This window comes from Methylomonas methanica (assembly GCF_001644035.1).
In the GTDB taxonomy this organism is placed as follows: Bacteria; Pseudomonadota; Gammaproteobacteria; order Methylococcales; family Methylomonadaceae; genus Methylomonas; species Methylomonas methanica_A.
Map to the genome: position 1 here is coordinate 1 of NZ_LUUG01000095.1, position 57,671 is coordinate 57,671.

The 57,671-nt window shown below is 53.8% G+C and carries 40 protein-coding genes (1 of these 40 running past the window's edge); 27 read left to right on the top strand and 13 right to left on the bottom strand.

Annotated features, from left to right (window positions below; genetic code table 11):
- From A1332_RS17530 to A1332_RS17555, 6 genes are all read left to right on the top strand, one after another.
- A partial coding sequence (locus tag A1332_RS17530) for a tyrosine-type recombinase/integrase (RefSeq protein ID WP_064009732.1) occupies positions 1-842 on the top strand: 842 nt, incomplete at its 5' end.
- 110 nt (positions 843-952) lie between these two features.
- Positions 953-2,317 (top strand): hypothetical protein, encoded by a 1,365-nt coding sequence (locus A1332_RS24955; protein WP_157204043.1) that lies wholly within the window; start codon positions 953-955, stop codon positions 2,315-2,317.
- 147 nt (positions 2,318-2,464) lie between these two features.
- Complete coding sequence (locus A1332_RS17540) at positions 2,465-2,692, top strand: helix-turn-helix transcriptional regulator (protein ID WP_064009790.1); 228 nt, start codon at positions 2,465-2,467, stop codon at positions 2,690-2,692.
- Positions 2,689-3,408 carry a Rha family transcriptional regulator gene (locus A1332_RS17545; protein WP_064009733.1) on the top strand — a complete coding sequence of 240 codons (720 nt, stop codon included), beginning with the start codon at positions 2,689-2,691 and terminating at the stop codon, positions 3,406-3,408. Before A1332_RS17540 ends, A1332_RS17545 begins: the two co-directional genes overlap by 4 nt.
- Before the next feature lie 2 nt (positions 3,409-3,410).
- Positions 3,411-3,764 (top strand): hypothetical protein, encoded by a 354-nt coding sequence (locus A1332_RS17550; protein WP_064009734.1) that lies wholly within the window; start codon positions 3,411-3,413, stop codon positions 3,762-3,764.
- Positions 3,765-4,042: 278 nt separating this feature from the next.
- Positions 4,043-4,639: a hypothetical protein gene (locus A1332_RS17555; protein ID WP_064009735.1), complete on the top strand. Its 597-nt coding sequence runs from the start codon at positions 4,043-4,045 to the stop codon at positions 4,637-4,639.
- 460 nt (positions 4,640-5,099) lie between these two features.
- On the opposite strand, the gene A1332_RS17560 is transcribed toward A1332_RS17555, so the two are convergent.
- Both A1332_RS17560 and A1332_RS17565 read right to left on the bottom strand, forming a co-directional pair.
- Positions 5,100-6,806 carry an AAA family ATPase gene (locus A1332_RS17560; protein WP_064009736.1) on the bottom strand — a complete coding sequence of 569 codons (1,707 nt, stop codon included), beginning with the start codon at positions 6,804-6,806 and terminating at the stop codon, positions 5,100-5,102.
- Between the two features lie 4 nt (positions 6,807-6,810).
- Positions 6,811-8,166, bottom strand: a complete 1,356-nt coding sequence (locus A1332_RS17565; RefSeq protein ID WP_064009737.1) for a (Fe-S)-binding protein — start codon at positions 8,164-8,166, stop codon at positions 6,811-6,813.
- Between the two features lie 324 nt (positions 8,167-8,490).
- On the opposite strand from A1332_RS17565, the gene A1332_RS17570 reads away from it, so the two are divergent.
- Positions 8,491-8,799, top strand: a complete 309-nt coding sequence (locus A1332_RS17570; protein WP_064009738.1) for a DUF6156 family protein — start codon at positions 8,491-8,493, stop codon at positions 8,797-8,799.
- Between the two features lie 18 nt (positions 8,800-8,817).
- Here the strand turns inward: A1332_RS17570 and A1332_RS17575 are convergent, their stop codons facing one another.
- The 10 genes from A1332_RS17575 to A1332_RS17620 all read right to left on the bottom strand — a co-directional run bounded on the left by A1332_RS17575 (position 8,818) and on the right by A1332_RS17620 (position 20,709).
- On the bottom strand, positions 8,818-9,399 hold the full coding sequence (locus A1332_RS17575; RefSeq protein WP_197491498.1) for a PqiC family protein: 582 nt from the start codon (positions 9,397-9,399) through the stop codon (positions 8,818-8,820).
- Positions 9,400-9,431: 32 nt separating this feature from the next.
- Complete coding sequence (locus A1332_RS17580) at positions 9,432-10,424, bottom strand: MlaD family protein (RefSeq protein WP_064009740.1); 993 nt, start codon at positions 10,422-10,424, stop codon at positions 9,432-9,434.
- A complete protein-coding gene (locus tag A1332_RS17585; protein WP_064009741.1) occupies positions 10,421-11,212 on the bottom strand; it encodes an ABC transporter ATP-binding protein in 792 nt (263 codons plus the stop codon). The genes A1332_RS17580 and A1332_RS17585 overlap by 4 nt, the downstream gene beginning before the upstream one ends.
- A gap of 3 nt (positions 11,213-11,215) precedes the next feature.
- Positions 11,216-12,382: an MlaE family ABC transporter permease gene (locus A1332_RS17590; RefSeq protein WP_064009742.1), complete on the bottom strand. Its 1,167-nt coding sequence runs from the start codon at positions 12,380-12,382 to the stop codon at positions 11,216-11,218.
- Positions 12,383-12,482: 100 nt separating this feature from the next.
- Entirely contained in the window at positions 12,483-14,570 is a 2,088-nt protein-coding gene (locus A1332_RS17595) for an EAL domain-containing protein (protein WP_231890347.1), read from the bottom strand.
- Entirely contained in the window at positions 14,560-17,553 is a 2,994-nt protein-coding gene (locus tag A1332_RS17600; RefSeq protein ID WP_157204044.1) for a PAS domain-containing hybrid sensor histidine kinase/response regulator, read from the bottom strand. Before A1332_RS17600 ends, A1332_RS17595 begins: the two co-directional genes overlap by 11 nt.
- Before the next feature lie 2 nt (positions 17,554-17,555).
- A complete protein-coding gene (locus A1332_RS17605; RefSeq protein ID WP_064009744.1) occupies positions 17,556-18,179 on the bottom strand; it encodes a chemotaxis protein CheX in 624 nt (207 codons plus the stop codon).
- The gene (locus A1332_RS17610; protein WP_064009745.1) at positions 18,169-18,522 is read right to left on the bottom strand and encodes a response regulator; all 354 of its coding nucleotides are present in this window, start codon (positions 18,520-18,522) and stop codon (positions 18,169-18,171) included. The genes A1332_RS17605 and A1332_RS17610 overlap by 11 nt, the downstream gene beginning before the upstream one ends.
- A 303-nt stretch (positions 18,523-18,825) precedes the next feature.
- A complete protein-coding gene (locus A1332_RS17615; protein WP_064009746.1) occupies positions 18,826-19,287 on the bottom strand; it encodes a single-stranded DNA-binding protein in 462 nt (153 codons plus the stop codon).
- A gap of 36 nt (positions 19,288-19,323) precedes the next feature.
- The gene (locus A1332_RS17620) at positions 19,324-20,709 is read right to left on the bottom strand and encodes an MFS transporter (RefSeq protein WP_231890348.1); all 1,386 of its coding nucleotides are present in this window, start codon (positions 20,707-20,709) and stop codon (positions 19,324-19,326) included.
- A gap of 151 nt (positions 20,710-20,860) precedes the next feature.
- On the opposite strand from A1332_RS17620, the gene uvrA reads away from it, so the two are divergent.
- From uvrA to A1332_RS17685, 13 genes are all read left to right on the top strand, one after another.
- On the top strand, positions 20,861-23,677 hold the full coding sequence (uvrA, locus tag A1332_RS17625) for an excinuclease ABC subunit UvrA (protein WP_064009748.1): 2,817 nt from the start codon (positions 20,861-20,863) through the stop codon (positions 23,675-23,677).
- Between the two features lie 15 nt (positions 23,678-23,692).
- Positions 23,693-24,073, top strand: a complete 381-nt coding sequence (gene mntA / locus A1332_RS17630; RefSeq protein WP_064009749.1) for a type VII toxin-antitoxin system MntA family adenylyltransferase antitoxin — start codon at positions 23,693-23,695, stop codon at positions 24,071-24,073.
- On the top strand, positions 24,054-24,500 hold the full coding sequence (hepT, locus tag A1332_RS17635) for a type VII toxin-antitoxin system HepT family RNase toxin (protein ID WP_064009750.1): 447 nt from the start codon (positions 24,054-24,056) through the stop codon (positions 24,498-24,500). Before mntA ends, hepT begins: the two co-directional genes overlap by 20 nt.
- Positions 24,501-24,844: 344 nt before the next feature.
- A complete protein-coding gene (locus tag A1332_RS17640; protein WP_064009751.1) occupies positions 24,845-25,228 on the top strand; it encodes a DUF302 domain-containing protein in 384 nt (127 codons plus the stop codon).
- Between the two features lie 240 nt (positions 25,229-25,468).
- The gene (locus A1332_RS17645; RefSeq protein ID WP_064009752.1) at positions 25,469-26,212 is read left to right on the top strand and encodes a DUF4405 domain-containing protein; all 744 of its coding nucleotides are present in this window, start codon (positions 25,469-25,471) and stop codon (positions 26,210-26,212) included.
- A 329-nt stretch (positions 26,213-26,541) separates the two neighbouring features.
- Positions 26,542-27,006: a metallophosphoesterase family protein gene (locus A1332_RS17650; protein WP_064009753.1), complete on the top strand. Its 465-nt coding sequence runs from the start codon at positions 26,542-26,544 to the stop codon at positions 27,004-27,006.
- A 97-nt stretch (positions 27,007-27,103) separates the two neighbouring features.
- Positions 27,104-27,910: an arylamine N-acetyltransferase family protein gene (locus tag A1332_RS17655; protein ID WP_064009754.1), complete on the top strand. Its 807-nt coding sequence runs from the start codon at positions 27,104-27,106 to the stop codon at positions 27,908-27,910.
- 128 nt (positions 27,911-28,038) lie between these two features.
- On the top strand, positions 28,039-28,461 hold the full coding sequence (locus A1332_RS17660) for a response regulator (protein ID WP_064009755.1): 423 nt from the start codon (positions 28,039-28,041) through the stop codon (positions 28,459-28,461).
- A gap of 46 nt (positions 28,462-28,507) precedes the next feature.
- Positions 28,508-30,529, top strand: a complete 2,022-nt coding sequence (locus A1332_RS17665) for an EAL domain-containing protein (RefSeq protein WP_064009756.1) — start codon at positions 28,508-28,510, stop codon at positions 30,527-30,529.
- 175 nt (positions 30,530-30,704) lie between these two features.
- Positions 30,705-33,605, top strand: a complete 2,901-nt coding sequence (locus A1332_RS17670) for a TonB-dependent receptor (RefSeq protein ID WP_197491499.1) — start codon at positions 30,705-30,707, stop codon at positions 33,603-33,605.
- A complete protein-coding gene (locus A1332_RS17675) occupies positions 33,605-34,120 on the top strand; it encodes a YfiR family protein (RefSeq protein WP_064009757.1) in 516 nt (171 codons plus the stop codon). Before A1332_RS17670 ends, A1332_RS17675 begins: the two co-directional genes overlap by 1 nt.
- 16 nt (positions 34,121-34,136) lie before the next feature.
- Positions 34,137-37,640, top strand: coding sequence for a response regulator (locus tag A1332_RS17680; RefSeq protein WP_064009758.1), 3,504 nt, complete (start codon positions 34,137-34,139; stop codon positions 37,638-37,640).
- 124 nt (positions 37,641-37,764) lie between these two features.
- Positions 37,765-38,772: a cytochrome-c peroxidase gene (locus tag A1332_RS17685; protein ID WP_064009759.1), complete on the top strand. Its 1,008-nt coding sequence runs from the start codon at positions 37,765-37,767 to the stop codon at positions 38,770-38,772.
- A 358-nt stretch (positions 38,773-39,130) separates the two neighbouring features.
- On the opposite strand, the gene ald is transcribed toward A1332_RS17685, so the two are convergent.
- Positions 39,131-40,246 (bottom strand): alanine dehydrogenase, encoded by a 1,116-nt coding sequence (gene ald / locus A1332_RS17690; RefSeq protein ID WP_064009793.1) that lies wholly within the window; start codon positions 40,244-40,246, stop codon positions 39,131-39,133.
- Positions 40,247-40,509: 263 nt separating this feature from the next.
- On the opposite strand from ald, the gene A1332_RS17695 reads away from it, so the two are divergent.
- From A1332_RS17695 to A1332_RS17725, 7 genes are all read left to right on the top strand, one after another.
- Positions 40,510-42,171, top strand: coding sequence for an ATP-binding protein (locus A1332_RS17695; protein ID WP_064009760.1), 1,662 nt, complete (start codon positions 40,510-40,512; stop codon positions 42,169-42,171).
- Between the two features lie 190 nt (positions 42,172-42,361).
- A complete protein-coding gene (locus tag A1332_RS17700) occupies positions 42,362-43,189 on the top strand; it encodes a sulfotransferase family protein (RefSeq protein ID WP_064009761.1) in 828 nt (275 codons plus the stop codon).
- A 74-nt stretch (positions 43,190-43,263) separates the two neighbouring features.
- On the top strand, positions 43,264-53,481 hold the full coding sequence (locus tag A1332_RS26365) for a DUF4347 domain-containing protein (protein ID WP_064009762.1): 10,218 nt from the start codon (positions 43,264-43,266) through the stop codon (positions 53,479-53,481).
- A 23-nt stretch (positions 53,482-53,504) separates the two neighbouring features.
- Positions 53,505-55,094, top strand: coding sequence for a TolC family protein (locus A1332_RS17710; RefSeq protein ID WP_231890349.1), 1,590 nt, complete (start codon positions 53,505-53,507; stop codon positions 55,092-55,094).
- A complete protein-coding gene (locus A1332_RS17715) occupies positions 55,094-55,861 on the top strand; it encodes an efflux RND transporter periplasmic adaptor subunit (protein ID WP_064009764.1) in 768 nt (255 codons plus the stop codon). Before A1332_RS17710 ends, A1332_RS17715 begins: the two co-directional genes overlap by 1 nt.
- A gap of 7 nt (positions 55,862-55,868) precedes the next feature.
- Positions 55,869-57,206 (top strand): efflux RND transporter periplasmic adaptor subunit, encoded by a 1,338-nt coding sequence (locus tag A1332_RS17720; RefSeq protein WP_231890351.1) that lies wholly within the window; start codon positions 55,869-55,871, stop codon positions 57,204-57,206.
- Positions 57,191-57,671: the 5' portion of an efflux RND transporter periplasmic adaptor subunit gene (locus A1332_RS17725; RefSeq protein ID WP_064009766.1), read on the top strand. The gene runs 1,652 nt beyond the window's last position; 481 of the gene's 2,133 nt are visible here — the first part of the coding sequence; its start codon is at positions 57,191-57,193; its stop codon lies beyond the right edge, outside the window. Before A1332_RS17720 ends, A1332_RS17725 begins: the two co-directional genes overlap by 16 nt.

Below are 57,671 nucleotides of genomic sequence, written 5' to 3' on the forward strand. Positions count from 1 at the left end.
CCAGATTTGACTATTTCTCATGGCTTGGCAATAGGCCGCTTAAAGACCTATCCGCGGTTGAAGTATTGGCGACCTTACGCCGCATTGTGGATCGCGGCGCATTGGAAACCGCAGCCAGAACCAAGCAATTCATCGGTCAAGCTATCCGCTACGGTATAGCCACAGGCCGAGCAGAACGCGATGTAACCGCCGATTTACGCGGCGCGCTACCGTCGCCTAATCGCGGCCACTTTCCCGCCATTACCGAGCCAAAATCATTGGCAGAATTACTACGCGATATTGATGCTTATGGCGGGAATTTTGTCGTTAGAACTGCGCTACAGCTCCAACCTTTGATATTTGCTAGACCTGCCAACCTTGCGGCGGCTGAGTGGTCAGAATTCGACCTGGACGCGGCAGAATGGCGGATTGCTGCCAACAAAATGAAAATGAAAGACGCGCATATCGTACCGCTCAGCAAACAAGCCATTGCCTTGTTGCGTGATATTTATCCACTGACCGGTTCAAGCCGCTATGTGTTCGCCAGCAATCAAGGCAAAAAAGGCAATGAACCCCATATCAGCCGCGAATCCATCGGCGCGGCAATCCGGCGCATGGGTTATCAAGGCCAACACACCGCCCACGGCTTTCGCACCACCGCCAGCACCCTTTTGCATGAACAGGGCTATCATTCCGACATGATCGAGCGCCAGCTTGCCCATGCCGAGCGCAACCGGGTTAAAGCGGCCTACAATCGAGCGCAACACTTACCCGAGCGGCGAAAGATGATGCAAAGCTGGGCGGATTACCTGGACGCCTTGAAGACTGGCGCGCAAGTCATACCGTTCAGGAAGAACGGCTAGGCGTTGATATAATCGAATTTAACCGGATAGCCCGACGGGGCAACAAGCGGGATTCGTCCCCCGTTTCCGGTTAATCCTTTCGGACGGCTTACACTTTGACGAGGTGTTGATTGAAACCAGCTGAAAAATGGCGTTCTGTAGAAAAGCTGCAAATGTTTGAAGCTGCGCTGTTAATACTTGATCTTGATCCTGACATCTGTGGGAAGTACACGGTTAATTCAAGTTATTGGCCGCCAGGTTATGAAGAAATCTATGAGAAATTGTTGTTCGATGCCAGTACCGGGGAATTAGAAAACAGTTTCGGCCCCCGAATCATAAGACAATTAAACACGGAAGACTATGTTCCATACAGACTTTCGGACGTTACATTAGCCAACCTAAAAGCGTGGTTAATTAAGCATAATATCAGCGCACCATTTTTTGAATCTATAGCGCCAACTTCAAAAAGCTTACAAATGGTCAAAAGGGCAGATGTAATAAGTATTGTGACATTATCAAAGATATTAGCAGCACACCATGAAATAACAACCGGTGAAGCATGTGATCTGATAACGTCAAAGATAATTACCCATCAATTAGTTTGTTACGACATATCAGGACAACGGCTACCACAATTATTCGGTGATAACGACGAGGGGATTGATGCCGCAACCACATCATTCGATTTGAAGTGGTGGACTTCTCCTGAGAAAGAAACGTTGATTATGGATGACTATGGCATTAGTCCCAATCAGGTTGCTATTTTAAAAGCCGAAGCAGCAAGGCATTGTGATATTTCAATTTCCTTAATCGATGGGTTAGAGGAAATAATATCAACTCGTGAATCGCTTAGATATGACGACAAACAAGACAGTATTGTTACGAGGAAAGACCTTGTTAACCTTGTATGTTTATCCAAGGCAATTTCTAGGTATCACCAAATGCCCCTCCCTGAAGCATGTAACTTGGTAACTGACAGGATTTATGATGCGCAATTGCCTGTTTATAATTTGCAAGGAAATGGATTACCAAGACCATGTGAAAAGAGAGATGCAGTATGTGAGGTATTTAATAGTTATTGGTGGGAGGAACCGGAGAAAGAGACTAAGTATATGAGCGGTGTTGGTATGAGTCCTACAGAAGTTGCAATTTTAAAAATTGATGCCACAAAGTATTGTCAGATTCCAAGTGATGAAATAAGTGACTTGTTTTTCCCTGTCTCGGTTAAATCTGAAATCCAAAGTCTCGATATAAATTTGACTCCAAAATTATGCGAGGATCAACAGGGTTACATTTCCAAGTTTCTTACTATTTTAAATAAAGCCGCATTTGAATTTTGGAGCACAGCCGATCCGGACGACAAAACCACGCACCCCACCAACGATCAAGTTGCGAGCTGGCTCAAGTCTCAAGGCTATTCAGATATAAATGCCAAACAAGGGGCAGTAATAATAAGGCCGGAATGGGCTGCAAGCGGTAGGCGGCCAACAAAATAGCTACATCCATTTGAATTCAAGACTGACGGGGCTTTGAGCGAATAACTACAGGTATTTTTACGCTAATGCCTAAAAATATTTCAGCTATTAAACGCCTATAGCACACCCTAAGCTGACCCCATCATTCACAAGATGGAGTTAGACAAAATGCAAAACCAACAAACCGCCATTGTTCTTGGCTATCTGCGAATCTGGCAAATCGTGGGCGACCGTAAACGCGGCATTGAACCGCTACTGCCGGTTGGCCGCTCAACCTTCCTGGCTGGCGTCAAATCCGGTAAATATCCCAAGCCGGTAAAATTAGGCGAGAGAACCACTGCCTGGAAGAAAGCCGATATTCTGGCCTTACTAGACAGCGTGGACGGTGCAGCATGAAAGGGACTATTGCTAACACCCCATCCAATACTCTGGGCCTAATTATCCACGGCGCAACCAATCAAATCAGCGTGGATAGTCGAGTCATTGCCAAGGAATTTGAACGTGAGCATAAAAGCGTACTCAGGACGCTAGATGATTTAGTGGCAGATGGCACGATCTCACGGCACGAATTTGTGCCGCGAAATTACCAAAAACGCGGCAAGGAATACCGCTGCTTTGAACTCAACAAAGCCGGTTGCTTAAAAGCCATGCCGTTTATCGGCGGTCGGAAATCGCGGGAAGGTCAAAAGCGGCTGGTCGATGAATTCTTGCGACTTGAACAGCAACTAAACCGGCAAGCCAAAGAACGCGAAACCCTGGCCTATCAGGTGGCGCGTTTATCAGGCAAAGACAGTCGCGGCATTCTGACCGATGCCATTCAACAGTTTGCCGACTATGCCCGCAGCCAAGGCAGCCAGAACGCCGACCGCTATTTCTCAATCATCACGAACGCCGTTTATAAAGCCCTGGTCATCATCGAACCGCAGGCGACCGAAATCCGGGAGTTATTGACAGCGGTACAGCTTAAAACCCTGGAGCTGGCCGAACTGACAGCTGCCCAAGCCTTGACCGAGGGCATGGAAAGCCAACAGCCTTACAAAGCCATTTTTCAAGCCATGAAAGCGGCCCTGGATGGCGCTGTCGGCGCTAGGGTTAAAATTCTGGGCGGTTAGGCATGGCGGCAAAGCTCAAGAAAAAAGCTTATATCGCTCAGGATGTCGACATGATTCGTTCTGCCGCTTATCAGGATTTAAGCGGCAATGCGGTTAAATTGCTGATCCTGATGCAAACCCACTACCGCATGTACGAGCCTATCGCATACAGTATTTCAGAGGCTCAGAAGCGTGTAGGTTGTTGCCGTGGCAAGGCGCATGAAGCCTTTAGAGAGCTGGAAAGCCACGGTTTTATCAGGCTGATGCTGGACGGACATTTCAGCAAGCAATTAGCGCGAAAATGGCGGCTGACTTTCCGGGAGTTTAACGACCACAAGCCCAGCGATGAATGGCGGAACTGGCAGCCACAAAATTGATTTGCTTGTTCATTATATGAACGCTTCATGCCGTATGCTGAACAAGTCATGCCGTATAGTGAACAGGTGTTCATAATATGAACGCAAAACGCCAAGAATCAATGACTTAGCTTGTCGTAAAATACCGTTGGGTGTTCACTATGCGGGATGTACCTATTATTTACCATATGCCATCGGTTAAAAATGCAGGAAACCAGCAGCAATACAGGCAGCAGCAGGCGGGCGGCCCGACATTGGCGCATGGTTAGGCGATGACAAATCAGACTAGAGGAACCCAAATGGCAACCAAAAAGAAATCGGCTAATAAAGCTGCATCTTCGCCGGCGGTAGACAAAGACACTGCAAAAGCTTTGGCGAAGGTTGCTTTACGCCCCAGCGCAAATGCCGCCGCCGTGGTTACGGAATACACCAAGATGTTTGGCGACCACGACATCAATGACTTGGTGGATGAATTGGTCGATAGCATCGAGAAAGTGAACGCCGGCGATATGAAACGCTGCGAAGGGATGCTGATGGGGCAGGCCCAGGCGCTACAATCCATTTTCGTGAATCTATCGCGGCGCGCAATCAATCAGGAATATCTGAAAAACTATGAAGCGTTTATGCGGATGGCATTAAAAGCGCAAAGCCAATGCCGGCAAACGCTGGAGACACTAAGCAATATTAAAAACCCGCCGGTTGTCTATGCGAAACAGGCCAATATCTCGAACGGCCCACAGCAGATTAACAACGGCGTACCGGCTCAGACTCCGCACGCGGAAGAAATCAAGAATCAATCAAACGAACTATTGGAGGTAATCGATGGCGAACGGTTGGACAGCGGAACGGCGCAAGAAACAATCGGAAGCAATACGGCACTGGCGACCATGGGATAAAGCCACCGGCCCCAGGACAGCGGAAGGCAAAGCCACATCGTCTATGAATGCTTACACTGGAGCGGCGCAATTTCAGGCTGTACTGAGGCGCGCCAGAGCCTACTTAAGGGATCAACGGGAAGGCTTGAAGCGAATTAGATGAAAAAAATCCGGGGCAACATTGATCATGTGACGGTATTTTTGACGGTATATCTATAATTACAATTCTTACAGGCCTTGATAGTTATGACATACAGAGGATTGTTCGATTGACTATTTCGTTAAAATTCGCCTCACACCAAATCATGCCAGTCTGAGCTGATTGTATGCATTAGCGGCACCAATCCAAAAAACCATTGTTGAGCCTGAGCCGTACTCTGCTGTTGTCGCCCCGCACCGTCACCAGAATCAACCGAAAAACAATCTCCGTTATTGGCAAGTACAATGAAAGCCTCGCTGCATAGTTATCTCGGTTTGCAAACTAGGCGGCTTCGTTCAGCAACTCCAAGCCTCTAAACACCGAACAACGCTTGAACACGTCCAACTCCGGCGCTAATTTCTTTTGCTGGCAGAACTTGGCGACCAGTTTGGTCAGGCCCTTGATGTCGCGGCCGGTGGCACCGGGAAAAATGGCCGCCAGTTCGTCTATCAAATGTTCTTCGACCGGCAAGCTAAATTGCTCGGTCATTACCCGCCAGATTTTGCATCTATCCGCGTGGTCCGGGGCGTGGTAGCGCAGCATCGCAATGCAGCGGGAAATGATGGCTTCGTCGATGTCGTCCACCCGGTTGGTGGTCAGAAACAACAGGCCATTGAAATATTCCAGCACCCGCAAGAACACGCCAACCACGGCGTTGGAAGCCAGGTTGTCGGCGCGGCTTTTGATGTACACGTCGGCTTCGTCGATCAGCATCACCGCCCCCCAGCGCTGGGCGCGGATCAAGGTATCCTTCAAGGTTTTCTCCATCTCCGCAACGTTTAAGCCCAACTGCCCGGAATGCACCCGGTACAAAGGCCGCTTGATAATTTCCGAATAGACTTCGGCGGTCAAAGTCTTGCCTACACCGGCCGGACCGGCGCACAGCACCGTGGTGCCGCCGGATTTGCCGGCGACGATGTCGTCCATCAACATATCCATTTCCGCCGTCAGGATGTCGATCAAATCGGTTTGTTCGGGTGGCAAAATCAGCTTTTGCTTCAATTCCGGCTGATACACATAAGGCTGGGTATCGTCGACATACACCCAGACATGGTGATGCAATTCCAGATGAAACATTAGGATATAGCCGTGCACCGGCATTTCGGTGAACATACCTTTGGGTACATCGGCTTTGGCGGCTTCCATCGCGCTTTCGGTTTTGCTGTCGTAGCGCATGCTTTTGCCGGCCTTACGCAAATAAGTGCCGAGAATGTCGCCGGAGGCGTCCAGGCTCAAAGCGCGTTCGCTGAGGATATTTTCATCGTTGACCAAGCGGCAGGTCCCTCCACCCGAGGACATGACCACCGTATTCTTGCGCGTCCAGTCGCTGTTGCGGTGGCTGGCGGTCGGGTCCTCGGCGTACTCGCCGGTCCCCCAACCGGAAAACTGCTCGCCGTAGCGCGCCCGCCAATCGAAATAACGCACGGAGGCCTCGTCGTAACTGGCAATTAATTCCGGGGTTTCTTTTAAATATCCTTTGGTGGCAAAGATTTCCGGGATGGTTTTGTCAGCCAAATCCTTGCTGCGGATAATCAGGCTCTCAACCATGATTTTACCCTTGGTGTTGGCTTTCAATTCGATCAAGATCCGCCCGGCTTCTTCTTCACCCGGCGGGGTGTAATCCAGGCGGGTAATCAGATAAGCCAAAGTTCTGCCGGAAGGCTCGACATGAAATAACCAGCCGCGAATGCCGCCGTCCAAAAAATAATTGGCAATCGCCGGCAACAGCATTTCCAGTTGATCGACATTGTAGCGATGGCTGTTGTCGGCCAGAGCCGCTTGCAGCGCTATCAATAACGCTGCTTGCTGTTGTAGGGCTTCGCCTTCTTGCGAGTAGATGCCGGCCAGACTGGCTAGTTCTGTCTCGCTGAGTAAATCGTAAGGTACCTGTGCTTTGGTGCCGAAACGCAATTGATCGTTTAAGCTTTGCAAGCGCGGGTGGTCGGTAAGCAATTGTTCGAGATAGCGTTTATCTATGGTTAATTTCATCGCATCAGTCCTGTGACGGTAAGGCTAAACAAAGTACTTCGGCTAAATGCAGCGGCTTGGCGAAGCTGCCATTGCCGATTTGCTGCTGACAAGAGAAACCGTTGCTGACGAGTAGCGCGTCGGGTTCAGCGCGCAAGGCGGGAAACAAGGCTAACTCGGCCATGGCTTGGGCTTGATCGTAATGCTCGGCTTCGACGCCGAAATTGCCGGCCATGCCGCAGCAGGACGATTCGATCAGCTCAAATTTAAGGTCGGGCAATTGCTTCAGCAGCTTGCGTACCGACTTGATTGCCCCGACCGCTTTTTGATGGCAGTGACCGTGCAACAGCAAACTATTGACGCCGGGAATGGCTTGAAACTCGATAGGCCAGCGCTTAGCGGCTTGTTCGCGGACGATAAACTCCTCCAACAGCAAGACTTTTTCGGCCAGCTTTTGTGCCGGTTCACCTAAGCCCAGCTTTAAATATTCGTCGCGCAAACTGAGGATGCAGGACGGCTCCAGACCAATAATCGTGCGGCCGGCGGTGACATGCTCGGCTAGCGCCGCCACCATGCGTTGCGCTTCGGCGCGGGCTTTATCGATCAGACCATTGGAAAAATACGTGCGGCCACAGCACAAGGGCCGATCCGCTTCATCACCAGCCAAAGGCGTTGCGATATGCACATGATAACCGGCGGTATTCAGCAGCTTTTTAGCGGCTTCGGCGGCAGCGGGATTGAAATAATAATTAAAGGTATCGACCAGCAACACGACTTGTTTGTCGGCCAACTCCGGATGCAAACTTAACTCTGATTGGGCCGGCACTTGAAACGCTTGTACGGCGGGTTCCGGCAAACGGACTTTGGCGCTGATACCCAGCCAGGCTTCACCTAAACGCGCCAGCAGCGGTAAACGATTGCGCCACTTGATTAAAGGCCCCAGTCTGCGCCAACGCAGTATTTTCGGTAGCTCCGCCCACAGTCGCCGCCTCAGTGAAACGCCGTTACGCTTTACCTGCTGCGCCAGAAACTCGGCTTTGATCAAAGCCATATCCACTTCGTTCTCGCACTCGCGCTTGCAGCCTTTGCAACTGATGCACAAGGCCATGGTTTCAGCCAATTCCGGATTGAAAAACGCCGCGTCGTTATCGGCGTTCAAAGCAGCTTTCAAGGCTCTCACTCGGCCGCCGGGCGACAGGCCGGGATTTTGCGTCACCCGAAAGCTCGGACACATCACACCCTTGCCGTCCCGTTCGCATTGCCGGCTACCGATACACACCGCTACGGCTTTGGCGAAATCGGCGCCATGCTTGGGAATATCGGCGTAGGCATCGCCCATGCCGGCGTTTTCATAAGACGACCAATCCAGAAACAGTTTCATAGGCACTAGGCTGATTAAAAACCTAGATCAAGCAAAAACAAAGCCAGTAGGAGCGGCATAGGGCGGATAAGCGCAACGCATCCAGCTCTCCCTTCAGTGATTGGTGGATGCGCTTGGCTTATACGCTCTACCTTTGCTGCGATTGTTACATTTCCCCGCCGAATTGCTGCTCGGCACGCTGTAGCAAACCCGACAATCTACGACGGCCGCGAGCGATTTGTCACAGCATTGCTGGGCCAAATCACCGACGACCCTAGGTAATGCGGGCCACCTATTTCGGCACAAATATTGCGGGAATTGGTTTTTTAACCTGGGAAAATTGAAGTGGAATTAGAAAACTGCGTCACCCGCTACTTCATCAGCTATAGCGGGGTAAAACTACCGTTGAAATTGGTCAACGAACTGGCAGACGAAAGCCATCTGGAGAACCGCAACACTTACTTTCGCGGCTGTTACGATGCCGATCAGCGCCTGATGCTATTGGAAAAACTAGTCTACGGCGATGTGGAATTGCGCCATGTCTACGCCTACCATGCGAACGGCACACTGGCCGAAGCAGAAATTACCGACGCGGATGGCGAGATTGACGTATTGCGCTTTGACGAAACGGGGGCGGCGTTGGCGGCGGATTGAGATGTTGCACCCAGTCTCTTAGCGCGCTATTCGATGCACCGCATCCGCCAATTCCGCGCTGAATCTTGTCAAGCAACGGCTTTGCGCGGCGACACTGGCTTCGGCGCCCTTGGCAGCCGCTTCGCTGCACTCAAAGCGTTTGCCGATCACAGGTTGATCGGCTTTTTTCAATTGCCATTGCACTGAAAAACGGCTTTGGCCGGCGGCGGTTTGATGTAACTCCAGGATGTCGAAGCTGATTTGGTAATCGATAGCTTGGCGTGGCGCCCACGGATAGCGGACCACTTGTTCGATACCCAGTTGTTTGGCTAAGGAAAGCCCCAAGGCACGAACGATATTTTCGTCCAGGCGCTCGGCCCAGCGGCTGTGCTCATCCAGTTGATATTCATGCTCGCTCAACGCAGTGACCAACTGCGGGCGATCCAGATAAGCCGGCAAATGGATTGGCCCTAAACCCAACACGGTGCCGGCGGGCAAAGCAGTGACCGACGGCGGCGCGCCGGTTTCGGCACTGAGCATATAAAACTGCATCGGCGCGCTACTGCAAGCGGTCAGTAGCAGCGCTAAAAATAGCTTCGGTAAATAAATTACGTTTTTCATATTCATCTGGTTAAATCTGTTAACAGCCCAATCTATTTGCCGTAAATCAACGACTCCGGCCGCCGCTCCAGCGACTCGGTCAAATCCTTCAAGGAACGCGCGGCGTTGCGCATTTCCACCAACGTTTGCCCCAGTTGCGCATCCGGTGCGGCCATGGTTTCCACTGCGGTCAAAGCATTTTGCGAGCCTTCCATCATCTTGGTCGCGGCATTCAGACTTTGTTCGGCGGCTTTCAACACCGGCAATAACTCCTTGTTAAAATCCTGCAGGGTAGTGCGGGTCTCGGTCAAAGCACTATTGGCGTTCACCATTAGCGGCCCAATCTGATCGTTTAGCGAACTCATCAGCCGTTGGGTTTCCTGTAGGGATTTAGCCAGGGCCGCCATCGATTTCTTGGTATCGTCCGACTCCAACAACCCATGCATCGAATTCAAGGTATCCGCCATATTTTTGGTAATCTCTTCCAACGGCAACTGCCTTACCCGGTTGAAGATTTCGTCGGCGGTGTTGCGGATTTCGTCAACCGTGGTCGGTACGCTGGGCAGTTCCGGCAGATTCTTATAATCCAGTTTGACCAGATTGATCGGCTTGTCGCTATAAAAATTCAAATCCACATACAGCAGGCCGGTCAGCAAACTTTGGGTCTCCAACCGGCCCTTTAAACCGGCATCGATCATACGTTGAGCGTCCTGCATGCGCTGTTTTTTGCTGTGGCCGCCGGATTGCTGTACCGACAGGTCTTGCAGCAAGGCTGGATCGATTTCGATCACCACCGGCTTGAAAATTCTGCCGGTCGCAGAATCCATCACTAGAGAAATTTCGTTGACATTGCCGATCTGCACACCCTGCAACTTCACCGGCGCGCCGACATTCAAGCCGTTCAGCGCCGAGTCGAAAAAGATGACGAAGCGCTTTTTGTCCTTAAAAAAATCGCTGCCGCCAAAGATCATTACGCCCGCCGTCAGCAAGATCAACGCGCCGACCAAAAACGCGCCGATGGCTAATGGATTGGCTTGTTTACTCACGCCGGACTCCTCATCTGTCGATTACTACTATTTTGTTCGGTTTGATCGCCGCGATTCAAAAATCGAATCACGTTGGGGTGCTTGGATTCATGCAGCAATTTCTGCGGCGGACCGCCGTCGATATTGGTGCGGGTTTCGGCATCCAGAAACACCGAGTTATTGCCGATCGCGAAAATACTGTCCAGATCGTGGGTGACCACGACGATGGTGGCCGACAATGCGCTGCTCAAGCTCAGAATCAGATCGTCCAGCAATTTGGCGGTGATCGGGTCTAGCCCGGCCGACGGTTCGTCGAAAAACAAGATTTCCGGGTCCAAGGCCATGGCCCGCGCCAGACCGGCGCGCTTTTGCATGCCGCCGCTGAGCTCGGAAGGATAATAGTCTTCAAATCCTGCCAAGCCGACCAGCGCCAGCTTATAGGAAACGATCTCCCGCACTTTTTTGGGTGGCAACTGGGTGGCTTCGGTAATGGGCAGCGCGACGTTTTCGGCCAGGGTCATGGAACTGAGTAAGGCGCCGCTTTGAAACAACACCCCGGTGCGGGCTAAAATTTGCTGGCGGGCTTTGGGATCGGCTTGCCAGAGACCTTGTTCGCCATAACAAACATCGCCTTTTGCCGGCGATTTCAAGCCTATCATATGCCGCAACAAGGTGGTTTTACCGCAACCGTTACCGCCCATGATGATAAACACATCGCCGCGATTGATCGTAAAATTCAGATCGTGCTGAATCACGAAATCGCCGTAGGTCATCGTCAGGTCTTTTACCGTGATGCAGGCTTCGGTCATGGTTTAAATCCCCAGCCGGTTGCAGATGATGGTCATCACCGAGTCGGCCACCACGATGAACACAATGGCCGTTACTACCGCCGAGGTACCGGCATCGCCGACCGCTGAGGCGCTGCGGCCACACTGCATACCGCGCATGCAGCCCGATAGCGCAATCAAAATACCGAACACCGAGCATTTCACAAAGCCGATAATAAAATCCTTCATTTTCACCGCGCTGGCGGTGCGATCCATATACTCGGTCAGCGACACATCAAAAAAATTCACCGTGACAAAACCGCCGCCGATGATGCCCATCAAGTCGGCGTAAAGACATAAAAGCGGCATGATGATGATCAAGGCCAACATGCGCGGTAGCACCAGGAACGCCATCGGGTCCAGGTTCATGGTTTTTAACGCGTCGATTTCGCTGTTGACATGCATCGTGCCGATTTGGGCCGCATAGGCGGCGCCGGTGCGGCCGGACATGATGATCGCGGTCATCAAGCCGCCCATTTCCCGGGTCATGCCTAAACTAACCAGGTTGGCGATATAAATTTGCGCGCCGAACAAAGACAACTGTACCGCACCGACAAAGGCCAGAATCAAACCGACCAGCAAGCTGATCAAGGTGACAATCGGCAACGCCGACGGTCCGCATTCTTGAATATACAACCATAAATCCTGGCGACGAAAATGCGCTTGCCCGCGCAGGGTGGCGAAAGTACTGATGATCATTTCGCCGACAAAGATCAGCATCTCCTTGCCGTGCTGAACCGCTTTGCCGGTACTAACCACTAAAGCCTGCGACCAAGACGTCTGAGTTTGGTCGCGATGAGCATCGACGCGCTCAGGCACGGCGGAAACCAGGGTCAGCAAGCCCTGAATTGAAGCGGGTAAGCTAGCTTTATCGACCGTCACGCCTTTTTGCGAGGCGTAATCGATTATCTTGATCAATTCGGTGACCAGCATGCTGTCCCAATTCCCCAGTGCTGTCGTGGAAAATGTGACTTTTTTGATCGTATTGCCAGCGTCAAGTCGAGTCAATATAGGTTCTAAGGGCGGCAATCTCGCGTCCAATATCCAGTCGCCGCCGAACGCGATGTCCAATACTTGTTGGTCGCAACTTGCAATTATGTCGCACGAGGGGCTGCTATCGATTTTGAACTGCTGGCTTGGTGACGTTTTCATCCTTGTTTTACCGATGATTCTTTAGACAAGTATCCTAAGAACGCGCGTTGATAGCAAATCTGCAGAATCCGAATGTTGAATTGATGGCTGTTTAGACCCTTCAAAGCCGATTATGCAAAAACTGCTCGAACTCAATTTTTGGCATTGGTTTGGCGAAGTAAAAGCCCTGCACTTCATCACAACCGTGCGCGATTAGAAACGCTAATTGCTCTTTGGTTTCGACACCTTCCGCAATCACCTGAAATCCCAAATTGTGTGCCAAGCCAATAGTCGCTGCGGCAATGGCACCGTTGTTCTTGTCGTGCATATCCCCGGAAATATCCCGCACAAACGCGGCATCGATTTTCAATCGGTCGAGGGGTAAGTTTTTCAATTGACCCAGTGAAGAATACCCTTGGCCGAAATCGTCCAGCGCCACCATAATACCGCCTTCCCGAAAAGACTGGAGTAGGGCGCCAGCGTCGCCGGGGGATGTCATCACTGCGGTCTCGGTAATTTCCAACTCCAATTCCAATTTTTCCCTGGGGAGGCCTGTTTTTGCCAATACGGAAGCTACCAATTCGGAAAAATGCTTATTCTGAAACTGTTTTGCGGAAACATTGACGCTGATTCTTTTTAACGGAAACCCTTCCCGTATCCAACTAACTCCCTGTTCACAGGCATGTTCCAGCACCCATTCGCCAATCTTATAGATTTGATTGGTTTCTTCAGATAAAGGGATGAATACGGCGGGAGAAATGAAGCCCTTTTCCGGATGCTGCCAACGCAACAATACTTCCGCGCCGATGAGATGCAGGTCGGGTAAAGAAAACTGCGGCTGGTAATACAATTCGAACTGGTGATTTTCCACCGCAAAATGCAGCTGATTTTCCAAGTCCATTCTTTCATGCGCATGCCGATTCATTTCAGCCGAAAAAAACCGAAAGCCATCGCCGCCCTCGGATTTGGCAAAATACATGGACATATCGGCATTTTTCATCAAGCCTTCCATGTGCTGGGCATTGTCGGGATAAATCGCAATGCCTATACTGGTTGCGGTGCGCAAGTTAGTACCCGCCAATCCGAAAGGACGTTGCAAATTTTCGCAGATCTTTTGCGCTACCGAGGCCGCCATACTCTGTATGTTTTCGCCTCTAAGCACCACCACAAATTCGTCGCCCCCTAGTCTGGCAACCAAATCATTTTTCCGTATGCTGGATTTGATACGGTTCGCCACCTGTATCAACAATTCATCGCCGATCGAATGACCCAGGGTGTCGTTGATATTTTTAAAGCGGTCCAAGTCCAATAACATGACTGCCAATTGCTCTGATTGGCGCTTGGCAATCATCATGGATTGCTCCAAAAACACCTGTAAATGCAGGCGGTTGGGTAATCCCGTCAATGGATCATGATGAGCCAGATGCTGGATGTGGGCTTGCGCTTCCTTGATATTGCTGATGTTTATGTAACTGGCCAAATAAAATTCGATGTTGCCTGTGCGGTCGCGCACCACCGATATGGTTGCCATTTTAGGATAGATATCACCCGTCTTACTTCTATCCCACAGCTCCCCCTGCCAGAAACCATTTTTATGAATCGCCTCCCACATCGCGGTATAGACTTCACGTTCGGTTTGTCCGGAGGACAGGAACCGAGGATCCTTACCCAAGGCTTCGGCTTTATCGTACCCCGTCAACGCGACAAAGGCCGAATTGACGTCGATAATGCGGTTATGTTGATCGGTAATCAGAATCGCCTCACCACTATGTTCAAACACGTGGGCCGCCAAACGCAACTGAATGCGATCAGCATAGCGTTGTATTTGATTACGCACTCTTACCGTGAGTACGTTGGGTGATATGGGTTTGAACAGATAATCATCCGCGCCTAGATGCAATCCGGCTAGTTCGCTTTGTTCGGACGCGTCGGCACTCAATAAAATCACCGGAATATCACTGATTTGTAAATCGTCCCGCATGCGGCGAAGAACTTCTATACCATTCATACCAGGCATTTTGACATCCAGTAAAACCAACTTGGGCTTATCCGGTTGTTGCAATAATTTCAATGCATCCAGGCCGCTGGTCGCGGTCTTTAGCCGGTAATCGGCCTTCAGCGCCGAGACGAGAACGTGCAGATTGGCCGGTAAATCGTCTACCAGCAAAACGAGTGGTTTATCGGGTTGTTCCGCCATATTACTCATCATGCTTGTTCGTAAAATTGGACATTAACACCGTTAAGACTTCACCGGCTCCTTGGTGATCGAAGTGACTCAGATAATGTTGCAATTGGCGTAATCCAGGCGAATACGGCAATTCAGAATCAGCAAGTTGAGCCAGTAGTGCTTGTAAATCATCTGGAATCACTTCCTGTTTGCTGATAAACCGTTCCAGTTCTCCCAGGAATTCGGTTATGGAAACGGATTCCGCCACCTGGTTATCCATATTGGGTGGCGTGTAATCCATAAGATATTGTTGTATCTGCGTCCGAGTTTCTAACAGAGTGGCTTCAAAATGAGCGCGAGATAGTTTGCCGCCGACTTTCACTTCCTCGAGCACGCGCCGACAAGCTTCGGCCAAACCAACAGCGCCAAGATTGGCGGAGACGCCTTTTAGTCCATGAATCAGCTCAATGAGGGCCTCGGTATCCGCGTCCGAGATCAATGTCTCGAAACGTTTTGCAATAAACTGACACCGCTCGCTGAAATGTAACAAGAGCCGCTGCTGCAACACTTTGTCTCCATCTAAACGATGTAGGCCTCGCGCCAAATCCAGGATGGATTCATTGCGCGGCACAGTCGAATTCGCCAACTCGGCTTGGTCAGAAACGAGAAAATACCGGCTCATCACCCGCAGCAAATCCTTGGGTTCCACCGGTTTGGAAATGAAATCGTCCATACCCGCATCCGCGCATTTTTTCCTATCTTCCTCCAATACAGCTGCGGTCATGGCCACAATAGGCAGATTTCGACCTTGGGGTAGTTCGCGAATTAATTGTGTGGCTTCGATTCCTCCCATAACCGGCATATGCAAATCCATGAAAACCAGATCGAAGGTTTTATGCTTGATTATCTCCACGGCTTCGCCGCCATGCGAAGCAACCGTGACGGCTACACCCCGTTTTTTCATAAAATTGGCAGCGACTTCCTGGTTTAGATCATGATCCTCGACCAGCAATACCCGCAACCCGTTGAAGGTTCGATCAGTATGTTTATCGAGGTCTTTGTTCTGAGGAATTTGACGACGCAATAGTGCATCGAACAATACGGAGGGCACGATCGGCTTATTCAGAACGCCATCCACACATTCGACCCCCGAACTATTTAGCAGCGCTTGTTTATCATAAGCTGTCACCATCAGCAATTTTAACTCCACATCCTTGCCGCGCCCCTTCAGTTGCCTCTTAATTTCCGTCGCCACTTCCAAACCGTTCTTTCCAGGCATGCGCCAATCCAACAAAACCGCATAAAAAGGTTGGTTCTCCCAATCTGCTTGGGCGATCAGCAGCAAAGCTTCATCGCCGGACTCAGCAGTAACTGTTTGAATGCCCCAAGCCTTCAATAATCGCGACAAGATATGGCGTGAGGTCTCTTGATCGTCCACCACCAGCACGCGCTTGCCACGTAAACGCTGTAAATCGTGATGAACTTTGTAGGGTAGTTGCATTTCATCGGGTACCCTCCCGGCTTTGATGGTGAACTTGAAAGTGGAACCATGGCCAAACACACTGTGTACCTCGATGTCGCCGCCCATCAGTTCGACCAGCTTTTTGACGATCGATAAACCAAGTCCGCTGCCACCAAATTTACGCGTTGTGGAGTTATCGGCCTGCACAAAAGGTTTGAACAGCAATTTAATGTGCTCCGGCGAAATGCCTATCCCGGTGTCTTTCACAGTAAAGCTTAGTAAGAGCGACTCAGCATCTCGACGTTCGGTTTGCACCGACACATATATTTCGCCGTGATCGGTAAATTTGACGGCGTTGCCGAGCAGATTGTTAAGTATTTGCGCCAAGCGCAAGGCATCTCCGCTGATATACAACGGCGTGTCCGGATCAATCTCAACAAATAGTTCTATACCTTTTTCGTCAATTTGAGCGCCGAACAAATTGGACACTTCCATGAGTACGGCTTCCAGTTTGACCGGTACCTGTTCCAGCACCATGTAGCCGGATTCAAACCGAGAAAAGTCCAGAATATCATTGATAATGCACACCAAGGCCTGGCTGGATGTGGATACCTTGTTAAGCTGATCGCGTTGATCATGGGTTAATTCCGTCTCCAACACCTGGCGGGTTAGTCCTAGCATCGCATTCATCGGGGTACGAATTTCGTGGCTCATATTGGCCAAAAACTGCGATTTGGCAATCGCCGCTGCGTTGGCAGCCTCTTCGGCGCGTTTTAGCTTGGTCACATCCGCCCGGATCGCAAAATAACGTTTGGGTTTACCATCTTTACCCATATCAGGAACTATCGTGGTCGACACCCAATACAAGTCGCCATTCTTGGCTCGATTGCAAATATCGCCTGCCCAGATTTTACCTCTCGTAATACTGTGAAACATATCGCGGAAGAACTCTTTCGGATGCACCCCGGAATTAATCAAGCGATGATTATTCCCCAACAGCTCCTCACGGCTGTATTGACTAATGTGGCAAAACAAATCATTGACGTACGTAATCGTCCCTTTTGCATCGGTAATAGCCACTATGGCATGCTGATCCAACGCAGATTTCTGGAAATTCATCTCAGCCAAGTTTTCGAGCAACTGTTTATCACGTTTAACCGCGGCGGTAATATCGGTAATCTGGATCAGGCACAGCCGGTTATGTTCATTGACATTTAACGGCTGGACTTTAAGCTGCTGATCGATTGCCGCTCCGGAAACCGAAAACAACGGCAGGATGTTTGGGTTTAAGGTGTGTGAAATAACCGAACTCATGCCACGACTCAGCGCCAACTTTACAGCTCGGCCCAGGCTGCCACTCATGGCGAGGGGAAATATATCCTGTAATTGTTTGCCCTTTATGTCTTCAAGTTTCCGGCCGCTAAATTTAGTGACCCAGTCATTCCAATCTATAACATTTTCTTGTGTATCGAGCACGACCAATCCAAACTGGCAATTCTCGAAAATAGCCGGATATAGCTCTTGAATCAATGTATTGCTGCTGGCCATCAGTGTTTGTTCCAAAGTTACAAACCTAAATAGGTCTTAACACTTTGTTTGAAGATATCCATTGAATCTACATCCATTAAAAATGAGACATATCCTTCAACATGCTGTTTAGCCAATGAAAACTCCATATTCAAGAGCAGGACGCAGGATTCGACCTTATTCACAAGTGAGTCATTGGTGAGAATGTTGGTCAAGGATCCTTTTACGAATTCCGGAATGCCGCCGGTAATTTCCTGCTTGAACAAATCGGCTATCGCACACAAACAACCATTTAGAATGATATTGCCGATCTCCGCCATGGCTTCTTGCTCCATTTCGGTCAAATCGTCTAGAGAAATATCCTGTTGCAAAACAGCCCTGACCAGTTGCAGGCTTTTCTCCTCGGGGAACAGCAACAATACGTCGCCACCCATAATCCCGTCGAAATGCTGACAAACACCGCTGACTTCCTTCTCGGTCTTGGCTTGCAGGATTTTTAAAGCATCGGGCCGGCTCACAAACATGACACCCGGCACACTCAGCTTGACTTCCTCATTGACCATCTCGCTGAGTGCGCTGGCGGCATACCCCATGCCGATGTTGAGAATTTCAGCTACAGCATCCAGAAAATCTTCATCACTGTTATCGATGTTATCCGACATATCTTCTAATTTTTTCTTCAGTAATAGGTTTGGGGATAAAGTCAATCCTTAATTGAATTGCCAGATTTTTTACCGCCTCTTGAACATTTGCGGTTAAAAAAGCAATTTGGGCCTCAGGTTGCAACGGTCGAATCACCGCTGCCGCCGCACCACCTTCCATCACCGGCATGTTGTAATCCAACAAAATAATATCAAACCCAGCCTCGCTGGCCCGGTCAATGGCCTCTTGGCCGTTTTGGGCTTCCACAAGATTCCAATCGGGATGCGCGTCAAGAATAATTTTTTTAACCATCATTCTCGACATCTTACTGTCGTCGACGATCAGACAATTTTTTACAGTCATATACTATTTTCCTCAGTAGACTTATCGCGATTGAACTTTACTATGACCTGCGTAATGCCCGCAGGGTCAACGAGCTAAACCTAGGATAGACTAAAAATGGATTCGATAGCCGTTGTCGCGTCTGCCGATGAACGTCTATCCGGCAAAACGTTCATAAGTCGGCTGATCTGCCGCAAGCCAAGCGACACCGACTAACGGATGCGCTATATCGGAGCATTAACAGCAGCACTTTCAACTTAGAAAATAAAAAAGGCCCGCATTGGCGGGCCTTTTTTCTTACGGCGTTAGCAGGTAAGGTGGTAATTAAAACGGGATATCGTCGTCGAAATCGTCATAAGAAGCCGGCGCCGCTTGCGAGCCTGAAGGCGCGGACGGGCGATTGTCGTAACTGCTGGCTGGTGGCGTGTTGTTGTCCGAGTAGCTGGCGGTGCCGCCGCTTTTGCTGTCCAGCATATGCATATTGTCGGCCACGATTTCCGTTGTATAACGTTCCTGACCATCCTGGCCCTGCCACTTCTGCGTACGGATACGGCCTTCTACATAACATTGGCTGCCTTTTTTCAGATACTCGCCGGCGATTTTCGCCAGACCGCTGAAAAACACCACCCGATGCCATTCGGTTTCTTCCTTACGTTCATTGGTGTTGCGATCCTTCCAGCGGCGGCTGGTGGCCAAGCGGATGGTGGTAATCGCGTCGCCACTTGGCATATAGCGTACTTCCGGATCGGCGCCGAGGCGGCCGATCAGCATAACTTTATTTAGCATGGTGTTCTCCGTGTAAAAATTGCGAGTAACAGCAGCTTACTGCCACTGCTTCAAAAAAAGACCTAATTGATTTTTGTCGAGCTGCTGGTTATCGACTTTAAGATAAGCGGCATTTTCTTCGAAATGCAGTCGCACTTCCTCAATGCCGTTAATCGCCAGCAAAGCTTTGGAAAATTCCGCTCCACGTTCCGGCTCTACCGCTTGCAAGGACAACAGCAAGTTGGCCCAATAACGCGGCGGCGACATAAATAGCGCGATGACTATCCAGCTGGCAGCGATGCCCGCCGAGAATATAAACACCGCCGCAGGGCCGAACTCACCATACAACCAGCCGCCGGCACCACCGCCTAAAAACGCGCCGAGGAATTGCGCACTGGAATAGATGCCCATGGCCGTGCCTTTCAAATCGCCGGGCGCGGTTTTAGAAATCAGTGAGGGCAAGGTCGCCTCCAACAGATTAAAACCACAAAAGAAAATCCACAAGCAGGCAATCAAGCCGATTAATTCGCCGTGGAATAACACAAAGCCGACGTTGGCAATTACCAAGGTAAAAATAGCGCCAATAAATACTTTCTTCATCTGCCGTTTTTTCTCGGCAACGATCACGAAGGGGATAATCATCGCCATCGATGTCACCAGCACCGGCAGATACACCATCCAGTGGCTGCCGCCTTGCAAGCCGGCGTCGCGCATCAGTAGCGGCACCACTACGAAACTGGCCATCAGAATCAAATGCAGCGCAAAAATGCCGTAGTTCAGGCGCAACAAATCGGCATTTTTGATCACCGAACCCAGTTCAGAAGGGATATATTCGGCATCGCGATGCGTGGTAATTTTTTCCGGGTTAGGCACCACGAACAGAATCACTAAAATCGCCAAGGCCGCCAGCACGGCGATCATCCAAAAGATGCCGGCGATGCCGAAATGGTCCGCAATGATAGGACCCATCGTAATAGCTACGCCGAACGACACGCCGATGCTGGCGCCTATGGTAGCCATGGCTTTGGTGCGATGCACTTCCTGGGTCAAGTCTGCCAGCAACGCCATCACCGCAGCGGAAATTGCCCCGCAACCTTGTAAGGCTCGCCCGATCAAAACGCCATAGATATCGGTCGCCAGCGCCGCCCAGACACTGCCGGCCACGAACAGAATCAGTCCGATCACAATCACCGTCTTACGGCTGAAGCGGTCGGACAGCAAACCGAACGGAATTTGCAGGATGGCCTGGGTCAGGCCGTAGATACCCATGGTCAAACCGACCAATTTGGGTGTTGATCCGGGCATTTGTTCGGTGAACAGCGACAACACCGGCAGCAGCATGAACAAACCCAGCATTCTGAGTGCGTAGATACTGGCCAGCGATACGGTAGCCCGCTTCTCCATGGCCGTCATCGGACTGGTAATATCCTGAACCTGTGTCAAACCAAACTCCCCTTTGCCTTGCATCTTTAAAGGTGGCTATAGTACCAGTTTATGGGCATCTGGCTCCAGCGTGGCAACCAATCCCCTTTGCCCTATAGGTGTCTTAGCCCGTATAGTAAGGGGTTGTTAAAAATCCCAGGAAGGCACAGCAGTGGACACCATCAGCATACGCGGCGCCCGCACTCATAATCTGAAAAACATCGATCTGGACTTGCCGCGTGACAAGTTGATCGTCATCACCGGCTTGTCCGGCTCCGGCAAGTCTTCGTTGGCGTTTGACACCATTTACGCGGAAGGCCAGCGCCGTTACGTCGAATCGCTGTCCGCTTACGCCCGGCAGTTTCTGTCGATGATGGAGAAGCCGGACGTCGATCATATCGAAGGCTTGTCCCCGGCGATTTCCATCGAACAAAAATCCACCTCGCACAATCCGCGTTCTACCGTCGGTACCATCACCGAGATTTACGATTATCTGCGGCTGCTTTATGCCAGAGTCGGCATTCCACGCTGCCCGGAGCACGGCGTTTCCCTAGAAGCGCAAACCGTCAGCCAAATGGTCGATCAAGTCTTGGCGCAACCGGAAGGCGAGCGCTGGATGTTGCTGGCGCCGGTGATCAACGACCGCAAGGGCGAACACGTGTTGCTCCTGGAAGACTTGAAAGCCCAAGGTTTTTTGCGCGCCCGCATCGACGGCGAAGTCTATGAACTGGACGAGCCGCCGGCCCTGGATTTGAAGAAGAAACATACCATCGAAGTTATCGTTGATCGTTTCAAAATTCGCGACGACATCGCACTGCGCTTGGCCGAATCCTTCGAAACCGCGCTGCGCTTATCCGAAGGTCTGGCGATTGCCGCCTCAATGGAAAGCGATCAACAGCTACTATTCTCGGAACGTTATGCCTGCCCACATTGCGGCTATAGCCTGAGCGAACTGGAACCGCGCATTTTCTCCTTCAATAACCCAAAAGGCGCCTGCCCGAGTTGCGACGGCCTGGGCGTGCGCCAGCATTTCGATCCGCAGTTGGTGGTACACAACCCGGAAATCAGTTTGGCCGGTGGTGCGGTGCGCGGCTGGGACCGGCGCAATGCCTATTACTACCAGATTATTTGCGCCTTGGCCGCGCACTATAATTTCGATCCGGAAGCGCCGTTTTCGCATATCTCCAAGGACATTCAGGCCGCTATTCTGTACGGTAGCGGCGACGAGAAAATCAGCTTTACCTTCCAGATGGGCAACGGCAAACCCAAAGCCAGCCGTCACGCCTTCGAAGGCATTATTCCGAATATGGAACGCCGCTACCATGAAAGTGACTCGCAAATGGTTCGGGACGAATTATCCAAGTATCTGGCCCAACAGACTTGCGCGGTGTGCGATGGCGCTCGTTTAAACCTGGGCGCGCGCAATGTGTTTGTCGACGAGCAACCCTTGCATCACGTCACCCGCTTGCCCATTAAGCAAACGCTCGGCTTTTTTCAGGGTCTGAATATTCCGGGACACCGTGGCGAGATCGCCGCCAAGATCAACAAGGAAATTCAGGAGCGGCTGGAGTTTTTAGTCAACGTCGGTTTGGATTATCTGACCCTGGATCGCAGCGCCGACACCCTGTCCGGCGGCGAAGCGCAGCGCATCCGCCTGGCCAGTCAGATCGGCGCCGGTCTGGTGGGGGTCATGTACGTGCTGGACGAACCGTCGATCGGCTTGCACCAACGCGATAACGAACGCTTGCTCAACACCTTATACCGGTTGCGCGATTTGGGTAATACGGTGATCGTGGTCGAACACGACGAAGATGCCATCCGCGCCGCTGATCATGTGGTCGACATCGGCCCTGGTGCCGGCGTGCACGGCGGGCAAATCGTCTCGCAAGGCACGCCGGCGCATATTCTGGCCGATCCCAACTCCTTGACCGGCCAGTATTTGTCCGGCAGCTTGAGCATAGAGATCCCCAAAAAAACCACGCCGCGCGACCCGAGCAAACAAGTCACTATCCGTAAAGCCAGCGGCAACAATCTGCAAAACGTCGATGTCAGCTTTCCGGTGGGTTTGATGACCTGCGTTACCGGCGTATCGGGTTCGGGTAAATCGACGTTGATCAACGACACTTTGTATAGCCACGCCGCCCGGCTGATTAACGGCGCCAGTTGCATTCCAGCACCCTGCGAGGCTATTGAAGGTCTGGAGCAATTCGACAAAGTGGTGGACATCGATCAAAGTCCCATCGGCCGTACCCCGCGCTCCAACCCGGCCACCTACACCGGCATATTCACGCCAGTACGCGAGTTGTTTGCCGCGACGCCGGAAGCCCGCTCGCGTGGCTACACGCCGGGCCGCTTCAGTTTCAATGTCAAAGGCGGCCGCTGCGAAGCCTGCGCCGGCGACGGCGTCATTAAAGTAGAAATGCATTTTCTGCCGGACATCTTCGTACCCTGCGACATCTGCCACGGCAAACGCTACAATCGCGAAACCCTGGAAGTCCGCTACAAAGGCAAGACCATCCACGAAGTGCTGGAAATGACCGTGGAAGATGCAGCGGCGTTTTTCTCGGCGATACCCAGCCTGGCCCGCAAACTGCACACGCTAATCGACGTCGGCCTGAGCTACATCACCCTGGGCCAGAACGCTGTGACCCTGTCCGGTGGCGAAGCGCAACGTGTCAAGCTGGCGAAAGAGCTATCGAAGCGCGACACCGGCACCACCCTTTACATTCTCGACGAACCCACCACCGGTCTGCACTTTCACGACATCAAACAATTGTTGACCGTGCTGCACACCCTGCGCGACCACGGCAACACCGTCATCATCATCGAACACAACCTTGACGTGATCAAAACCGCCGACTGGATTGTGGACATGGGCCCGGAAGGCGGCAGCGGCGGCGGCATGCTGGTGGCGGAAGGCACACCGAAGCAGATTGCCAAACACAAGAAGTCGCACACCGGGACGTATTTGCAGCGGTTTTTTGCGTGAGTTACCGTTGAAACCATGAACGAGTTGCAAGCAGAAATAAGCCAAGCGATTCAGGCTAATGCCGCAGTCGATGCGATTTATCTGTACGGCTCCCGTGCCAAGAATACCGCCCGGCCGGATAGCGATTGGGACATTGCGGTCATTTTCAGCGATTACGAAACCGATCCGCTGGAACGGGCGGTGCGACCGCAAATGCTGGAAGCCGAAGTCGAACGCGAGTTAAAACGCTACAATCAAATCAGCATCGTCGATCTGGAAACCGCGCCGGCCTTGCTGCAAGTTGGTATCTTGCAGTCGGCTGTCAAATGGTACGACCGCAACGTGCCGCATGTCAGACGCATTGAGCAAAGCATCTGGTCGAAATGGGAAAAGGATTATGAGAGATATTGCTTATGAACAGGCGCTGATGCGCCACCGCCGCAAAATGCTGCGTATTCTGGACGAGTACGGCCAGGAAAATACCAACACCTGGACCGAGCGCGACCTGCTGGCGATACAGCGCGCATTACAGGTCTATATCGAAGCCTTCATTGGCATGGCGCGTTATGTCGTCCAGCAAAAATACCAGCTGACAGTCAGCCAATCGCGCGAAGCGTTGGACGAATTGAAAAGCCACGGCGATTTGCCGGCCGATCAGCATGCCGAGCTGATGAAAATCCTCGGTTTCCGCAACGTGCTGGTGCACGACTACCTAGACCTCAACGACGGCATCGTGCAAGCCATAGTCACCAAAAAGCAGTATGCGATTTTGGAGGAATGGATGGTGCTTTGGCAGGGGGAATTGGATGAATGTGGGCCAGAATGCCCCAATGGGAATAAGTGAGCCGATAGGCGGTTCAGGCGCTCCCAAAGGAACCGCTAACAATTAGCTTTATTCTTTGGCAGCGTCCGACCCTAAGGCGACATTCACCACCTTGTTTATCAGTCGTCTAGTTAAGATCCAATTCCAGACATTCAGATTATTCTTACTGAGAAAATTCATAAAACGATTTTCATCTTAGTCATGTCGATCATGGATGTATTTTGGTGATTTAGGGGGTTATGTTTACGAACCACCCTCGCTACTTGGGGCTAATCCTTACCAGTTTTATAAAGATCACGTCTTTAATATTAGCTGTATAGTTACCCTTCAAAATATATATCTACAGCAAATAAATTGAGGTTCTCATGTATTACGTTGTCACAACAGATAAATCATTTGACCACGCATCGGCCGACCTTGAGTTAGCCGTTAAAAATCATGGCTACGGGGTGTTGCATGTTCACGACTTGGGAGGAACGCTACGCAGCAAAGGCTTAGCGTTTGATAACGAATGCAAGATTTTTGAAGTCTGCAATCCGAGTCAGGCCGCAAAAGTATTGTCCATCGACATGCGCCTGAACATGGCCTTGCCTTGCCGTATTTCGGTGTTCACCGAGCAAGGTAAGGTCAAGATTGGGCTGATCAAACCAGCACAGATGCTTTCGACACTCTCCCAGGACAAGGCATTAGCTGAAGTAGCCAAAGAAGTTGAAGAAAAAACCATGCAGATGGTTGACGAGGCGAAGTGAGTATTGTCCACATGAACGACTTTATCAGTAGGATTGGGCGAAATTGGCACCTCTGAAAATATAGTCGCCAGTTTCCAGCGAGCATATGGGCAGTCTTGAAAGTGGTCGCCATTGATTGACAGCCGGCGACTCTGCTGCCGAAGTTACTACTATAGCTCTGGCCTATTTCAAATACGGGACATTTCTATGACGCCCATACAGACACCTTTCATATTCCTCTAACTTTTGTATTGATCGAACATGAATCGCACACTCGTTAATATAATCATCGATCTGGTTGCGGCACTACTGTTTTTGGGGATGATCGCAACGGGATATTTGTTACGTTTTCCCTTGCCGCCAGGTAGTAATAAGACCCTCACATTATGGGGTTTAGGTCGGCATCAATGGGGCGATATTCATTTCTGGATCAGCTTGGGGCTTCTAACTGTGCTGATAATTCATCTGGCTCTCCATTGGAATTGGATTGTCACGGTGATCGGTAAGCGTTGTAACCTCATAAAAACCTCGCAACCTTCGTTACTACGTAGCGCGATTTGGACCCTTGGTGTATTTACAGTGTTATGTATCGCGTTCGGCTGGCTTGCGCAGAGGGATGTTAAAGCATTACATCAGTCCATTTGTTCATCTGTGTCTGGTAAGGATCAAATCAACACACAAGATCATGATCTACATACTGATGAACCAAGCACACCTCAAGCTAATACCCTGGGCTGGGACGATGTATATCCGATTTTTGCAACAAACTGTCTCGATTGCCACGGTCCGCAGAAAAACTTAGCCGGTTTTCGAGTCGACCGTTTAGAAGATTTCTTCAAAAATAACGGTCACGCATCTTTAGTTACGCCAGGACAGAGCAGCCAAAGTCCTCTGATTGCTATCATTTCAGGGAAGCGAGCCAACATGGCAATGGCTGAAAGCCATAAACTTTCTGAGACAGAAGTGTCTCTTATCACAACCTGGATTGACCAAGGGGCGAAATAACAAGCAGAGACCCTCGATTCCGCTAACGCTGCATCAAGGTTACGCAAGACCAGCTCCGGTCGTGCAATCGTAAACACTATCTGGCGGCTATCCATTCCACTGCGGTCACTGAAGCAAATAGCCTCGATGTAATCGAGGGATCGAAGGCCCAATCCCTCGATTTCGCTAGCGCTGCATCGAGGCTACAGAAGCTCCATTCGATGGCCACTGATTAGACGTGCAATTGGCTGACAACTGTCGGATAAAATAAAGCGAGAAATCCACCCAATTGACTTTGCACGGTGATTTAATCGCCCTTAAACCGCACATAAAGAGGTTTTCTTCCCATAATGTCCCACCGCATCGGTATCATCTCCGACACCCACAGCTTGCTCCGCCCTGAAGCGCTGGCGATTTTGCAAGGCTGCGAGCGTATTATCCACGCCGGCGACGTCGGCAAGCCTGAGGTATTAAAACAGCTAAATGAATTGGCGCCGGTAACGGCGGTACGCGGTAACAACGATAAAGGCGCTTGGGCCGAGGAGTTGCCGGTCAGCGCCAGCATTACGGTAGGACAAGTTTCAATTTACCTGATCCACGATCTGGCCGAGCTGCCCGTCGATCCGGTCGCGGCCGGGATTCGCGTCGTCATCTCTGGCCATTCGCATAAACCATCGATTCAAGAGCGCCACGGGGTGTTGTATCTCAACCCCGGCAGTGCCGGTCCGCGCCGTTTCAAATTGCCGGTTACCGTTGCCGAGCTGGTCATCAATAACGCAAAAGTCGAAGCGAGAATCGTCGAGTTGGGGGTTTGAAACTGTTTACACTAATCTGTTATCTTTCGCGGCTACGATATCCTGTAGCCGCAAAACTCGCGCCCTTTACCGATTATTTAACATTCAAGATTGATCCATGAGTTTCGACTTTAACGCTTACCTAAACCGCATCGGCATAGACAAACCCCAGCCCACGCTCGCCGGCCTGAGCCAATTGCAGCAGGCGCAACTCGGCGCTATTCCGTTTGAAAACATCAATCCGCTGTTGGGCTTGGTGCCTGATTTGGAAACGGCGGCGTTGATGGAAAAGATCGTCGCCAGTCGGCGCGGCGGTTACTGTTTCGAATTGAACGGCTTATTTTCCCAGGCCCTGGATGAATTGGGATTTGCCTATCAGCCGATTATGGCCCGGGTGCGGATGGGCCGCAGCGAGGGCGGACCGCGTCTGCATTTGGCGTTTATTGTGGAGGCTGAAGGCGACTCCTGGCTGGTCGATGCCGGCTTCGGCGGCCCCAGCCATTATCGGCCGCTTCGTCTGAGTACCGAGCAGGAGCAAAGCCAGGACCACAATCAGTTTCGGCTGCGCCATGAAACGGCATCGGGAGAAACCGTGCTGGAGCGACTGCAAAACGGCGAGTGGTTTGCCTTGTATAGTTTCGATCGCTCCAAGGTGCAACGCTGCGACCTGGACGCGGCCAACCTGGTATGCACAACCTGGGATCAATCGCTGCTGTCGCAAAATTTGTTGGTCTGCCGCAATACCGTCGAGGGCTGGGTGCAATTGTTTAATACCAATTTTTCGAGATACCAAGCGGGTGAGCAAATCAGTCATTCAGTCGAAAGCAGGGCGCATTTAAGCGATTTGCTGAGCGGACAGTTTGATATCGAACTTGATAATCAGCAGTTGCGTCGGCTCGCCGAACGCTTAGATTTAAGCAGTTAGCAATAGATTGCCTGATTATCAGGATGCTTCAGCTGAATTCCTCGCGTATCGTCTGCAGTTTGCTTTGGGTTTCATTGGGGATGAACTAAATTTTGTTGATCGCCTATCGGGGTGAACGGGGGAACTGTATGAACGATATTTGTGTTGCAAAAGAAAAGCCAAGAATTCTGATCGTCGATGATGTTCACGAAAACCTGCATACCTTGCTCAATATTTTACGGCAAGATTATGCGGTGATGGCCGCTACGTCAGGTGAGAAAGCGCTTGAGATAGCCCGGCGCGCGCCGGCGCCGGATTTGATTTTGCTGGATATAAAAATGCCGGGAATGGACGGATATCAAGTGTTGCAATATCTGCGTAGCGAGCCGTCAACGGCTGAAATTCCGGTAATTTTTGTCACTGCGGCGGCCGAAGCCGGCGACGATGCCAAGGGAATGGCATTGGGCGCCAACGACTATTTACTCAAGCCAGTGATGCCCGAGCTACTTTTGGTGCGAGTTAGACTGCATTTGGAGCTGGTTACCTATCGGAAACGCTACGGCAGACTATAATCGTTCCGGTCAATTGGCAACGCTGGTCTAACTCTTTCCCTGGACGATGAACAAAGACAAATCCCTATCGCTCAATCCTAGGCCGACTATTTTGGTGGTAGATGATCTTCCCGAAAATATCCACGGTTTACTCGAAGCACTAAAGGATGATTACGGCATCATGGTCGCGACGGATGGCATGCGCGCGGTGGAGTTGGCGCAAGGCCCCACGCCACCTGATTTGGTGTTGCTGGACGTCAGAATGCCCGGCATGGATGGTTACGAGGTTTGTCGGCGGCTCAAGAGCAATCCTAGAACTTCCGGGATACCCATCCTCTTTGTGACGATAGTCGAAGCGTCCATCGAAAAAATTCGCGGTTTTTCCATGGGCGCCGCCGATTTCATTACCAAGCCGTTCGATATTGATGAAGTAAGGGCCAGGGTCAAAACGCATCTGGAACTTAGCCGCTTACGCCGCGCTCTGGAAGGCAGGGTCAAACGTCTGAACGAATACCGGCATGCCATGGATGTCTCCAATATCGTATTCCGGACCGATCCGCATGGCGTGATCACCTTTGTAAACGATGCCTTTGTCCAGACCTACGGCTACACCCGCGAGGAGGTGATTGGCAAAACCAGTCGGATTCTCAAAGATCCCGACGCGGCTCCGGGTCTGCATAGGGAGTTATGGAATACGATTCTAGGCGGAGCAATCTGGCGCGGCACCTACAGCAACCTGACTAAAAGCGGCGAGGTGATTTATATCAACAACACCATCGTGCCTATCCTCGACACCGACGGCGCGATTCGGGAGTTTATATCCACCAGCGTGAATGTCACCCATTTGATCAAACAGGAAGAGTTGATTCGGGAACAGACCACTGACGCTTTAACCGGCTTGCCTAATCGAGTGAAATTGATGCAGGACCTGGCAAACGCCGGTCCGTCGATATTGGGCATGATCAATATCGATCAATTCAAAGCCATCAATGATTTTTACGGCTTGCGCAACGGCGATAAAGTCTTGTTGGAAATTGGCGAGCGTTTGCAAAAAATGAGCGGCGCCGATGCGCAGGCTTATCGCATCGGCGGCGATTTGTTTGCGTTACTCTCAAAAAACGGTGGTGATCCGGGCAGTTTCGAACAATTGATAGATCGGATTATCAAGCATTTGGAATCGGAAGCGATCGATTGCGGTGAAGACAAGATTAATATCCGCGTGACGGCCGGCATCTGTTCAGGTGCCGACAATCCTTATACGCATGCGGCGCTGGCGTTGGAGCGAGCCAGAATCGAACGTCGGGATTATTTGATTTATACCGATCAGATGCAGATCAAATCGCATTACAAGGACAACATCCACTGGAGCCAGAAGATTCGCAGTGCCTTGGCCGACGGTCGTATCGTACCTTTTTATCAACCCATCATCGACAATCGCAGCGGCAAAATCGTCAAATACGAAGCGCTGATGCGGATGATAGACGAAGACGGCAATGTGATTCCGCCCAGCTTTCTCGGGGTCGCAAAACGTACCCGGCAATATACCGCCTTGACTCGCACCATGATCGAACAAGTCGTGCAAGCCTTGCCCGACTCGGAGGAGGAGATGAGTATCAACCTAACGGTCGAGGATATTATCGATGCCAATACTGTGAGCTTCATTGCCGAAAAACTCTCTCTGCCCGGCGTCGGTTCGCGCATTGTGTTGGAGATCACCGAATCCGAAGGTATCGAAAGTTATGAGGAAGTGCGCGAGTTTGTCAATCGAATGAAAGGCTATGGCTGTCATTTTGCGATTGACGATTTCGGCAGCGGTTATTCCAATTTCGTGCATCTATTGCGTTTAAAGATCGATTATTTAAAGATCGACGGCTCCATCATCATGAATATTATCGACAATCCCGATTCCGAAGTGATTGCCCGCGTCATCGTCGATGCCGCGCGGCGATTGGGCATGTGCACCATTGCCGAGTTCGTGGGTAGTGCGGAGATACAAGCCAAGGTAGTGGAGTTGGGTATCGATTTCTCGCAAGGTTTTTATCTAGGCAAGCCGGCACCTCAACCGTTGGCGATGCCCGGCAATGATTGAGCCCATACCTTACTTGGCTGCGTCATGAGCAAGGCAAATCCAGGCAATGTCGATGTCAAAGCAGGCGCGGAGTTATAGCGTGCGACAGGCTTTCGTTGTCCGTGGTGAGCGGCTTACTGGACTTAATCGACGGTTCCTAAGGTTTATATTTCGTCGGCAATCAATTGCTGCCGGCGTGCTGCTGGCAATAATTAGAGTTAGTAACCCGGCGCATGCCGACATCAGTGCGGCGACGATTCGCGGTCAAGTCGCGCTTGGGGGATCCGACAGCCAGGCGGGCGCGCAAATAATCGTCACCAGCCTGGAGCGGGGTTTTTCCACGCGGACCTTTTCCCGAGCCGATGGCTCTTATGTGCTGATGGCTTTAAAACCGGGCCGTTACCAGCTCAAAGTGTTGGCGCCTGACGGACAGCAAAATAGCCAGGAGCTGACGCTGCAAGTCGGGCAAGTGGCCGTGGTGGACATTGCGCTAGGCGCTGACGAGAGTGTTGCCGAGCACGTGAGCGAAGGCAATTCGGCGGAATTGGCGACTTATTTAACCCCCGAGCAAATGCAGCGCCTGCCGCAGGTAAACCGCAATTTTTTAAATTATGCCGACCTCGCACCGGGTGTGAATGTGGTCACCGATGAGAACGGTAGCACCCGTTTGCAAAGCGGTGGGCAGCGGCCGGATAGCGTTAATTTGTTTATCGATGGCGTCAGTCAGAAAAACTATGTGGTGAGAGGCGGGGTGGCCGGCCAGGATTCCAGTCGCGGCAATGTGTTTCCGGAGTCGGCCGTTGCCGAATATAAGGTTATCAGCCAGAACTATAAAGCCGAGTATGATCAGGTCGGCGGCGCGGCGATTTCGGTGCAGACCAAATCCGGCGGCAACACCTTTCACGGTGAAACCTTTTACGACCACACCAATCAGGATTTGCGCAGCGTCACGCCCAGCGAGCAACTCGCCGGCGGCAAGCGCGATACCGAGCAAGCCCAGTTCGGTGTGACCTTGAGCGGGCCGATTGTCAGGGACGTGGCGCATTTTTTCATGGCATATGAACGTAAACTCAACGACGATTACGCCAATGTCAGCAGCGGTGACGGTTCCCGCTTACCCGAGCCGTATCAAGCGCAGCTAGGCAGCGTGAATCGGCCGTTTGCGGCGGATTTGTTTTTCGGCAAGGTGGATTGGGCGCTTAACGATAGCAATTTGATTGAAGTGTCTTTTAAGTTGCGTGACGAAACCGAAACCCTCGGTATTGGCGGTCAAAACGCCGAGTCTTATGCGTTGGCAAAGGGTAATAGCGAAAAGCGTCTGGACTTTAAATATCAATACAGCGCGGAACATTGGGTCAACGAAGCGCGCTTTACCTATGAAGATGCCAGTTGGCGGCAACTGCCGGCCACGCAAAGCGCAGGTTTGCTGTTGCGTCGCCTGGACGGCAGTCTGAGTGGGGGTAATTTGAGTAGCCGGAGTGTGCTGAATAGCGGCGGCACCACCAATTACCAGGATAAGGGGCAGAGCGGACCGGGTTTTCAGGACGATCTAACCTTCAGCGGTTTGGATTGGCATGGCACCCATGTCGTAAAATTGGGCGCTAAAGTAAAACAGATAGAGCTTGGCGCGGTGGAGCGCGATCCTTATAACCCGCAGTTTGGATTAAATTTAAACAATCCTGCCGGCAATCCGTATCAAGTACGCTGGGCAACGCCGTTGAGCGGAGGCAGCGACGGTTCCGCCCACTCTGACGTGACGCAATTTGGCGCGTATCTACAAGACGATTGGAATCCCAATCGGCATCTGAGCGTGAACTTGGGTGTCCGCTGGGATTACGAATACAACCCCGGCTATCTGAATCATGTCACACCCGGCGATGTCAGCAGCGCGCTACGCAACTGGCGCAACCTTCAAAACGCCAATGCCGGTTACGACATCGAAAACTACCTTAGCAACGGCGGCAATCGAACTGCTGACAGCAACAATATTGCCCCCAGACTCGGTCTTGCATACGACCTTTTTGCAGATCGGCGGCATGTGTTGTTCGGCGGCTACGCCAAAGCCTACGACCGCAATATTTACGACGTGCTGCAACTGGAACGGACCAAGGGCAGTTATCCTAGTTTTAGCGTGAATTTTCAGGGCGACCCCAATTACGATTGCGTTGCCGGCGTGGATTGCATTGCCTGGAACCCCGAGTATCTAAACTATACACCGGCGCAATTGTCTGCGCTGACCGGTGCAAGTGTTGGCAGCAGCAGGGAAATCAATTTGATGCGCAACGATTTGCGCACACCCTATGCCGACCAGTTCAATATCGGCATGCGCAATCGTATCGGCGACTGGCATACCGAGATCAGCTTATCGCACGTACACAGTTACAACGGTTTGGTCGGTTTGCTGGGCGGCCGCAATGCCGACGGCAGTTTTTACGCAGCCGGATCCGGGTTCGGCGGCACCTTTCAGGCTGTGCCTGGGTTTGGGCAATTGATCTTGTTCGATAATGGCGTACAGACCAAAACCAATTCGGTGTTTGTTAAAGCCGAAAAACCTTACAGCAAGGACAGCGGTTGGGGTATGACTTTTGCCTACACCTATACCGATTCCGAAGAAAACAAACCGCAATCCTTCGTCGATAACAGCAGTTATTTGTTCGAGCATCCCAATACCCATACCAACGGCTGGCTGGATACCGCCGGGGTTCGTAAACATAAGCTGGTGACGACCGCCAGCGTCGATTTGCCATGGGATTTGATTTTTTCCACCAAACTGACGCTGGCTACGCCCGACAACCGCTCCGGCATCAACTGTACCAGCGGTGCCTGCCGTTTCGATACCTTTACGCCGCCGGGTAGCGATTTTATTTTTCCGGGGCAGTGGTGGGGGTACAAACAAGTCGATATTGCGCTGATCAAAAGCTTCGATACGCCGCACGATACCCGCATGAAGCTACGTTTGGATGTATTGAATTTATTCGATTTTAAAAATTATGCGGCCTTTAACAGCGACTTTGCCTCGCCGAATTTAGGTACGCCGCTTACCGTGCTGGCCGGACCGGGTTTGACGGTGAAATTGACCGCCCGCCTGGAGTTTTGATGCCGGGTAAGTTAGCGCGCGTGGGCTTATTTTTGTGGGCGTTGCTCAGCAGTCTCGGCCCGGCCGCCGCGGCCGACGATGCGCTGAATGCTAAAACCAAGGCCAATTATTTGTTCAATTTCACCAAGTTTGTGGAATGGCCGGCGCTGATGAACGATACGCTGCATGTCTGCATTGTCGGCGCCGAGCCTATCGTGAACCTGCTTAGCGACTTGGCCAGCCGGGACACCAAGGGGCATTTACTGCAAATCTGGTCGGGCATAGACGACCCGCAGGTTTGCCAGATTTTGTATATCGACCATGACGCGCCGGAGTTGCAAGCCTTGACGCACCAGGTGCGCGGCAATCAGATACTGACGGTTAGCGATGCCGAGGGGTTTGCCGGCCGGGGCGGCTGTATTGGTTTTTACAGCGAAAACGGCCAAATCAAGCTGGAAATCAATCCCGACGCCGTGCGCAGTGCGCAATTAAAAGTCAACGCCTTGTTGATGGAAATCGCCCGTATCGTCCGTTAATTCGATCCAGAACACCATGACAAACCAGGCTGAATTTAAACGCGATCTGACTATTAAAACCAAGCTGGTGCTGATCATGCTGGCAACCAGCATCTTGTCGCTGCTGTTGGCGGGGGCCGGGTTTATTGCCCAGGAACACATGCGGGTGAAAGAGGATATGGGCCGGGATTTGAGTTCTCTGGCCCGCATCATCGCCAGTCGCAGTACCGTGGCCTTGTCCTTCAATGACAGCGCTGTCGCCAACGCGACGTTGGCAGCCTTAAGTGTCAAGGAGAGCGTGGTATCGGCCTGTATTTACGATAGCGCCAATCAGCTGTTTGCGCTTTACGAACCCGGCTTGGCCTGTCCGCTGCACCATCCCGAGCCTTCGGCTAGCGAACGGCCGCTATTCGACGATGCATATTGCACTGTCAGCGAAACGATAGCCTTGGATGGCCGGACCTTGGGAAGGGTATGGATAGCCTCCAGTTTGGCGGAGCTGGATTCCTTGTGGCGGGATTTTTTGGCCGCTGCGACGGGTATTGTCATGATGTCCGGTCTGTTTGCCTTGCTATTGGCGTCCAGTTTGCAGCAAGTGGTGTCCGGTCCGCTGGTCAGGTTGAAAAAAACCGTCGAGACTATCAATAGTGAAAAGAACTACACCTTGCGCGCCGTGCAAGAAAGCGACGACGAACTAGGGGCGCTGATTCAAGCCTTTAATACCATGATTGCCACTATCGAAACCCGCGATAGTGAACTGTTGGCTTTGAATTGGCAGCTCGCCGAAAACGAAAAACTATTGGCCAGTATCAATGAAGGTCTGGAAGAACGCGTGGCCGCCCGCACCGCCGAGTTGGCGGACAGTAACGCCAAACTGGCACATAACAGCGTGATGCTGGCAACGGTGCTGGATAGCATGTCGCAGGGCTTGATTGCCTTTGACAGCAATTTAAAATTATTGGTTTGGAATAAAAAGCTCAGCGAGGTGCGCGGCTATCCGGAAAGTATGCTGGCAGTGGGCAGAGACCATGCCGATTTTATGCAGTTCGACTTGACGAATCCGCAGCTGCGTTTTCGAAATCCCGATGCCGAACTCAGGCAGTTGTTGGATGAAATAAGACGGTTTCAGCCGCACAATTTTACTCGGCAACGACTGGACAATCGAGTCATCGAGGTCAGCGGCGGGCCGATAGCCGATGGCGGTTTCGTCAGTACCTACGAAGATGTGACCTTGCGCAAACAGGCCGAGCTAGCGTTGAAAGAAGCCAGGGACGCCGCCCAGTCGGCAACCCAAACTAAAAGCCAGTTCCTGGCGAATATGTCGCACGAGATCCGCACCCCGATGAACGGCGTGCTGGGTATGTTGCATCTGGCCTTACAGACTGAACTGACGGCATCGCAGCGCAATTATTTGGCAAAAGCGCACAGTTCCGCGCGCACCTTGTTGGGGATTCTCAACGATATTCTGGATTTTTCCAAAATCGAGGCCGGTAAATTAGCGCTGGAAGAAACCGAATTTCGCTTCGATAGCGTGGTGGAACAATTGGCCGATATGATCGGTTACCAAGCCGGCTTGAAAGGCATCGAGTTCCTGATCCGTCACGACCCGCAAATTCCGCCGGTATTGTTGGGCGATCCCTTGCGTTTCGGCCAGGTGTTGACCAATCTGTGCGGCAACGCGCTTAAATTCACCGAAGCCGGCGAATTGGAACTGGCTTTCCATTGCCTAGCCAAGACCGATAGCACTATCGATTTGCGGATTTCGGTGCGGGACACCGGCATCGGTATGTCGGAAGACGATCAGAAAAAACTGTTTCGAGAGTTTACCCAAGCCGATCAGGGCACCAGTCGGCGCTTTGGCGGTACTGGTTTGGGTTTGGCTATCTGTAAAACCCTGGTGGAAATGATGGGTGGCCGGATCTGGATCGAGCAGTCGCAACTGGGTCAGGGCACAACCTTTTGTTTTACCGTGCGCTTGGGTGTTGCTACGGACACCTTGCTGCATCAAGACGCGCTGGAGCAAAGCATAGGCGTATTGCTAGCCGAGGTGCGGGTATTGGTGGTGGATGACAACGAGGCTTCCAGGGAAATCATCAGCGATATGTTGCGGCCGTTTCAGTTGCGGGTGAGCTGTTCGGCCAGTGCCGCCGGGGCGCTGAGCGCTTTGCGGGACATGCCGGCCAGTCAGCCTTTCGATGTGGTGTTGATGGACTGGAAAATGCCGGGCATGAACGGCGATGAAGCGATCAGGCAGATTCGTGCCGACACCAGCCTGGTGCCGCAGCCCAAGATCATCATGGTGACGGCTTACGGTAGCGAAGATGTGATGCGTTTAGCGGGCCGGGCCGGTATCGATGGCTTTTTGATCAAGCCGGTATCGCCGTCTTCATTACTGGATGCGATTCTATCCGCACTGGGCCGTGGGCGGGTGCTTGGGGTGGTGGATAAATTCAAGCAACTGGGCGGGGCGGATATTGCCGGCATCAAACAGCTGCAAGGGATTCGCTTGTTGCTGGTGGAAGATAATGAAATCAACCGTGAGTTCGCCTGCGAATTACTGCGCAGTCACGATATTCAGGTCGATGAAGCGGTGAACGGCGAGGAAGCAGTGAGCATGGTTCGGCAACAGCACTACGACGCGGTGTTGATGGACATCCAGATGCCGGTGCTGGACGGCTTGCAAGCCACCGTCAAGATTCGGGCCTTGGCGCAATCCGAGGGTGATCAACGCTATGCCGCTATGCCCATCATCGCGATGACCGCTCATGCCATGGCCCGCGATGTCGAGAAAAGCCTGGAGGCGGGTATGAACGATCACGTCACCAAACCAATTGATCCAGACCGGCTGTTCAAAGCTTTGGCGACCTGGATTCCGCTCACTGCCGACGGCGGTCAGGGCCAGGAAGCGGCGCAGATTTATCAAGTTGCCGATTATCCGGAAGATTTACAAACCTTGACCAGCCTGGATATTGTGCAAGGTATACGCCGGATTGGCGGCAATCCGGATGCCTATCGCAAACAGCTATACCGTTTTAAAGAACACTACCCGGATGCGGTCGCCGAGATTCGCGGTTTGATCAATGCCGGCGAACTGAGGCAGGCTGAAGAGCGCTGTCATGCCTTGAAAGGCGTCAGCGGCAATCTGGGGGCGACGGATTTATTCGAAGCCGCCGCCGGTGTCGATATTGTGCTTAAGCAAAATCAAATTCCGCCCGCCGAACACTTGCAGCACATGGAAGGATTTTTGCGTAAAGTAATTGCTCAAATTCAGGCCTTGCAAACATCGGCGGACAGCCGAACGCTCGGCCCGGATCAGTCTGTGGCACCGGTTGCAGACGCCGAGATAGCGGCGGATTTGTACAAACTGTCGCAGTTGCTGGAAAGCGATCTAGGCGCGGCCGAAGCGATGTTGGAGCAATTGCAGCGCAGTATGGCCGGCCATGAATATCTGCCCTTGTTGGAGGACATCGCCAAAAAAATCGACCGGTTTGCCATCGACGAAGCACTAACGCAACTGGGCGAGTTGCGGCAAAAGTTTTAACGCCAGTCTGAACCCCGGTTTTGTCGCTTGCCGTCGTTGAAGATGCAATTTAATTTACCTGCCGAGCGTCAATATCTTACAATTCGGCAGCCCTTGGCTCACTATAATTACTTAGGAGGATCTCATGTTTAAATTTCGTATGCTGGTTTCTGCGCTAGCGCTGACTGGTTCGATGTCTGTTATGGCAGCCGATGCGCTGCCCACCACGGCGCCGGCGCCTGCCAATAACCCCACAACCCCTGAAAAGGTTGAACTTGGCAAAATGCTGTATCACGATCCGCGTCTGTCTTCCACGGGCACCGTTTCTTGCGCGTCTTGCCACAACACCATGTTGGGCGGCGAAGATAATCGGCCAAATTCCATGGGCGTGAATGGCCAAACCGGCGGCCGCAGCGCGCCAACAGTCTGGAACGCTGCATTCAATAAAGTTCAGTTCTGGGACGGCCGCGCCGACAGCCTGGAAGCGCAAGCGGCAGGTCCAGTCACCAACCCTATCGAAATGGGCATGAAAAGCTGGGATGACGTGGTCGCTCGTTTGAAAACCATCAAAGGTTATCGCCATGCTTTCGAAGTGGCCTTCGGCAGTGACTCTGATGCCATTACCAAAGACAACGCCACCAAAGCGATTGCCGCCTACGAAAGAACCTTGATCACACCCAACAGCGCTTACGACAAATATGTCAAAGGTGACAAAGACGCATTGACGGAACAACAAGAACGCGGCCTGAAAAAAGCCGTGGAACTGGGTTGCACCAGCTGCCATAGCGGACCTGCTTTCAACGGCCCTGGGGTATTCCAAAAATTCCCCGTTAACTCTAGCGGCTTTTTCGAAGCGCAATACCACTTCCAAAAAGACAAAGGCCTGGCCGAAGTCACCAAAAAGGAAAGCGACGAACACCTTTGGAAAGTCCCGACTCTGCGTAACGTGGCTTTAACCGCGCCTTACATGCATAACGGTTCGGTAAAAACCTTGGATAAAGCCGTTTGGTTAATGGCTAAATTGCAATTAAATCAAGATTTGTCTGATGCCGATGTGGCTGACATCGTTGCGTTTTTGAATGCGCTGACCGGCGAGTTCCCCGCGCAAACCATGCCGCAATTGCCAGGAACACCGGGTTCCAGCTTTAACTGAGCTTTATCAGGCAGCTAAAGGAAGGGAAGGGGCCGAAAGGCCCCTTTTTTTTGTCATGAGATTGTCTATTGTCCGGCTACTAAATATCGTCGGTCCGGCGCCTGCGGGAGTGACAGCCCCAGAAAATTTAGGGGCCAGGTTAAACGTTCCTGATTATAAAGCTGACCCAGCAACAACGTCATTCCGGCATGGATTGCCGGAATCCAGACTACATGGATGTGTTAGGCGCTTGCCATCCTTGGCTCCTGGATCTCGGCGATCCATGCCGAGATGACGATATTTGATATGGCTCAAGCATCCTTATAATCAGAATAACGTTTGTGTGCGTATTCTGTTCGGTCAGGCCAGGTTGATTGGTTTAGCCCAGGAACTGATCCGGCGGCAGATAATTAAAACCAAATGCATCGGCAATTCCTTGGCAAGTAACATTGCCGGCCACAATGTTTAGCCCTTTCAGCAAAGCCGAATTATCGCGTAGCGCTTGTTGCCAGCCCTTGTTGGCGAGTTGTAGGGCATAGGGCAGGGTGGCGTTGGTTAATGCCAGGGTCGAGGTGCGCGGTACTGCGCCGGGCATGTTGGCGACTGCATAATGCACGACATTGTCGATAACATAGATAGGATCCGCATGGGTAGTGGGATGAGTCGTTTCCACGCAGCCGCCTTGGTCTACCGCTACATCGACGATTACCGCGCCGGCTTGCATCAATTTTAAATCTTCGGCGCGGATCAGCTTGGGTGCGGCTGCCCCGGTTACGAGTACGCCACCGATAATCAGATCTGCCGTGCGGATTTGCTCAAGAATGGCATGACGGCTGGAAAACAGCAGTTGCACATTGGCGGGCAAACTATCGCTGAGTTGGCGCAGACGTTCCAGCGACAAGTCCATGACCGTGACTTGCGCACCCAAACCGGCGGCCATTTTTGCCGCCTGCGTGCCGACTACCCCGCCGCCCAAAATCAAGACCTTGGCCGGCAATACCCCCGGTACGCCGCCGAGTAACATGCCGCGGCCGCCGTAGAGTTTTTCCAGATAATGCGCGCCTTCCTGCACCGCCAGTCGGCCGGCTACTTCGGACATTGGGGTCAGCAAGGGCAATTCGCCGGACGGCAATTGCACGGTCTCATAGGCGATGCAGGTGGCGCCGGAAGCCAGATGCGCCTCGGTCAACGGCCGATTGGCGGCAAAGTGAAAATAGGTAAACAGGGTTTGGCCCGGCCGAATCCGTGACCATTCGGGTTCTATCGGCTCCTTGACCTTGATGATCATCTCCGCGGAGGCCCAAACCGGTTCCGGACCGTCTACCAGCTGTGCGCCGGCTGCCTGGTATAGCGAGTCTTCGAAGCCGGCACCAACACCCGCGCCGCTTTCCATCGTGACGCTATGGCCGGCGCTTACCAACGCGGCAACGCCGGACGGTACCACCGATACCCGGTTTTCATTAGGTTTGATTTCCTTGGGTACGCCGATTTTCATATTCACCTCTTGTGCAATATTTAATGATGCCGGTTTGATGAAAGCAATAATCAGACCGTAAGGCTTTGTCAGCCAAAAGTGCCAAACGTTCAACGGCTTACCATGACGGACCTAGTCCCATGTTGTAGCGTTTGTAGCGATTTGTTTGCCATTTTGGCGCAAAACCGCTGCTATGTCCTAGGCGAATGAATAGACTGTTGCGGGAGGGACGGACCTTAAAAATCGTCTAAGCTTAGCCCAGCGGCTTTACCAGAGAGAACATCATGACGCAGCAAACGCAAAACATCCTGATCGGCCATTTAACCGAAGTCAGAGGCGACGGTATGGATGCCCGTATTACCGAAGAACATTCGACAGCGGCGCCCATCATCAAGCTCGGCGATGAAGAAATACTGGCCGGCCATATCGGGTCCTATGTGGTGATCCGCCAATCGCATATCGGCGTGTTGGCGCTGGTGTTCAAAATGTGGGAGCGCGATCGCTTTGACGCCGCCGGCAATCGCGCGACGGACCGCTTTATTGCCTTGATCCCGGTCGGCGAGTTGAACGAAAACAATGTGTTCATTCGCGGCGTACGGCATTATCCGACACCTGGCGCGGCGGTATATGCCGTGGGACTCAGCGAGATCAACGCGATTTTTTCCAAATTCCGCGATTACGAATTTTTTATCGGGCAGTTAGCCAGTCATAAGGATTATCACCTGAGCCTGGACCCGCGCGCCTTGTTTGGCCGGCATTTTGCGATCATCGGCCAGTCCGGTTCCGGTAAATCCTGGACCGTAACCAGCTTGATCCAGCACACGATGCGGGCAATGCCGAAAACCCATATGATCATGCTGGATCTGCACGGTGAATATTGCTGGAAACGCCCGGATGGCAGCATCGAATCGGCGTTTCCGGCCGAGCAAGTCAATTACGTGGATGCAATGGACCTGGAGATGCCCTACTGGATGATGTCTTACGCCGAGCTGGTAGATTTGTTCATCGATAGAGACGACCGAGGCGCGTCGATGCAGATGTCCTTCATGCGCGAAGTGCTGCAACAATTGAAGCGCAAGGAAGCCAAAGCCATTGGCCTGGGGGTGGTTTCGATAGACACGCCGATTTATTTCTCGCTGGCGGAAATGTATATGCAATTCAAGGCCGCCAACGAGGAGCGCAAGGACTTTGGTAAAACCAAGGGCGCCTTGTTTGGCCAATTCGATGAATTTCTGGTGACGATGCAGAGCCGTTTCAATGACGTGCGTTACGACTTTTTATTGAAACCCAAAAAACGCAACAACTCGGCCAGCATGGCGGATTTACTTAGACAATTCGTCGGTCTGGGGCAAAAAAAAGCCAACATCACCGTGGTGGATCTCAGCTCCGTACCGACCGATGTGCGGCCGGCGGTGTCCGCACAAGTAGGCCGGCTGGCCTATGAGTTCAATTATTGGAATCCGCGCCGCCGCGAGTTTCCGATTACATTGATCTGCGAGGAAGCGCATGCCTACATCCCGCGCGAAAAAGGCGGGCAATTCGACGGCACCAAGAAAATGATGGAACGGATCGCCAAGGAGGGCCGTAAATACGGCGTGTCCATCGGCGTGGTCAGCCAGCGGCCCACCGAACTGTCGGAAACCATGCTAGCGCAATGCAGCTCGTTTATTTGCCTGCGCACCACTAACCCGGACGACCAGCAATACATTCGCGGCCTGGTGCCGGAGGCGGAAGGAGATTTGGCCGATATTCTCAGCTCGCTCGGTCGAGGCGAGGCGTTAGTGCTTGGAGAGGCCGCGCCGCTACCGACCCGGGTGCAAATCTACCGGCCCAATCCCGAGCCAAAAAGTAACGACGTCGATTACTACACCAGTTGGCGCGAAGGCCCGGACGATCTGGATGTGGAAGGTATAGTCGAGAATTGGCGGACGCAGAATCGGCATTGAGCGAAACCAATCACGTCGCCGGCCTAAACTTTTGCATAGAGCATGGCAGATGGCGGACCTTTGTTGCTCCGGTTTGACAGCTTCCAATATGCTGTCTAAGGTGACGTGTAAATTTTCGAATGATTACTAAAAATTGGGATTTTGAGATGTCGGATGTAAAAAAAATCGGCTTTGATACATTTATTGAGTGATGAGCCATCGCTTCCATTTTATATCAGGTCTACCCCGTTCCGGCTCTACCTTGTTGGCGGCCATATTACGGCAAAATCCAAGCCTCTATGCTGGCATGAGTAGTCCTGTAGGTGCTTTGTTTTCAGGTTTGTTGAACCAGGTCAGCGCGGGTAGCGAATGGGGGCCTGTGGTTACTGTCGAACAGCGTCGCCGCTTATTAACCGGCTTATTTGAAAATTATTACGCCGACCAATCCGACAAGACCGTTGTGTTTGATACCAACCGCCTGTGGTGCGCTAAATTACCTGCTATTCTCGATTTATTTCCCGACGCCAAGATCATCGCGTGTGTGCGCAACGTAGCTTGGATTATGGATAGCATCGAGCGTTTGTATCGCGGCAATCCTTACGAAAACACCCTGTTGTTCAATGACGATGTGGAACGCAACACGGTTTACAGCCGTGTAGACACATTAGCGCAGCGCAATCGACTGGTGGGTTTCTCCTGGTCCGCGCTTAAAGAGGCTTTTTACGGCGAACAAGCCGCGTCGTTGCTGGTGGTGGACTATGAGTTACTGGCTCAGGCGCCGGAAAAAGTTCTACCATTGATTTACCGTTTTCTGGGTGAGACGCCTTTCGAACATAACTATACCCAGGTCGAATACGATGCCCCTGAGTTTGATAATAATTTGGGATTGTCCGGCTTGCATCGCATCCGGCCGAAAGTGGCGCTGGAGCGTCGTGCAACCGTTTTACCGCCCGATTTGTTTGAACAATACGCTAATATGTGTTTTTGGCAAGATGGTCGAGATAGTCGCGCCAATGTCATTTCTGCCAAACCGGCGTAGAAGGGCAGTGCTATTAAAATGCTCGATAAATAAAATTTATATCTCATCCAATCGCACTAATCGGGAAAGCCGCCATGAGAGTCTTCAAGCGCAGTAACAACAATTCACTGGCGAGCAATTCCACATCAGTCGCTTTTTCGCCGTCTCCGAACGTTCTGCGAGCCTTTGCCTTAGAGCCGCGAATTTTATTCGATGGTGCGGCAGCCGCTACTGTGGACGCGGCTGTACCTGATTCCCATTCTGGCGATGTGCTACAAACCGCGACAAACGCGATACCGGCGCATGACACCCAAACTCTGCTTGATGCAGTGGCAGCATACACACCGCCCGAGTATGCTACGGCGGCGCCGGAGTCTCAGCCTGCCCATGACACGATAATTTTTGTAGATGCCAGAGTGCGGGATTCTCAGTCGTTGTTGAACGGAGTAGATTCCCATGCTGAGGTGGTCTACCTGCAGTCTGGTAAAGACGGATTGCAGCAAATGGCCGACTACTTGGCAAACCGTAGCAATATTGATTCGGTGGTTATCGTCGCCGAGGGTAATCAGGCCAACATCTGGTTAGGGAATACCTGGCTGACTAACGATAGGCTACAGCAACATGCCACGCAATTGGCACAGATCGGCCAGGCGTTGACTGCCGAGGGCGACATTCAGATATATTCGTGCAATCTTGGGGAAGATGGCGACGGCGATCAATTCGTGCAAAGTTTCGCCGAACTTACCGGAGCCGACGTGGCGGCATCCAATAACCGCACCGGTATTGGCGGTGATTGGAACCTGGAAATTACCACCGGTGCTATTGAGGCCGTTAATCCCTTTAGCCAAGCGGCTATGGACAATTATGGTTATGGTCTTGCTACCTTAACTGTGACCAGCGGCGCTGATAGTGGTGCCGGAAGTTTGCGCGCCGACATTGCCGCCGCAATTTCGGGCGACACCATCGCCTTTGATACCACCTCGATGGGCGGTTCGACCGTTACGCTGTCCTCTGGTGTGTTGACCATCAATAAGAATTTGACCATAGACGGAGGCAGCGGGATTACGATCACCGCGAATTACACCAGCGCCGTATTTCGGATTACCTCGGGTACCGTAGTTCTGAATAATTTAACCATCGACAAAGGACTGTTGGCTGGTGCTGGTGGTGCTGGTCGTTATAGCCCTGGTGCCGGCAATCCCGGCGGCGATGCGCTTGGTGCCGGACTTTACATCGCCAACGGCGCCACGGTAACTGCCGACAGCCTCACCTTCAGCAACAACGTTGCCACCGGTGGTGGCGGTGGTGGCGTTGGTAATTCCTATGCTGGTGCTGGCGGCGGCGGCGGCGGCGGGGGCAGTGGTTTTGCTGGCGTCGGAGGAGGGAATGGCGGTAGCGGCACTAATGGTGCCGGGGGAACTGGCAGCGCCGGTGCGGGCGGTGCGGGCGGTGCAGGTGGTGCCAACACAATAAGCGGCGGCGGCACTGGTGGCGCGGGTGGCACCAATAGCGGTGGTGGTCTCGGCGGTACCACGAATGGAGGATCGGCAGGCTTTGGTGGCGGTGCCAGCGGTTTCGGCGGTGGCGGCGGCGGCGCCGGCGGAAATCAAGGCGGTGCCGGCGGTAAAGCTGTTGGCGCTATTTACAACGCGGGCACACTGACAATCACCAATTCCAGCTTTTCTAGCAATAAGGCAGGTGGAGGGGGCGCAGGCGGTTATGGAGGTTCAAACCCCAAGGGCGGTGATGCTGCCGCAGCCATTTTTAATGCCGGCTACATCGGTGTCCGGAATGTAACTTTTTCCACCAATACCAGCGTAGCCGGTAAATTCGGCACTGCGGCTGATTCGAACGGGGTTTTTGGCGGTTATTACGGTTTTGTAGCAGTCGCCAACGGTACCCATACCTCGACGCCGGCGACTTACAGCATAGGCTCGCCATTGGCACCGCTGGATAATGGCATCACTGTGGGAGCCTACAATTATTGGGATGGTGGTAATCTCACAGTCAAGATAACTGCCAACAACGATTCTACTCATGATTCGGTTGGGCTGGTCAGCGGCGGAACCATTTGGGTAAGTGGCACCGACGTTCGTTACGGCGCTAGTTACGCGGCTGGCACCTCGTTTGCGACTATCACGCCCTATGATTCCACCAATGGGATAATTTTCTCATTTAATAGTAGCGCTACCGATACCATGGTGCAGGCATTGGCCGATGCGGTTGGCTTTACTGCTACCAGCGGAGCGAGCACTGCACAGAGAACGGTGCAATATGCATTCTCATCTACTTATAGTGCATCCTATGGTAGCGGTACTTTGGTAAATGAATTAGTGATTGTTAGCGGCGGCAACGCCGCACCCGTTGTCACCGCCGGCGCGACGCTGGCCTACACCGAAAACGGTTCGGCGGCGACCATGGACGCCACGATCACGGTGAGTGACGCCGACGATGCCAATATCAGCGGTGCTACTGTGACCCTTTCGTCCGGTTTCACCAGCGGTGACTCGCTGGGTTTTAACACCCAGAACGGCATCACCGGCAGCTACAACAGTGCTACCGGCGTGTTGACTCTGTCCGGCACCGCCACCAAGGCACAGTACCAGACAGCCTTGCGTTCGGTCACTTATTCCAACAGCTCGGACACGCCGACCTCATCTTCCGCTAGCCGTACGGTCACCTGGGCCGCGACCGATGCTAACGCCAGTCCGGCGACCAGCAGCGGCGTGACGTCCACCGTCAACGTCACCGCCGTCAACGATACGCCGGTGCTTACCGCCGGTGCTACGTTACCTTACACCGAAGGTGGATCTGCCGCGGCCATCGATACCACGATTACCCTGAGCGACGCCGACGACGCCAATATCGCCGGGGCCACCGTGACTCTTTCGGCCGGCTTTACCAGTGGCGACACACTGGGTTTTTCCACGCAAAACGGTATAACCGGCAGTTATAACAGCGGCACCGGTGTGCTGACCCTGTCCGGTACCGCCACCAAGGCTCAATATCAAACAGCGTTGCGTTCCGTCACCTATGCCAGCAGCTCGGCCACGCCGACTTCGTCCAGCGCCAGCCGGACCGTGACTTGGGCGGTTACCGACGCCAATGCGGCCAGTGTAGGCGCCCAGACCAGCAGTGGCGTGACTTCGACGATCAATGTCACGGCAAGCAACGCTAAGCCGGTGCTAACTGCCGGCGCGACCCAGGCCTATACCGAGGCAGGATCGGCGGCAGCCATCGATGCCACGATCACGGTCAGCGACGCGGACGATGCCATTATTACCGGTGCGACGGTGACACTTTCCGCGGGTTTCACCAGCGGCGATACGTTAGGTTTCAGCGACCAGAATGGCATCAGCGGCAGCTACAACAGCGGTACCGGCGTATTGACCCTATCCGGCACTGCCACCAAAGCCCAGTATCAGACGGCCTTGCGTTCGGTGACTTATTCCAGCACTTCCACCACGCCCGCCTTGTCTTCGGCTAGCCGCACAGTGACCTGGGCGGCGACCGACGCTAACGCCGAAAGTTTGGGCGCGCAAACCAGCAATGGGGTGACCTCCACCATCAATGTCACGGCGACAAACACCAAACCGGTGCTGACTGCCGGCGCGGCACTGGCTTACACCGAAAACGGCTCTGCCGCGGCTATCGACACGACTATGACGGTCAGCGACACCGACGACGCAAATATGGCCGGCGCTACCGTCACTATTTCCTCAGGCTTTACCAGTGGCGACGCGTTAGGTTTTACTAATCAGAACGGTATTACCGGCAGTTACAACAGCGGCACCGGTGTACTGACCTTGACCGGCACGGCGACCAAATCCCAGTATGAGACCGCTCTGCGCTCGGTTACTTATTCCAGCACGTCCGATAACCCGACCGGCACCTCGGCCAGTCGCACGATTACTTGGGCAATCACCGATGCTAATGCCGAAAGCTTGGGCGCGCAGACCAGTACCGGCGTCACTTCTAGCGTAAACCTCACCGCCGTCAACGACGCGCCGACCGCTATCGCGCTGAGCGCCTCCACCGCATCCACATACGATAGTGGCAGCAACGTAGCGATTGGCTCCCTGAGTCGTACGGATGTCGACGGCGGCGGACCGACCTATTCGATCGTGTCGGTCAACACTGACACTTCCGGGGCCACATACAACCTGTTCAATATCAGCGGCACCACGTTGCAAGCGGCCAGCCCTTCCACGACCACGCCAGGGAATTACACGGTGGTGGTCCGGGTGAACGACGGCGACAACAACTACGATCAAAGCTTCACTATCACCGTTTCGAATACGCTGGTCGTGGATACCACTACTGACGATGTGGACGATGGCAGTACCTATGCTTCAGAAAAGGCGGACGGTACCGGCCTCAGCCTGCGCGAGGCTGTCGGCATCGCCAACCGGGCGGGCGGTGCCACTATCAGTTTCGCCTCGGGCTTGGGGACCGTAGCGCTGGGACCCAGCATTACAATCGGCGAGAACATCGCGCTGGACGCCGATGTGGTTAACACCATCATCGTCAGCGGCGACATCGCCATTGCCAGCGGTAAAACGTTGACCGTCGCCAACAATAGCGGCGATTTGCTGACTCTATCCGGGAATATCTCCGGCGCCGGCAGCCTGACGAAGAACGGGGCCGGCACGCTGGTCTTGAGCGGCAGCAACAGTTATTCCGGCGACACCGTGCTGGCGGCCGGCACGCTGAGCATCGGCGGCGATGCCAACCTGGGCTCGGACAGTGCCACGGTCACTTTGAGCGGCGGCAACCTGACCATCACTTCCGCCGGCACCATAGACGATAGCCTCGTGATGTCGGCGGGCGCTACCATCACCAATGCCAACGCCGTCACCCTGTCGGGCAACCTGACCGGCAACAACGCTCTGACCAAGGACGGTGCCAGCGAACTGACGTTGTCCGGGACCAACGTTCTCGCCTCATCCACTGTCATCGGCGGCACCCTGACAGTCGCCGACTCCACTAACTTGGGAACGGGGGCTGTGACGCTGAATGGCGGCAGCCTGACCGTCACCGGCAGCGGCGTCACCGTTAGCAACGCGGTCGCGCTGGCCGGCGCCGGCACGATTACTAACGTCAATGCGGTTGTTTTGTCGGGCATCGTCAGCGGCACCGGCGCCTTGACGAAGGCGGGCGTGGGAACGCTGACCCTGTCGGGGGACAACACTTACAGCGGCGCTACCGCTGTCAACGACGGCACGCTGGTGGCTGCGCACAACAACGCGCTGGGAACCGCTGCAGGTTCGACGACGGTGGCTAGCGGTGCCTCGTTGGGGTTACAGGGCGGCCTCACGGTGGCCGAAGCGGTGTCGGCGGTGGGGACCGGCATATCCAGCGCCGGAGCGATTTACAACGTCAGTGGCACCAATATCCTGTCCGGCAACGTGACGCTGACCGGCGCTGCGTTTCTGGGCGTTACGTCCGACCAACTGACTCTTAGCGGGAATATCGGCGGCGGCTTCAATATCACTAAGGCTGGTGCCGGCACCCTGGTGCTGTCGGGAAGTAACTCTTACAACAATACCTCGGTTTCCGCAGGCACATTAAGCTTGGCGACCGACGGCAACCTCGGCTCCGGCACTGTGACCTTAGCCGGCGGCACGACGTTAATCGTCACCGGCGCGACTACCATCGACAACGCCGTCGCGTTATCGGGTAACGCCACATTAGACAATAGCACCGCCGTTGCATTGTCTGGCGCCATCAGCGGCGCGGGTACGACCCTGACCAAGGGCGGGGCCGGCACCTTGACCCTATCCAGCACGTCGAACTCCGCCGCCGCCACTACCGCCCTGACGCTGACCGGCGGCACGCTGTCGGTGGGGGCCGCCACGACTATGGTCGGAGGTACTCTTACGTTGAACGGCGGTAGCCTGACCATTACCGGCAGCGGCGACACCTATGCCAACGCCATCACGCTGGCGAACGACGCCACCATTACCAACGCCAGCGCCGCCACTTTGTCGGGGCAGATCAGCGGATCGGCGGCGCTGACCAAGGCCGGGGCCGGCACGCTGACTTTGAGCAACACCGGGAATTCTAGCGCCGCTGCCACCTTGGCGGTGACGGCGGGCACGGTGTCCGTGGCGTCGGACAGTCGGCTGATCGGCGGGGCCGTGACGCTGAACGGCGGCACGCTCAACCTCGCCAACGCGGGCACGCTCGACAACCCCATTGCGCTGGGAAGCGGCAACGGCACGATCAGCGTCACCAACGGCGCCGCCACGCTGTCGGGCATCATCAGCGGAACGGGGTCGCTGACCAAGACTGGCGGCCCCGCCCTGACGCTGTCGGGAAACAACAGCTATTCCGGCGGCACCACCATCCGCGGCGCCAACGGGGTGAGCATCACCGGCAGTTCCACCGGTGCCATGAATCTGGGAACCGGCGATGTAACGGTGGCGGGCGGCAGCGCTCTGACTATCACGGGCACCGGCACGACAGTGTCCAACAACATCACCCTTCTGGACGACAGTGATCCCAGCACGTCGGTGACCATCACCAACGCCAACGCCGTCACCCTGTCTGGAATTCTCAGCGGCGCGGAGGCGCTGACCAAGGCCGGCGCCGGGACGCTGTCTCTGACGGGGAGCAACACCCATACTGGCGCGGTCGCCGTGTCGGTCGGCGGACTGACGCTGGTCGGCGGCAGCAGCATCGGCAACACCAGCGCGGTGACGGTGGATAGCGGCGCCACCCTGACGCTGGGCGGCGGGGCCGAAACCATAGGCTCGCTGGCCGGCGCCGGTAACGTCGTGCTGGGGTACAAGCTGACGCTGGGCGGCAACAACACCAACACCAGCTTCTCCGGCGCGATCAGCGGCAGCGGCAACGGAATCGAAAAGACCGGTACCGGCACGATGACCCTGTCCGGGGCCAACACCTACACCGGCTCCACCACCGTTTCGGCGGGTACGCTGGCGCTCAGCGGCAACAGCGCCATCGCCGACGCCTCGGCGGTTACGGTGTTGAACGGCGGCACGCTGAACGTGTCGGGCACGGAAACGGTGGGATCCATCGCCGGGGCCGGCGCCATCGCGCTGGTCGGCACCCTGAGGGCCGGCAGCAACAACACATCAACGGAGTTCAGCGGCGCCATCAGCGGTTCCGGCGGCGGGTCGCTCACCAAACAGGGCACCGGTACGCTGAACCTGTCGGGAACCAACACCTACAACGGCGGCACCACCATTTCCGCCGGTACGGTCATCGCTGGCTCCACCGGCGCCCTTGCGGCGTCCGGCGTCGATCTGGCCGCCGGCACGACCTTGACCTTCGCGGCGTCGGGGAGTTTCGGCAACTACATCGCCTTGAGCGGCAGCGCCACCATCAATGTCGGGTCTGGATACGTCGCCACCCTCAGTAACACCATCGACGGCGCCTTCAATCTGACCAAGACGGGAACCGGCGCGCTGACCGTAAGCGGCGCGACGACCTACAGCGGCACCACCACGGTGTCGGAGGGCACGCTCTACGTTACCGGCTCGCTGGGCGCCACCAGCAGCCTTTCGGTGGCCTCGGGGGCTACGCTGGGCGGCATGGGCAGCATCTTCGCGGCCAGCTCAGGCAATAATCTGACGATCAATGACGGCGCGACGCTGGCGCCGGGCGTGGCCGGGGTCAACAATGGGATCGGCACGCTGACGGTCAACGGTAACCTGCGGGTCAGCGGCAGCACGACGATCGACGTGGCGGGCAACGGCGGGGTCGGCGGCACCGACTTCGACCAGGTGATGGTCAACGGCACCGTCGCCTTGAACGGCGGCTCGCTGACAGTCAGCCGAGTCAACAGCTACACCGCGACCAACGGTGCCACCTACCGGATCATCGACAACGACAGCACCGACGCCGTAACTGGTGCGACCGGCATTTTCGGCGGCGTGACCGAAGGTACGGATCTGACCAGCAACGGCGACATCTACACGGTGCGCTATGCCAGCGGGACCGGCAACGATGTGGTGCTGACGGCGGTGGTTAACCCGTCGGTGACCGGCGTATCGGCAACGACCACCGACGGCTCTTACAAAGCAGGCGACACAGTGACGATCACCGTTACCTTCGACCGGTCGGTGACGGTGACGGGAGTGCCGACACTGACCTTGAATACCGGGCAGGCTGCGACCTACGCCGGTGGATCCGGCGGCACCACGCTAAGTTTTAGCTACACTGTGCAGGCTGGCGACACGTCCGCCGATCTGGACTACGGTGCGACCTCGTCTCTAGCGCTGAACGGCGGGACTATTCTGGACAGCTCGACCAGCTTGGCTGCTGTTTTAACCTTGGCTTCGCCGGGCGCCGCCAATTCGCTGGGCGCCAATAAGGATATCGTGGTCGACACTACGGCTCCCGCAGCGCCTGGTTTGGCTCTGAACTCCGATAGCGGTAGCAGCAACAGCGACAGGATTACCAACATTGGCGCGATCACCGTTTCCGGTTTGGAGGGCGGCGCTAGCTGGGAGTACAGCACCAATGGCGGTAGCAGCTGGACCACCGGCAGCGGCAGCAGCTTTACGCTGAGCGGCGACGGTGCTAAATCGGTAGTCGTGCGGCAAACGGATACGACAGGTAACCTTTCCGGTTCTTCCAGCGCTTATACCTTTACCTTGGACACCTCGGCCACCGCACCTACTCTAGCGCTGGCCGAGGATAACGGCAGCAGCAATAGCGACGGCATTACCAATAATGCCACGGTAAACGTCACTGGTTTGGAAACCGGCGCCAGCTGGGAGTTCAGCAGCAACGGCGGTACCTCCTGGTCTGCCGGCAGCGGCAGCAGCTTTAATCTGTCAGGTGATGGCGCCAAATCGGTAATCGTCCGCCAGAACGATACGGCAGGCAATGCCTCCGGCAACTCCGCCGCCCTGGCCTTCAATCTGGATACCAGTGCGCCGACTACCCCTGTCGGGACCCTCGGCGTGGCTGAAAATTCTGCCAATGGTGCGGTCGTGGGCTCAGTTAGCGCTACCGATACTTTAAGCGTCGTTTATAGTTTGGTGGACAACGCCAACGGCCGCTTCGTTATCGACGCCGCCAGCGGCGAGGTCAGCGTAGCCGACGGTAGTCAGCTGGACTACGAAGTCGCAGCCAGCCATGCCGTTACGGTGCGCGCTACCGATGCGGCCGGTAACAGCTCCGACACAGTCCTGACGGTGGCTCTGACCGATGCTAACGATGCGCCGACGGGGGATGTGACCATCAGCGGCGCTGCTGTCGTGGGCGAAACGCTCGCTGTCAGCAATACGCTTGCGGATGCAGATGGTCTGGGTAGCATTGTCTACACCTGGACAGATGGTAACGGCAACATCCTGGGGACCGGTCCCAGCCTGGTTCTGGCCTCAGAGTATGTCGATAAAACCATTGTCGTTACCGCCAGTTATACTGACGGTCTGGGTAAGGTCGAAATTGTCAGTTCAACGGCCACCCTGGCAGTGGCGAGTGGCAACGCCATCAATGCCACGCAAACCGTGGATTTCAATTCCAGCTCATCAGGCGGCTTCACCGGCGGGTCCTTTACTACCGGCAGTCAGATACCGACCAACTTGATACAGCCGATCAACACCGGTTTTGGCCTTGGTGTGGGTGGGGGGACTGGCAGCGCGCCGACCGGCCCAGGCGGCGGATCGGGCGGCTCCGGCGCCTTGAGCACGGGCGGCTCGGCTGGCGGACTAGGCGGAGGCTTGGGCGACAGCTTAGGTAACGGTACTGGCGGTGGCTTCGGTTTCGGTCCTTCGATTTTCTCGAGCAGTTTCGGCGACTCGGGTACGTCGTCCACCAGCACGCAAACCACCTCGCTGCAAATGGAGGCACAGCTCGATACCGGTAGCAACAATAGTTTCACCATGCCCGCAGACGCCTTGTTGGGTTTGGATACCAGTACCGGCGTCAGTTTTCAGGCGGCTCAAGCCGACGGTGCAAGTCTGCCTTCCTGGGTGCGCTTTGATTCCGCGACCGGCAGTCTGAGCCTGAAGGAAGGCGGCGGTGAGAGAACGGTGGTTAAAATTACCGCGACCGACGGCAAGGGTAATCAGACCGTGATTACCGTAGTGTTGAAACCTCAGCAACCGGGGCAGCGCCAAAATGGCGAAGGCCGGCCGGGTGGGCAGGAAGGTCGAGGTGGTCAGGGCAGATCCAATCAGAGCCGACCGGTCGGCGGCGAACCGCGCGCCCAACTGGGCAAAATGCCGCTTAGCACACAGTTGCAAGCTTTCGGTACGCAGCGCACGCATCAGGATGCCGACGCCTTGCTGGAAAATCTGGCGCGCGTGTTCGCCGAACCGCGGGATGCCGCATGAATTCATTGAAACAGGAACTTGTTATGGCTAAATATCTTTTCCTACCGGTTAATCGGTCTGGCCCTAGTGTGCTGGCGCTGACTATTAGTGCCGTATTACTGAACGGTTGCTCGCTGGCGCCGTCGCCACTGACCCAGCAAGAGCGGCAGAGCCAGATCGGCAGTGATCAGGCCAAAATGTTTCAGCAGCAGGAGCCGGTGACCGGGCCGCTGAGCCTTTATCAGACCATGTCGCGCGCGCTGAAATATAATCTGGATCACCGGGTGAAAATGATGGAACGGGCAGTGGCGGAAGGTCAGGCTACCTTGGCGCGTTTTGATTTGCTGCCGGATGTGGTGGCCTCGGCTGGATATAGAAGTCGGGATAATTACAATGCCTCCAACAGCCGTTCAATCTCCACCGGTAGGGAGTCGTTAGAAACCTCTACTTCCCAGGATCGTAGCCGGTTCATGGGTGATTTAAGCCTGCGCTGGAACATTCTGGATTTTGGCGTCAGCTATTTCCGCGCTCAGCAGGAAGGCAACAAGGCCTTGGTGACTGCCGAAAGCCGGCGCAAAGTCAGTCACAATTTGATGAAAGACGTGCGTAGCGCCTACTGGCGGGCCTTGAGCGCTCAGCGGATGACGGCCAGCATTCAGCCGGTGTTGGCCGAGGCGCAACATGCGCTGGCGCTAGCCGAACAAGCCGAAGCCGAAAAACTACGTTCACCGCTGGACGCGCTGCGTTATCGAAAAAGTTTGCTGGAAATTGTCCGTCGCCTCGAAGGATTGCTGGAACAGCAACAAATGGCCAAATCCGAATTGGCGGGTTTGATCAATTTGCCGCCCAATCAGGACTTTAAACTGGCCGACGATGCTGTCAACCCCTGGCCGCAGGTGGTTAAACCGCAGCTAGATATAGACAAAATGGGCGATTTAGCGCTACAGCTAAGGCCGGAGCTGCGTCAAGAAATGTATCAAACCCGCATCGGCTCCGCCGAAGTTAAAAAAGCCATGCTGCGTTTATTGCCCGGCGTGGAGGTGCAGTTGGGCGGTAATTACGACTCCAACTCTTATTTATTAAATCAAAGTTGGGGGGAGATCGGTACGCAGATTTCCAAAAACCTGTTCGAATTGCTCTCCGCGCCGCAAGCGATTGCCACCGCTGAAACTCAAGAGTCCTTGGCGCATTCGCGGCGTTTGGCTGCGCACATGGCGATTCTGACTCAGGTTCATCTGGCGCAACAACAGCTGGCCTTGGCGGACAAGCAATACCAACGTAGCTCCGAATTGGACGACGTTAACCAAAAAATTCATCACCATGTTCTCAATAGCGAATTGACCGAAGCGATGAGTTCCGTGGAACGGATTCGGGTGTCGGTCGATTCGGTTTTGTCGGAATTGCAGCGCCGTCAGGCCTATGCCGAGTCTCAAGATGCCTTGGGCAAATTATATGTGTCCTTGGGTTTCGATCCGCTGCCGGCGACGATGGCCGATGATTCGGTGGATACCTTGGCAAATGCCATAGAAGCCATCGATCAGGAATGGAACCAGGGGCATTACCCGGTGCAAGCGACTGACGATCCGCAGCCGGAAAATACCAGTGAAACAGCGACAGGGGCAGGCAAATCGTGATGCTGAAAAAATCCTTGCGTGCCTGGTCGCTAACCGTAGTGCCGGTCTTGCTTTTGTCCAATGCCTCGGCGGAACCGACTCCCGCTCAAAACCCTGGCGTGGAAACCGAAATTCGCGCCCAACTTACGCCGCGCAACGAAACTACACTATCTGCGGAAGTGGCGGCCGTGATCAAAGACTTGTCTGTACGGGAAGGCGAGCGCTTCAAAAAAGGCCAAGTGCTGGTTGGTTTCGATTGTTCAATCCAGCAGGCGCAATTGCAAAAAGCCCAAGCTACTGCGGACGGCGCCGGTAAGACCTATGATGTCAATTCCAGGCTGTCGCAACTGGAATCGGTCAGCTCTTTAGAAGTTGACGTGGCTAAAGCCAAGTTGGGCGAAGCCAAGGCTGACATCGCGCTGACCAAGGCTGGTTTGGAAAAATGCCGGATTCACGCACCGTTCGATGGTCGGGTCGCGGCGCTGAAGGCGCATGAGCATCAACATTTGAAGGTCGGCGATCCGATCATGGACGTGCTGGACGATAGCCAGCTGGAAATCAAATTAATCGTGCCGTCCTTGTGGCTGCGCTGGTTAAAACCAAAGCAGTTATTTAAGGTGCATATCGACGAGCTGGACCGCGATTATCCGGCTGAGGTCGTGACTTTAGGGGCTCGTATCGATCCGGTGAGTCAAACGGTCTCGATTACGGGTCGGGTGACCGGCAAACATACCGAGTTGCTGGCGGGCATGAGCGGCCGGGCGCTATTCCCGGATAAGGCGCATTGATTTGGCTGTGCAATCAGAAGACCCTCAGCAACGCCAGTTGCGAGGGCTGGCGCTGCTATTACAGTTGCAACGCAAGGCACGTGCCGCCGAGGATTTAGCCGCTCTAGGTTTTGTCATCGTCAACGAGAGTCGCAGTTTGGTGGAATACCGTCAGGCGGCACTGTGGCTGGATAGGCCGATGCAGCCGGTGGCGGCGGTATCCGGCATCGCCCAACTCGACGCGCAGGCTCCTTATATTGTTTGGCTGAACGGCGTTTGCCGGCGGCAGTTTCAAACCGACAACAATGCCGTCTACCAATTATTGCAAGCCGCAGATTTGCCGGAGAGCCTGCAAGCCGAGTGGCAGCAATGGCTGCCGGAGTTCGGTCTATGGCTGCCGTTGAAAGTTCAGGGGCGGACGCTGGGCGGATGGCTGTTGGTGCGTGAGCAAGCTTGGCAGGAGGCCGAAGCGGTGTTGCTGGCCGAGCTGAGCGATGCCTATGCCCATGCCTGGCAGGCTTTACAGCCGCGTAAACCTTGGTGGCGCGGTCTTTACACCCCGGCCGCTCTTAAACGCTGGGCCGTGGCGGTAATCTTACTGTTATTGATTCCGGTACGACTGTCGGTGCTAGCTCCAGCCGAAGTGATTGCCGCACAACCCACCGTCATTCGCGCACCTCTGGAAGGTGTGGTCGACACCTTTCAGATTCAACCCAATCAAACCGTCGCTGCCGAGCAATTATTGTTGACGCTGGAGAACACCGATATTGCCAATCGCCTGGAAGTTTCGCGCAAAGTATTAGCGGTAGCCGAAGCCGAATATCGCAAAACTGCCCAGCAAGCGATGTTCGATGCCGACAGCAAGGCGGAAATGACGGTGCTGAAAGGCCGGATGGAGCAACACGCCGCCGAGGTGGAGTATCTGGCGGAACAGTTGGCGCGTTCGCAAATCAAGGCGCCGCATGCAGGCGTGGCGATTTTCAGCGATGTGCACGACTGGATCGGCCGGCCGGTGGCCTTGGGCGAACGGATATTGAATCTGGCCGATCCGGCGCGAGTGGAACTGGAAATGCGGGTACCCGTCGCCGATTTTATCGAATTGGCCGATGGAGCCGAAGCCGTAATGTTTTTGAATATCGATCCGCAACACCCCTTGGATGCTCGGGTGTATTCGCTCAGCTACCAGGCCGAGCTCGGCCCCGATCAGGTGTTGGCGTATAGAGTCAAGGCCAGTTTGGCGGATGTAGAGCAATTGCCGCGTATCGGCCTGAAAGGCACAGCCAAACTTTACGGCCAACGGGTAACGTTGTTTTATTACCTGTTTCGGCGACCGCTGTCCGGTGTGCGGCAATGGCTGGGGTTGTAGAGACCGCGCCGGCCCTGGCGCCGCTGCGCGAAGAGTTGCATTGTCTGCCCGGACCGCAGGGGTTCGATGGCGCGCCGACCTGGACCTTGCATGATCCGGCCAATAACCGGTTTTTTCGGATCGGCTGGCAAGAATTCGAAATTCTGGCGCGCTGGGCCTTGGGACAAACGGAAGCGATTGCGCAAGCCGTGAATCGCGAAACCACTTTACATATCGATATCAGTCAGGTCGGCGAATTTGCCCAATTCTTGTTGAACAACAACCTGCTGCGGCTGAGTGGCGATGCCGGGCTGCAACGGCTGCGGCAACAAGTGGCGATGCGCAAGCAAAGTTGGGCGCAATGGCTGCTGCATAACTATCTGTTTTTTAAAATTCCCTTGCTAAAACCCGATGCCTTACTGGCTTGGCTGTATCCGCGCTTGGCCTGGATCTACAGCGGGCGGTTTGCAGTGTTGTTGATAGGTT

What these genes read in the sequence shown, in the direction of transcription:
- A1332_RS17540 (WP_064009790.1), top strand. Translation starts at nt 2,465, where the DNA reads ATGCAAAACCAACAAACCGCCATTGTTCTTGGCTATCTGCGAATCTGG.
- A1332_RS17545 (WP_064009733.1), top strand. Translation starts at nt 2,689, where the DNA reads ATGAAAGGGACTATTGCTAACACCCCATCCAATACTCTGGGCCTAATT.
- A1332_RS17550 (WP_064009734.1), top strand. Translation starts at nt 3,411, where the DNA reads ATGGCGGCAAAGCTCAAGAAAAAAGCTTATATCGCTCAGGATGTCGAC.
- A1332_RS17555 (WP_064009735.1), top strand. Translation starts at nt 4,043, where the DNA reads ATGGCAACCAAAAAGAAATCGGCTAATAAAGCTGCATCTTCGCCGGCG.
- A1332_RS17560 (WP_064009736.1), bottom strand. Translation starts at nt 6,806, where the DNA reads ATGAAATTAACCATAGATAAACGCTATCTCGAACAATTGCTTACCGAC.
- A1332_RS17565 (WP_064009737.1), bottom strand. Translation starts at nt 8,166, where the DNA reads ATGAAACTGTTTCTGGATTGGTCGTCTTATGAAAACGCCGGCATGGGC.
- A1332_RS17575 (WP_197491498.1), bottom strand. Translation starts at nt 9,399, where the DNA reads ATGAAAAACGTAATTTATTTACCGAAGCTATTTTTAGCGCTGCTACTG.
- A1332_RS17585 (WP_064009741.1), bottom strand. Translation starts at nt 11,212, where the DNA reads ATGACCGAAGCCTGCATCACGGTAAAAGACCTGACGATGACCTACGGC.
- A1332_RS17590 (WP_064009742.1), bottom strand. Translation starts at nt 12,382, where the DNA reads ATGAAAACGTCACCAAGCCAGCAGTTCAAAATCGATAGCAGCCCCTCG.
- A1332_RS17595 (WP_231890347.1), bottom strand. Translation starts at nt 14,570, where the DNA reads ATGATGAGTAATATGGCGGAACAACCCGATAAACCACTCGTTTTGCTG.
- A1332_RS17605 (WP_064009744.1), bottom strand. Translation starts at nt 18,179, where the DNA reads ATGTCGGATAACATCGATAACAGTGATGAAGATTTTCTGGATGCTGTA.
- A1332_RS17610 (WP_064009745.1), bottom strand. Translation starts at nt 18,522, where the DNA reads ATGACTGTAAAAAATTGTCTGATCGTCGACGACAGTAAGATGTCGAGA.
- A1332_RS17615 (WP_064009746.1), bottom strand. Translation starts at nt 19,287, where the DNA reads ATGCTAAATAAAGTTATGCTGATCGGCCGCCTCGGCGCCGATCCGGAA.
- mntA (WP_064009749.1), top strand. Translation starts at nt 23,693, where the DNA reads ATGAACGAGTTGCAAGCAGAAATAAGCCAAGCGATTCAGGCTAATGCC.
- hepT (WP_064009750.1), top strand. Translation starts at nt 24,054, where the DNA reads ATGAGAGATATTGCTTATGAACAGGCGCTGATGCGCCACCGCCGCAAA.
- A1332_RS17640 (WP_064009751.1), top strand. Translation starts at nt 24,845, where the DNA reads ATGTATTACGTTGTCACAACAGATAAATCATTTGACCACGCATCGGCC.
- A1332_RS17645 (WP_064009752.1), top strand. Translation starts at nt 25,469, where the DNA reads ATGAATCGCACACTCGTTAATATAATCATCGATCTGGTTGCGGCACTA.
- A1332_RS17650 (WP_064009753.1), top strand. Translation starts at nt 26,542, where the DNA reads ATGTCCCACCGCATCGGTATCATCTCCGACACCCACAGCTTGCTCCGC.
- A1332_RS17655 (WP_064009754.1), top strand. Translation starts at nt 27,104, where the DNA reads ATGAGTTTCGACTTTAACGCTTACCTAAACCGCATCGGCATAGACAAA.
- A1332_RS17660 (WP_064009755.1), top strand. Translation starts at nt 28,039, where the DNA reads ATGAACGATATTTGTGTTGCAAAAGAAAAGCCAAGAATTCTGATCGTC.
- A1332_RS17665 (WP_064009756.1), top strand. Translation starts at nt 28,508, where the DNA reads ATGAACAAAGACAAATCCCTATCGCTCAATCCTAGGCCGACTATTTTG.
- A1332_RS17675 (WP_064009757.1), top strand. Translation starts at nt 33,605, where the DNA reads ATGCCGGGTAAGTTAGCGCGCGTGGGCTTATTTTTGTGGGCGTTGCTC.
- A1332_RS17680 (WP_064009758.1), top strand. Translation starts at nt 34,137, where the DNA reads ATGACAAACCAGGCTGAATTTAAACGCGATCTGACTATTAAAACCAAG.
- A1332_RS17685 (WP_064009759.1), top strand. Translation starts at nt 37,765, where the DNA reads ATGTTTAAATTTCGTATGCTGGTTTCTGCGCTAGCGCTGACTGGTTCG.
- ald (WP_064009793.1), bottom strand. Translation starts at nt 40,246, where the DNA reads ATGAAAATCGGCGTACCCAAGGAAATCAAACCTAATGAAAACCGGGTA.
- A1332_RS17695 (WP_064009760.1), top strand. Translation starts at nt 40,510, where the DNA reads ATGACGCAGCAAACGCAAAACATCCTGATCGGCCATTTAACCGAAGTC.
- A1332_RS17700 (WP_064009761.1), top strand. Translation starts at nt 42,362, where the DNA reads ATGAGCCATCGCTTCCATTTTATATCAGGTCTACCCCGTTCCGGCTCT.
- A1332_RS26365 (WP_064009762.1), top strand. Translation starts at nt 43,264, where the DNA reads ATGAGAGTCTTCAAGCGCAGTAACAACAATTCACTGGCGAGCAATTCC.
- A1332_RS17710 (WP_231890349.1), top strand. Translation starts at nt 53,505, where the DNA reads ATGGCTAAATATCTTTTCCTACCGGTTAATCGGTCTGGCCCTAGTGTG.
- A1332_RS17715 (WP_064009764.1), top strand. Translation starts at nt 55,094, where the DNA reads ATGCTGAAAAAATCCTTGCGTGCCTGGTCGCTAACCGTAGTGCCGGTC.